Below are 45,085 nucleotides of genomic sequence, written 5' to 3'. Positions count from 1 at the left end.
ACCCTTGAGCGTCTTGCGACTGCGGCCGTTGCGGGTGTTGCCAGCACCGTTGGCCACCGGCTCGTGCTTCTCATGCCCCAAGTGCTCGGTCATCTCTGCATCGAGCGCCTTTTCAACCAGCAGCTTGGTCAACTGCTTTAGCAAGCCGCTCTCGCCGATCAGGTCCTCAGGTCTTTTGTAGTTTGCCAACAAGCTGCTCAGCAACTCGTTGGGTACTTCATGTTTGCGTGAACTCATGGTGTCTCCAGGTCAGATGGCAGTTTCCTGCCGGTGACCCGTTTACACAAAATCTAGGACAGGCCCGGCCGATGCCCTGCTTCAGATGGCTCGTTGGTACGGTTTCCGCGCGGGCTATGAGGATCTGATTCGCATATGGACCACCGAAGGAATTGCGCAATGGTTCGTGGAGCTCGCGCTGGTTGAGGAGTCCCTTAGAGACTCGATCACTGCTCTGAATAGGGCAGGACGTCGACCCGATCAGATGGCGATTCGTATGCGCGCTCATTCGAAGCTTCTCCTCACCAGTAAAAGCAAAAGTAAGATGCTGGCGGATGATGCGCGCTCATGGTCCGGGGAGAACCCGCAGACGATCTTGTATCCCTTGCGCAACAAGGAACTGTTGCGACGCAATGTCGATTTGGCCTCTCAGCTGTTGAGGCAGCATCCACCTACGCAGAATGCGTACGGCGGCGCTCTCGCGCACGACGTTCCTGCAAAGGATATCGCACATTTTCTGCGCCTCTATGAGGGGCATCCTGGCAGTGTTGTATTTCAGGGGGCCGAAATAGCTGACTGGATCCTGGAGCGGGCCGAGTCAGGCGAATTGATGAACTGGACAGTGTTCGTTGCAGATCCGCAGCGAGAAAATCAAGTGGTTCTCGGAGGAAAGGCTTTTGGCCTAGTGAGGCGTTCTCTGCAATCTCAGGAGTCAATCGGAATCCTAATCGACCCACGGCATGAAGGCGTTGATCTGCGTGGTGGGCCTGAAAACTACCGGACGATCTCCGGTTACAGTGCTAGGTCAATGCGTGAGGACCGCCCTGCTCAGCAAGGGCTACTTCTTCTCTACTTCCTTGATCCTGAGCCGCTGCAGGTGTCGGTGCAAGCCGTACTGGGCGTGGCCCTCTCCTTGCCCCGAACTGTTGATGGCGATCAGCGGTTTGTCGTGAATCAGGCATTCCTCCATGACTGAGATTACTCAAGAGCGCTGGGCGTGGCTGCGCGAGCAACGGCCTCAGCACGAGGACATTTACGAGCAGGTGGTAGATGACTACATGGCTGCTCTAATCGGCATTTCGAGTGATGGACGACTCCATTTGCTCATTGCGATCGATGCTCCACCACTAAGCCTACCTCCAGACCTGCAAAGCCTTCAGGTCCGCGTGTTGGAGGGGGAGGAGGTCTGGATAGATGTCTCTGCCCGTAGCCATCACGAGGAATTACTAACGCTGGTTGCCAGTAGAATTTTTTATTCTGTTCGAACCGAGGGTCGCGGTCCGGCGATATCTGTTGAACGAGTTATCGACGAGATGCGCTCAGCATTGCGCCCAGTTGCACCTGATCTAGGCTTGGCGGAGCAGATAGGATTGTTCGGTGAGCTCTGGGTACTATCGAATGTGCTTATCCCGTCCATCGGTACACGGATCTGTCACCTGTGGAGTGGTCCGGAGAGCGAGCGCCATGACTTTGTCGGAGAAGGGATTCATATCGAAGTAAAAACAACGACGAAATCAGAGCCGAAGCATGAGATTTCCCGTCTTGATCAGTTGAGGGCCCCCAACGGCAAGCGCCTTCTGTTCATTAGTGTCCTTCTCGAGAGAAGCTTGGGTGGCCAGGAAACGCTCGCAGATCGTGTCGATGAAATACGGGGAAAGCTAGGGTCTGACGGGCACGCACTCGACGTCTTTGACGCGCGTCTGGCCAAGATCGGTTGGCATGAAGGTCTTCGACAGACGGGTGCCCTCTTGAGATTTACATTCCGCAATGTCCACGTCTTCGAGGTCGCTGGCACGTTTCCTCGGATGCCAGATGACTATATGCCTCCGCTAGGTGTCAACAGCGTCAAGTACAGCATTAATGTTGGTAGCCTGCCGTCTCTTGATGTGAGGGAAGTTAAGGAGCTCCTTGATCTAGTTTGAAGCGAACGTCACTCGTGCCACTTGGTATGCGCATTTCTAGGCCCGCGATGAATTGCGATTGATGGGTGACCAAAACAGGGGAGCGGAGTTGGGTTGCGCCCCCTGATCGCCTTGCAGGAAGCAATCGGCACGGTGTCTCGGCCCATCGTAAGAGCCCCCGAAGCCGTTTACATAGCTAGTTCAGCCCCGCAAACCCCGTAACCCCATCCGAATTCGGTACGATACGGCGGGGACAACGCGGTGCCGGGGGATCAGCGGCAGCGTTGCGAGTTTTTTTTCTGCATCCGTCGTTCCGCATGAGGTGGGCGGCGCGCCTTTGCCTGCCCTTTATGTTGAACACCCAATGATCGCCACCCTCCTAGTCGGCATGCTCTGCGTTTACCTGCTGAGCTTCAGCTTGATGTTTCAACTCATCAGTCGTCGCCTTCAGGACGAGAAGATGGGTATGGACGTCTTTGCGGCGGCCAACCTGATGTTGGGCGGGGCCTATGTGCTGCAGCTGCTGGAAGGGCCGCCGGGCTGGAGTTGGATCAGCATGGTCAACCACACGCTTACGCTGTGCTCCTTGCTGGCGTACTGCGTGGGCGGGGCGCGCTTCTTTGGCCTTGCTACGCCGTTGGCCAGGCCACTGTTGTACTTGGCGGTCGGTTACAGCCTCCTGCAGATTCTGGTGAACTGGGCAGTGGGCCCGGTGGCGCGCTATGCGTTGCTGGCAGGTACCTGTGCTGTCTGGTTCGTCAGCATGGTGGCGGTGCTGCTGTACGGCGCGCGCAGCTTTGCCAAGGACCTGCGCGGTGAGGTGCTGCTGTTTGCTGGCTTGATCAGCGGCATCTGCGTGCTGAACGTCATCAAGCTTAGCAAGCTGCTGTCCGGCGGCTTCGAGGCGCTGAACATGGACGGCCAGTTCTCGATGATCTTCTATGTCTATATGTGCTCGCTGGCGACCATCCTGCCGCCGTCGATCGTCTGGCTGGTGTTGCGTCGGCTTACCGACAAGCTGCGGTTCATGGCGGCACGCGATCCGCTGACGAAGCTGCTCAACCGTCGCGGCCTGGGCACGGAGCTGAGTTCCTACTTCCGACGCCCCGGTACTTCGGCGCGCTTGCTGTTGGTCGATGTGGACCACTTCAAGAACATCAACGACACCTACGGTCATCAAGTGGGCGATGCCGTGCTGTGCGGCGTTGCTGATGCCCTGCGTGCCTCGGTGCGCAAGGGCGACCTGGTGTGCAGGCTGGGCGGCGAAGAGTTCGCCGCCATCTGCATTGGCGCCGACGACGCCCCGGCCCTGCGTGTTGCCGAGCGTGTACGCAGCAGCATCGAGCAGGCAGTGATGCTGCAGGGCGCGCGCTATGAGGGGCTGCGCTGCACGGTGACCATCGGCGTCTCGGACAGCTTTGCCAGCGAGGCAGGTTTGAGCCACGCCATGCAGCAGGCCGATGCGGCGCTGTACCGCGGCAAGAACACTGGCCGCAATCGTGTGGAGCAAAACCTGGGTCAGAGTCGAGTTAACGCAACGCGGGATACGGTTCACTAGCAGTCTGTGCCCAAGTCGATTTGCTGGCATTCTTGGGCCGCGCCGCATCAAACAGTGGCAGCCGAGCTTCGGTGGAGAGCGCATGCGATTCTGGTTTGTATCTGCATTGAGCCGACGTCCACCAAGATCGAGTACTACGCGCGGTTGCTATCCCTCCTGGGGCAGCAAGTGGGTGGGGCGACAGCTGAGAAGTAGAAAGGGAAAGCATCCCCAAGCCAGATGCGGCGGAGCTGGGCAAGGTTGCCGAGATCGGCGACGATCGCTGAGGTGCTTGTTATTCTCGTAGCGGCGTCCGGATGATGGGGCTGTGTACGCAAGACCGTTTCTTGTGCAGGGGCCAATGTGCCTGCGAAGGGTGCTCCGGCGGTATTCGAGACCGGGACGTTGCTGACTGTCCCGATCTTTTCTACGCGTTTCCAGAATGACTAACGTACCCTGCAGTGAATGGTCCGGCCGTCCCAGCTGCACAGCATGCGATTTCTCTCCTCGGTTGCGCCGGTGATGGGTATGCCGTACCGGCGAGCGGAGTCGATCCAGCGTCCGAGATTGCGAGTGCCTTGGCTTCCCTCGCCGAAGTAGTAGTCCCCTACATAGCCGGGAGCAGTGACGGGCGCGGCGATGGTCGCGTCTGGGAATTTGTTGCCTTCGCTATCCCGGCTTTCGCCCTCGACGTACTTCGCCTCAGTGACATTGTCGGTTGTGACCTTGTAGACGGTTTGCGACCCATCCCGCCATTTCACAATCACGATTATCGCGCCGGCCCCATGCTTATCAGCCCAGGAAAGTGCCAGCTCCTGCAAAGAGAATGCGATCGAATTCCAAGCCGCGCTGTCGGTGCTGGCACCCGCGAGGCCTTCAGCCAGATATTGTCCAAATTTTGTTCTTGCCGTGGCTGATAGAACGATGTCTCCCGCACTGAAATCCCTGTAAGCGTTCGGAAAGGTGAAGCCCGTTGGATTGGAGTATTGGGGGTTGTCGGGGTGAACGGTCACCACGAGCCCGCCCTTGCTCTTGCCGGAATTCTGTTCCAATGCTCCCCCGCTTTTTCCTGGGGCTGGATTGTCGACAACAGCTGTTCCGGCCCGTTCCGATGAAGGTGACAAGGAGGCGGCTTCCATCACTCGATAGAAGGCAGCCGAGATCTGTGAAGGTATTGAGGTGCGCATGGTTCGCCAGCGCTTCAGCTCCCTGTCGTACTCGACTTCGTACCCCGCCAGCTCCACGCGTTCAAAATCAACTACGACCGTCAGTCCGTTGCCTTTTGATATGGCTGCATTTGCAGTCGAGGGGCAGCGGTTGCATTCAACAACACGGCTGGCGATAGCTGGTAGTGAAACAGGCAGTAGTAAAAAGGCCAGAACCACGGTAGTGAAGGGATGTAATTTCCTTTTCATGGCATTTCCAAGTGGGCAGCTTGTGCTGCAAGGAAGTTTTAGGCCAACTTATTTTTGGTTGCTGTCGGTGTTGTGGTTACGGAATGCTGTTGTTCCACTCAGGCTGTACTGGGAATAGGCGCGAGTTTGCTTCAGGGAACAAGCGCTGCTGGACCATGGCCGCCAGTTGCTGTGATCTGCTGAACCCAACTGGCTGATCTCCGGCCCCAACCCCCGCTTGCTGGCATCATTCGTCCATGACCCTCACCCTCGACCAACTCCGTCGCTACGCCGTCGCCCGCTCACTCTTCAAGCCAACAAGCTTGATGCGGGCAATCGACAAGCTGGGCTTCGTCCAGGCAGATCCGATCCGCGCGCCCGCGCGTGCGCAGGATCTGACCTTGAGACATCGCGTTGTTGGTTATCGGGCTGGTGACCTGGAGCGACGCTATCCGCGGCTGCCGTTGGAGGAGGATTTCTTCGTCAACTATGGCTTTCTTCCGCGGGAGCATCATGCGTTGATGCATCCACGGCAGGCGCGGATGGAATGGACGCCGGCACGTTGGAAGCAGGCGCAGGCGGTGCAGGCCTTCATCGCCGAGCGTGGTGCGGTGCATCCACGTGAGGTGGACGCGCACTTCGCACATGGCAAGACCACCAATTGGTTCGGTGGTTCGTCCAATGCCAGCACGCAGCTGCTTGATGGCATGCACTATCGCGGGCTGCTGCGGGTGGCGCGACGCGATGGCGGTACGCGTGTGTATGCGGCGCGCGATGCTGCACCACCGGTTCACAAGAGTGATGTCGATGCGCGCATGGATGCGCTGATCGATCTGATTGTCGGCAAGTACGCGCCATTGCCGGATGCCAGTCTCGGTCAGTTGGTGGCCTATCTTGGCAATGGCGTTCCGCAGTGGAAGGACGCGCGCAAGGCTGCGCTGTTGCGTGCGCGGCAACGTTTGCAGCGGGCGCGGGTGGATGGTGTTGATTGGGTTTGGCCCGCTGATGAGCGTGTAGAAAGCCGCCGCTGGAAGCCGGATGCACAGGTGCGGCTGCTGACGCCGTTCGACCCGGTGGTTTGGGATCGGCGCCGCTTCGAGTTGCTTTGGGGCTGGGCGTATCGCTTCGAGGCGTACACACCCGCACCCAGGCGCAAGCTGGGTTACTACGCTTTGCCGCTGTTGTGGGGTGATCGGGTGATTGGCTGGGGCAATCTCTCGGTCGCCGGCGGGGTATTGAACGCTGAGTTGCGGTACGTCGAAGGGCGAGCCCCGCAGGACGCTGATTTTGTCCAAGAGTTGGATGCGGAATTGGCGCGCATGCGGGTGTTTCTTCGCCTGGAACAGTGACTGAAGCTTCCGGCGACCGCGTTGGTGCTCAAGCGCACTGCGCGGAGATGAAGCGGTCTCATCTGTGCATTATCTACAAACGGTGCCTGGGCCCTGGCAGCTGATCCGGTTGTCGGGTCAGCATTGACTGTCTGTGCTTCGTGCTCTGGTTGCTGGGGCGGCGCGGGTGAGTTGAACCATGGCTACCGCATCGGTCATGCTGCAACGCCATTCAATCGCACAGCCCATAGGATTCCACGCGTGTCGCCGACTACCGCCGCTGCAGCCCGCAACAGTGCCTTGCATATGACCGTGGCCTTCATTGCCATGGGCAGCTGGGCCACGTTCGCCAATCTGGCGCACCCGATGCCGCGGCCGTTGATTGCAGGAGTGGTGCAGGGCACGTTGTCGGCGCTGATTACCTTGTTCCTCAAGCGCATGATCGAGGCGCTGTCTGCGCGCTTGCCGGGGACTTCCGGTTACTGGGTGCCGCCGTTGGTTGCTGTGGTGGCCTCGTTGAGTCTGCTCAGCAGCATCCATTGGCTGGCTGGTACGCCGGAGATCCTGCGTACGATTGTGGTGCCGTTGTCGGTGACTGCGATCTATGCGACTACCTACAACCTTGCGTTGCGGCGGGCGTCGGCGGGCTGAAGGTGGGAACGGCGTCAGCCGCGAAGCCATTGCTGTGTAGGCCAGCAAAGAGCTTACCCCTCCCCAACCCTCCCCTTCGCTGCGCGAAAGGGAGGGGGCGTAGTGCCGAGCCATGCTCGGCGGGGGGGCTTTATCGGTGATGCCCATGCCGAGCATGGCTCGGCACTACAGGTGTAGCTTCAGCAAGGTTGGTGCTTGGTGCGAGGTTGGGAGAAGCGGCTTACGCCTCTTCCTCCTCCTCTTCTTCACCTTCTTCCTCTTCTTCGTCCTCGTCCTCTTCGTCCTCATCCTCTTCTTCGAAGGCGTCGGCTTCTTCGACGCGGACGAAGTTGGGCAGGGTGTCGGCGAAGCTGATCTGCTTGCCGTTGGCCAGCATCGGGCGCACGGCGCGCTTGCCGGCCTCTTCCACTACCGCAAAGCACACCAGGCTCTGCGCGCTTTCGTCACCGGCTTCTTCGAATACGGCTACCCAGCCGTCGGCGGGGATGATCTGGATGATGTTGTCTTGCATGGCTGGACTGGTGTTTGAAGGAATGGCGAGCTTGCGTGAAGGCGGGCGCGCTTTGCAACCGTGGGTAGGTGGGATACTGCTGCGCTCCTGACCGATGGAGCTGTGAAATGGCCCAAGCGCCGTTGCGCACGCCCGATGGCCGCTATCTGGTGGTGCGCGGGCGGCTATGGCGGACCAGTAATCCCGGCCTGCCAGAGCAGGTGCGGGCTACCTTGGTGAGCCAGCTGATGGCGGCGCGTCGGGAGGTAGGGGTCGCCCGGCGAGCAGGCGACCGGCAACGGCTGGGGCAGGCAGGTGCAGCGGTGGATGCAGCCAAACGTGGTTTGGGTGAGCGTGGTCCGGTGTGGTGGCAAGATGGTGCGCCGGACTTCAACCGGCATCTGGTCAAGAACACGCCCTATGCGAGCTGGTACGCCGCGCAAGCGCAGGCCTGAGCTGCCGGCGGCTTTACTCGGCGTGCGCTGAAGATGAGGATGAACGCAGGTCCCGAAGCGGAATCACGCCATGCTCCAATGCCGCACCCTCGCCACCGCAGCCGGTGGCACAGCCCCCGCGTCGTTATGGGTAGACCTGTGCCAACCCACGCCGGGGGAACTGGAGCAGGCGTCGCGGCAGGTGGGATTCCGCATTCCCGACCGTGCCGGCATCAGCGAGATCGAGTTCAGCAGCCGGGTGCGGGTGGAAGGTGAGGCCTTGGTGTTGAACCTGCCGCGCTTCCAGTACGAGATTGAACACGTCGTCGGGCCGCTGGGCTTCGTGGTCGCGCCCAATGCATTGGTGGTGCAGCGCGAGCACCGCATCGATGCGCTGGAAGGCGTGGAAGCGGAGCTGGGCAAACATCCCTGCCACGGCTCGGCTGATCTGTTCCTGCGCATGATCGAACACATCGTCGATCGTCTGGCCGATCTGCTGGAATCGCTGGAAAGCACGATGAGCGAGTTCTCGCGGCAGGCCTTCAACAACCCCAAGGGCAAGCGTGCCTCACGTCGTTTGGAGCAGATGCTGCACGAGGTTGGCACGATGGGACGGCGCATCGGCGCGCTGCATAACACCCTGCACGGCATGCTGCGGATGATGAGTTACCTGGATGAAGCCACCCCGGACTGGTTTGGCGACGATGCGCCGAAGCGGATCAAGCTGGTGGTCAAGGACCTGACCTCGCTGAGCGAGTTCGAGCAGCAACTGGGCGACCGCAACGAGTTCCTGCTGGACAGCGTGCTCGGCCTGATCAACATGGATCAGAACGAGGTGATGAAAGTGATGGCGGTGGCCTCGGTGGTCGGCATTCCGCCGACCGTGCTGGTCGGGGTGTGGGGCATGAATTTCGCGTCGATGCCGGAATTGCATTGGCACTACGGCTACGCCATCGCGCTGGCCGCAGTGGGCCTGAGTATCGTGGTGCCGCTGTTGTGGTTCAAAAGACGGGGCTGGATCTGAGCGCGCGCGGATGCGAGACATTCTCGCCTACAATCGCTGCTCTTTCGCACCGCTTGATGGAATCGATGTCTGCCAAACCAATGACCCCCGCCGGCAAGTTGTTTGCCGCCGCTGCACTGATTGAAGGTGTCACCTGGGCCGGATTGCTGATCGGCATGCTGCTCAAGTACGGCACCGGCACCACCGAGTTGGGCGTATGGCTGTTCGGCCGCCTGCATGGCTTGGCGTTTGTGTTCTACGTGGTGGTCAGCCTGTACGCCGGGTTGAAGCTGCGTTGGCCGCTGTGGGCTGTGCTGTTGGCGTTGCTGGCGGCAGTGCCGCCGTTGGTGACCGTGCCGCTGGAAATCTGGTTCCGTCGCATCGGTCTGTTGTCCAAGCGCCCGCTTTGATTCGGCTTTAGATCTGACGAAGATGTGATGGCGCGGCCGGCTTCCACACGGTCGCGCCATTGAAGCTTCACAGTGGTACCGGGTACTACGGGTTCCGGTTATACGCGTTGCGGAAGCAGTTTTTGCTGGGTGATGCGCTCGTCATGAATGTCGATGCTTTACCTTGTCTGCAGCCTTGCCCATTGCTTTCTGCGCTTTTCCTGCATTTTTCTCCATGTTGCCGGCCATCTGCTGGGCTTTGTTGCCTGTCATCTTCCCGGCAGCTTCCTTGATGGCACCTTTGATTTCGTGTTTGGTGCCTTCAACACGGTTGCGGTCCACGAACAGTCTCCGGAGACGTCTGCGTCGCTGCAGACGCGTGTAGCCTGCGCAATGCCGGGTTTGCGGCAGGTGAGCGCAATGTTGTGATCGTGTTGTGTGCACTGGTGGATTTAGCCTGGGTTGTGAGTGCGCATGTTGGAGCGTGCGGCGGTGCTGCGTGCATTGAACGAATTCAGCCGGCCACGTTTGGCTGGCGCCGTGCATGGCGGGCCTGCCATCAGGGCCAATGACCGATTTTGCTCCTGATTCCCAAGACGCTAGGCGGCGCCACCTGCCTGCAGTCCGCTTCTTCAGCGCCTGTCCGGGGCGGTTGCGCCGGCACGACTCTGCCGGAGCTGGCTGGGTTGCCTTGTCGGCCCTGCGCTGACCTTGCCGTGTCTGCTGGAGACCAGGGGGCAGACAGGTATGGCCTGCTCGCGGTCATGCGGGCGCCACGCCAGGGCATGTGAGGTCAGGTGTCCGGTAACGCAGTCAAACTGACTGGCAAAGGTGTACCTGTCGATTTGATGGTGGATAATTCCCCCATCGCCAATGCCGTGAAGGGATTGCGGCGGTTGGCCCTGGAGTGGCCTGGGCGGCCTTGTTACCGCCTGCAGCGAGGTGGTTCGAGGGGGCTCCCGCATCGCGACCGGCAGGGTTCGTTTGCCGCAGGTTTAGGTTGGTTCTTCTAGTTTTCCCCGACTGGTCAGCTTCTCCTTCAAGGAATTCAGGTGCAACACGCAAGCAAACAGCGTTACGGCAAGGTGTGCCGCCAGGACTGGCTGCAGATGGCGCAGCGGGGCAAGCAATGAGCAACAAGGTCACCACCAACAATGGCTTGGATGCCGGTATTGCGGTACTGCCGGCTGAGCATCCGTTGCCCATGCCCGAGCAGTCGTTGCGCTCGGGCTCGCTGCATGTGCCGCGGCAGAAGACCGCGCCGGCCAATATCGGACTGCGCCGACTGTACGTTTTCGGCAGCACCGCGTTGACCACGCTGCTGGCCACCTGGTTGATGGCGCGGGTGCTGTCCAACGGCGGCATCAACGTGCTGGAAGGCTGCCTGTTGGGCCTGTTCGTGTTGCTGTTCGCCTGGATCGCGATGTCCTTCGTCAGCAGCCTGGCCGGGTTGCAGGCGTTGCTGCGCGGCCGCCGCAAGCTCGGCATCTACCCGGATACGCCGCTGCCGCAGCTGCGCAGCCGTACCGCCTTGTTGATGCCCACTTACAACGAAGACCCGCGCCGGATGATGGCCGGCCTGCAGGCCATCTACGAATCGGTGGCCGCGACCGGGCAGCTGGAGCATTTCGATTTCTACGTGCTCAGCGATACCACCCGCGATGCAATTGGCCGTGCCGAAGAACAGGTGTTCGCGCGCCTGGTGGAAGCCACCGGCGGCGCCGAGCGACTGTATTACCGCCGCCGCGCCAGCAATGTCGGGCGCAAGGCCGGCAATATCGCCGACTGGGTGCGGCGCTTTGGTGGTGCCTATCCGCAGATGCTGATCCTCGACGCCGATAGTTTGATGACCGGCGATGTGATCGTACGGCTGGTGTCGGCCATGGAAAATCATCCGACCGTTGGCCTGATCCAGTCGCTGCCGGCGGTGGTCGGTGGCCGTACCGCCTTCGCCCGCATGCAGCAGTTTGGTGGCCGCGTTTATGGGCCGGTGATGGCTTACGGTGTGGCCTGGTGGCACGGCGCGGAAAGCAATTACTGGGGCCATAACGCGGTGATCCGCACCCAGGCCTTTGCCGAGCAGGCGGGCTTGCCCGAATTGCCGGGACGCAAGCCGTTTGGTGGCCATGTGCTGAGCCATGACTTCGTCGAGGCTGCACTGATACGCCGTGGTGGCTGGGCCTCGCACATGGTGCCGTACCTGCACGGCAGCTACGAAGAAGGCCCGCCGACCCTGACCGATCTGCTGATTCGTGACCGCCGCTGGTGCCAGGGCAATCTGCAGCATTCCAAGGTGGTGGCTACGCCGGGCCTGCACTGGGTCAACCGCGTGCATATGCTGATCGGCATCGGCCATTACTTCACCGCGCCGATGTGGGCGATGTTGATGCTGATCGGTATCGCCATTCCGCTGATCCATGGCGGCATCGATCTGGCCGAAGAGCTGCATCTGAATCTGCGGATGGCACCGGCGAGTTACTGGCGAGGGCTGGACCAGGACGGCGTGTTCTGGGTATTCGTGGTGACCATGGTCGCGCTGCTGTCGCCCAAGCTGATGGGCTATGTGGCGATGCTGACTTCGCGCAAGGAGCGTATTGGTTGCGGCGGTGCTTTCAGGGCGTTTATTTCGATGTTGCTGGAAACCGTGCTGGCGGCGCTGATGGCACCGGTGGTGATGTATGTGCAGTCGCGCGGTGTTGCCGAAGTGCTGGCCGGCAAGGATTCGGGCTGGGACGCACAGCAGCGTGATGACGGCAGCATTTCGGTGCGCGACTTGCTGCGCAGCTATGGTGGTTTGAGCGTATTCGGTGTGGTGATGGGCGTGGCCGCCTATCTGGTGTCGCCGCCGCTGGCGGCGTGGATGGCGCCGGTGGTGATCGGCATGGCGCTGGCGGTGCCGGTGGTGGCGTGGACGTCCTCGCGCAAGGCTGGCGACTGGCTGCGAAAGCATGGGTTGCTGTGCATCCCTGAAGAAAATGCCCCACCGCCGGTGTTGCTGCGTGCTGTTGAGTTGCGCGCGGCCGCGCTGAAGGAACCGCTGCAGGATTGAAGGCTGCGGCTTTTGTAGGAGCGGCGTAAGCCGCGAAGCCGATAGCAATGCGCCGCCATTTGGCCTGCAACCTCTGCGCAGGGTGCCGGTTTTGCTTCAATCGGCAGCACCGTCAGCTTCGCGGCTTACACCGCTCCTACAGGGCTCCGGATAGTTTTTGTAGGAGCGGCGTAAGCCGCGAAGCCGATAGCAATGCGCTGCCATTTGGCTCGCAACCCTCATGCTGGTCGTCGGCTTGCTTTCAACCTGCAGCACCATCAGCTCCGCGGCTTACGCCGCTCCTACAAAAGCAGGGCCTCCACCAATGGCTGTGCCGGGCAGGCATAATTCCCGCCTGTCTTTGGGAGTCATACACATGCTGGAAACAGTGGAGCAGGAAACCGGCGCGTCGCCGGAATGGTCGGTGATCTGGTTGCATGGCCTGGGTGCCGATGGCCATGATTTCGCGCCTATCGTGCCCGAGCTGGTGCGTCCGCAGTGGCCGGCGATCCGCTTCGTGTTTCCGCATGCGCCCAAGCGCCCGGTCAGCATCAACAACGGCATGCCGATGCGTGCCTGGTACGACATCGTCAGCATGGATTTCCGCAGCCGCGCCGATGCCAAGGGCGTCGCCGAGTCGGTTGTGCAACTGGAAGAGCTCATCGCCCGTGAACAGGCGCGCGGCATTCCGGCCAACCGCATCGTGCTGGCTGGCTTCTCGCAGGGCGGGGCGATCATCCTGTCCGCTGGCCTGAAGCGCAGTGAGCCGGTCGCAGGCCTGGTGGCGTTGTCGACCTATCTGCCGGAAGTGGACGCTGCACCGTCGCAGCTGGTGGATGGCGCCACCGCCCAGCCGGTATTCATGGCCCATGGCAGTGCCGACCCGGTGATTCCGCTGCAGATCGCCGAGCACAGCGCACAGGTGCTCAAGACCTTGGGCTTTGGCGTGGAATGGCACCGCTATGCGATGGCCCACCAGGTCTGCGGCGAAGAGATCCACGCGCTGGGCGACTGGCTGCAGGCCCGTTTCGCACAGGTATGACCGGTTTGTGAGCTGCGCCGCAGTTGCCGGATTGTTGACGGCGGCGTACAGCGAACCCGGCTACCATGTCGCCACGACTGGGGAGCCGTGAGCGAGGTAGTGGTGTGAAGGTAGTGATCGCCGATGACGAGCCGTTGGCACGCGAGCGTCTGCGCGCGTTGCTGACCGAGCTGGCGGAGGTGGATGTCGTTGGTGAGGCAGCCAACGGCAACGAGGCCTTGCATGTCTGTGCGCAGACCCAGCCGGATCTGGTACTGCTGGACATCGCCATGCCAGGCATCGACGGTTTGGAGGTTGCCCGCCACTTGGCCGGGTTCGAGCCGCGCCCAGCGTTGGTGTTCTGCACCGCTTACGACGCCCACGCCTTGTCGGCCTTCGAGGCGGCGGCAATTGATTACCTGATGAAGCCTGTGCGCGCAGAACGCTTGGCCGCAGCGTTGGAGCGTGCGCGCACCTTCATTGCGGGTCGCGCCAACGCGGCGCCAGCGGTGGCCACCCAGGCGCGACGGGTGCTGTGTGCACGCCTGCGCGGCGGTCTGCGGCTGGTACCGGTGGAGGACATCCTCTATCTGCAGGCAGAGGAAAAGTACGTGGTGGTGCACCACCTGCGCGGCGAAGACCTGATCGAGGAATCGCTGCGCTCGCTGGAAGACGAGTTTTCCGGGCGTTTCATCCGCATCCACCGCAACTGCCTGATAGCCCGCGACCGGCTGCAGGAAGTCCGCCGCACGCCGGCCGGGCAGGTGCAGGCGGTGCTGCGTGATGTCCCGCAACCCCTGGAAATCAGCCGCCGCTGCGTGGCCGGGCTGAAGACCGAGATGGAACGGCTGTGACCTGGAGCTTGCAGCGGCGATAATGGCCGCATGAGCATCCTGCGTATCGCCACCCGAAAGAGCCCGCTTGCCCTGTGGCAGAGCGAACACGTTGCCGACCGTCTGCGCCAGGCCCACCCGGGCCTGCAGGTGGAACTTGTGCCGATGAGCACGCGCGGCGATGAAATCCTGGACCGCTCGCTGGCGGCCATAGGCGGCAAGGGCCTGTTCCTGAAGGAGCTGGAGCTGGCGATGCTGCGCGGCGAAGCTGATTGCGCGGTGCATTCGCTGAAGGATGTGCCGATGGAGCTGGAAGCGCCGTTCGTGCTGCCGGCGATCCTGACCCGCGCCGATTCGGCCGATGCCTTTGTCTCCAACACTTATCCGTCGTTGGATGCCTTGCCGCAGGGTGCCTGCGTGGGCACGTCCTCGCTGCGCCGGCAGGCCCAGCTGCGTGCACTGCGCCCGGACCTCACGTCGCGCGACCTGCGTGGCAACGTCAACACCCGTCTGGCCAAGCTGGATGCGGGCGAATACGACGCCATCATCCTGGCCTGCGCCGGCCTGGAGCGTTTGGAACTGGGCGCGCGCATCCGCGATCGGCTGGTTGCGCCGCAGTGGTTGCCGGCACCGGCACAGGCGGCAGTGGCGATTGAATGCCGGCAGGACGCTGCGGACATCATCAACCTGGTCAAGGCGCTGGACGATGCATCCACCCGCAGCTGCGTGGAAGCGGAGCGGGCCATGAACCGCGCGCTGGATGGCAGCTGCCATGTGCCGGTGGCTGGCTTGGCACAGTGGCGTGGTGATGATCTGTGGTTGCAGGGTCTGGTCGGCGGTGTGGCCGATGGCCGTGCGGTACGTGCGCAGGCGCAGGGGCCGGCGAGCGATCCGGAAGCGCTGGGTCAGGAAGTCGCACGTCAGCTGCTGGCCGGCGGCGCGGGCGAGCTGTTGCGCTAAGAGAGCTGTTGTAGGAGCGGCGTAAGCCGCGAAGCCACAAATGCCCGAAAACAACATGAGCGCCGCTTTCCGCGGCGCGCAAGCATGGCCAGCTTCGCGGCTAATGCCGCTCCCACAAAATCAACAGAACCAATGCTGGTTCTGCAGGATTGGCTGGTAATGCCCCTTGCCGAGCATGGCTTGGCACTACCGGGGAGCAGTTGCCGGGCATGCGCCCGGCGCCTGCTTACTTGAAGCTGTAGACCACGTTCATCGTGGTCAGGGTGTCGGTCTTGCGCTTGTCTTCGGCGACGTCGCTGTTGTGCCGGGCCTGCCAGCCAGCCTTCAGGGCGAAGTGTTTGTTCATGCTGACCGAGACACCGAAATCATTCTGCGCGAAGGTGTTGTACGAGCCCGATTCCACCAGCAGCGAGTTCACCAGCTCGGTGTTTTCGGTGACGGCGAATTTCAGGTCGAACAGGCCGCGGCCAATCAGGCCGGTGCGGTCTTCGTCGGTATCGGCATTGTGTGAACGGCGCACACCCGGGCCGATCTGCGTATCCAGCGTCAGGCGCTCGCCATCGATCAGGCGCGTGCCGTAACCCAGACCGAAGCTGGCTTGGCGGTCGTAGGTGGCGAAATCGTCGCTTTCATAACGCACGGTGGCGGTGAGCTGGCGGTGTTCGCCCAACTGCAACGCGCTGCCGGCGCCGCCGGTGTAACGGTTGGCGGTGGTCTGGCGCTTGCGGCTGGTGCTGCCGTCGTCGGCGGTTTCGGTGTACTCGGCGCTGGAGCGCAGACCGAACAGATCCATGCTGTGGATCCAGTCATTGTCGGTGTAGCGCAGCTTCAGGCGGCCGTTGAAGCTTTCAGTGGTGCTATTGCCGTGGGCCGAGGCAAAGCCCAGCTCGCCGCCGCTGCCGCTCCATGGCGAGGTCATGGCGGCAAGGTCGGAAGCATCGTCGGCCCAGGCCAGCGGGGCGGCCAGCAGCAACGGCAGCAATAGGGAAACACGCAGGGACATCGGGCAGATCTCCAAGGGAGAGGCGGGAATGATTGGCGAGGGGATGATACCGGATGGTCCCTGACCCTCAGGCGCACGGGCGGGCCCGGGGCTTCATTTGCGGTTGTGCCGGCGGCTGGCCTGCTCCATTGCGGCCCGGAGTCGGACATAATCCGGGGATGGACCGCTATGAACGCATCAACGCCCTGCATCGTCTGCTCAAGTCCGCCCGCTACCCGGTCACGGTGATGCGGTTGCAGGAGGAATTGGGCTGTTCCCGTGCCACGGTCTACCGTGACCTGGCCTTCCTGCGTGATGCGCTGATGGCGCCGGTGGAGGGCGATGGCGAGGCCGGGTTCCGCTACATGAGCGGGGAGAGCGACCGTTTCGAGCTGCCGGGTTTGTGGCTGAGCTCGGAGGAGTTGCACGCCTTGTTGGCATCGCAGCACCTGTTGGCGCGCACTGGCGGCGGGGTGTTGTCGTCGATGCTGGCACCGCTGCAGCAGCGCATCGAAGGTCTGCTGGCCGCCCAGGCGGGTGCTTCGCATTGGCCGGTGGAGCGGGTGCGGGTGATTCCGCACCGCGGCCGCAAGCTGGACGAGGCCAGTTTCCGCACGGTGGCGTCCGGCGTGCTGGAGCGCAAGCAGCTGTCGTTTGAATACCGCGCACGCTCCACCGATGAGGCGACCCGCCGTACGGTGTCACCGCAGCGCATTACCCATTACCGCGACAACTGGTACCTGGACGCCTGGGATCACAGCCGTGAGGCGGTACGCAGCTTCGCGGTGGACCGCGTCCATCAGGCGCGGTTGCTGGATCAGCCTGCGCGCGATGTGGCCGATGAAGAGTTGAACGAGCAGTTGGCGGCCAGCTACGGCATCTTCTCGGGTGCGCCCAAGGGCTGGGCGACCATCGTATTCAGTGCCAAGGCCGCGCGTTGGGTGGCCGATGAGCATTGGCATTCCAAGCAGCAGGGACGGTTTCTTGCTGACGGGCGTTATGAATTGAAGGTGCCGTACAGCGTGTCGCGCGAGCTGTTGATGGACGTGCTGCATTACGGCTCTGATGCGGAGATCGTGGAGCCGCAGTCCTTGCGCGAGCAGGCAAAGGCTCTGTTGTCGCTGGCGTTGAGTAATTACGACTGAGGCAGGGCTTTGCTTCGCTCTTGCTCTGCTTTCCCCTCTCCCGCTTGCGGGAGAGGGGTAGGGGTGAGGGCAGCTCTTGCTTGTTGTTTCTTTTTGCGGTTGCTGTTGCCTTGCAGAGCAACAGAGCAACAGAGCAACAGAGCAACAGAGCAACAGAGCAACAGAGCAACAGCCAAAGCCAAGGCGAAAGCGAAAGCGAAAGCGAAAAGGCAAAAGCTTCCCCTCACCCCAGCCCCTCTCCCGTAAACGGGAGAGGGGACAGCAAAGCTGAAGCCAAAGCCAAAGCCAAAGCCAAAGCCAAAGCCAAAGCCAAAGCCAAAGCACAAAAGAAAACAGCCGCTTTCGCGGCTGCTTTCTTTCAGATCACTCCGCCATCAAACCCGGCCGAAGATCAACGTTGCATTGGTGCCGCCAAACCCAAAACTATTCGACATCACCGTGTCCAGCTTCGCATCCTGCGTCTTGCGCAGAATCGGGAAGCCTTCCACACGTTCGTCCAGGGTTTCGATATTGGCCGAGCCGGCCATGAAGCCATCGCGCATCATCAGCAGGCAGTAGATCGCTTCGTGCACGCTGGCTGCGCCCAAGGAGTGACCCGACAAAGCCTTGGTCGAAGACAGCGGCGGCACGGCATCACCGAACACCTGGCGCACTGCGCCCAGCTCGGTCACGTCGCCCAGCGGGGTCGAGGTGCCGTGGGTGTTCAGGTAATCGATAGGACGGTCCAAACCTTCCATCGCCATCTTCATGCAACGCACGGCGCCTTCGCCGGACGGGGCAACCATGTCGGCACCATCGGAGGTCACGCCGTAGCCAACCAGCTCTGCGTAGATGCGTGCACCACGGGCCACAGCGTGGTCGTAGTCTTCCAGCACCAGCATGCCGGCGCCGCCCGCGATGACGAAGCCATCGCGGTTGGCGTCGTACGGGCGCGATGCCGTGCTCGGGGTTTCGTTGAAGCTGGTGGACAGTGCGCCCATGGCGTCGAACATCACGCTCATCGACCAATGCAGGTCTTCACCGCCGCCAGCAAACATCACATCCTGGGCGCCGTGGCGGATCAGGTCGGCGGCAGCGCCGATGCAATGTGCCGAGGTGGCGCAGGCGGCCGACAGTGAATAGCTCAGGCCCTTGATGCTGAAGGCGGTGGCCAGGTTGGCCGACACCGTTGAGCACATCGTGCGCGGCACCATGTACGGGCCTACCTTGCGCACGCCACGGTTGCGCAGCAGATCAGCCGCTTCCACCTGCCATTCGCTGGAGCCGCCGCCGGAACCGGCGATCAGGCCGCTGCGCACGTTGCTGACCTGGCTTTCGTCCAGGCCGGCATCGGCGATGGCGTCGCGCATGGATACGTAGCTGTAGGCGGCCGCATCGCTCATGAAGCGCTTGAGCTTGCGGTCTACCTGCGCGTCCAGATCGATATCGACCTTGCCGCCAACCTGGCTGCGCAGGCCGGCTTCGGCGTGGTCGGGCAGGGTGACGATGCCGGGACGGCTGTCACGCAGGGCACTGGACACGGTGTCCAGATCGTTGCCAAGGCAGGACGTGATGCCCATGCCGGTAATGACGACACGACGCATCAGAAGCTCTCGGTTGAGGTGAACAGACCTACGCGCAGGTCTTTGGCGGAATAGATCTCGCGGCCGTCGACCAGCATGCGGGCGTCGGTCTGTGCCATCACCAGCTTGCGGTTGATCACGCGCGAGACATCGATTTCGTACTGCACCAGCTTGGCGCTGGGCAGCACCTGGCCGGTGAACTTGACCTCGCCACAGCCCAGCGCACGGCCGCGGCCTTCTGCGCCCAGCCAGGTGAGATAGAAGCCGGTCAGCTGCCACATGGCATCCAGGCCCAGGCAGCCGGGCATCACCGGGTCGCCAATGAAGTGGCAACCGAAGAACCACAGGTCAGGACGGATATCCAGCTCGGCCCGGATCATGCCCTTGCCGTGCGCGCCACCGTCCTCGCGGATCTCGGTGATGCGGTCGAACATCAGCATCGGGTCGTTGGGCAGGCGGCCTTTGTTGGGGCCGAAAAGTTCGCCACGCGCGCTGGCCAGCAGCTGGTCGCGCGAGAAAGCATGCAGACGGGTCATCCGGGGTAATCCAAAGCCATTGCGAGCCCCGGAGCATGCTGCAGCATCTGCGTTCAATCAAATGTTTTAACTGGACGGTTGCGTATGTTAGCTGCAGATAAGCGCCGTTCGCGGGCTGTTACGGGAGGTATGAATAAGTACATTTGTGAGGACAAGTGTGCATTTAGCGACAACAGCTATCATGTTGGCGACCTTTTGAGACTGTTGCCTTGAGCCAACAACGCAAGATCATCCACGTCGACATGGACGCCTTCTATGCGTCCGTGGAGCAGCGTGATGACCCCGGTTTGCGCGGGAGGCCGGTGGTGGTGGCCTGGCGCGGGGCGCGTTCGGTGGTGTGTGCGGCCTCTTACGAGGCCCGTAAATTCGGGGTGCGCTCGGCGATGCCGGCGTTGCGGGCCGAGCGGCTGTGCCCGGATGCGGTGTTCGTGCCGCCGGACTTTGCCCGCTACAAGGCGGTGTCACGGCAGATCCGCGAGATCTTCCTGCAGCACACCCCGCTGGTGGAGCCGCTGTCGCTGGATGAGGCCTTTCTTGATGTGACCGAATCGCCGAGCTGCGACGGCATCGCCACCGAGATCGCCCGCACCATCCGCGCACAGATCCGCGAGACCACCGGCTTGACCGCCTCGGCCGGCATTGCCCCGAACAAGTTCCTGGCCAAGGTCGCTTCGGACTGGCGCAAGCCCGATGGTCAGTTCGTGGTGCGGCCTTCGCGGGTCGAAGAGTTCCTGACGCCCTTGCCGGTCAAGCGGGTGCCGGGCGTGGGTAAGGTGATGGAGGGCAAGCTGTCGGCGCTGGGTATCGTTACCGTCGGTGATCTGCGCGCGCTGCCGCTTGAACAGCTGCAGGCCTTGTTCGGTAGTTTTGGTGCTGGCTTGTATCGGCGTGCGCGCGGTATCGACGAGCGGCCGGTGGAGCCCGATCAGCCAGTGCAGTCCATTTCTTCCGAAGACACCTTTGCCGAAGACCTGCACATGGGCGAGTTCGATGAAGCCATCACCCAGTTGGCAGAGCGTACCTGGCGCGCAACGGGACGCACCGAGCGCATCGGTCATACCGTCGTACTGAAGTTGAAGACGGCGCAGTTCCGCATCCTCACCCGCAGCTATACGCCGGATACGCCGCCAAGCTCGGTGGAAGATCTTCGCGACATCGCCCTGGCCTTGTGCCAACGCGTGCAGTTACCGGTAGATACGCGTTATCGCTTGGTTGGCGTCGGTCTGGCCGGTTTTCGTGATCGCGAAGAACTGGTGATCCAGGGTGATTTGTTTCGCAGCATCACGTTGGATTGAGTGCATCCTTTACGCAGTGCAGCGCCGCTACAATCGATGCTCAATTCTGGGAGTGTGATGCGTGGCGATCAAAGCCTTGGTGTTCGATTTGGATGGCACGCTGGTGGACAGCGCAGGTGATATCGCCGAGGCAGTGAACCTCACATTGGAAGCGCTGACGCTGCCGCGCGTTTCGGAAGCGACGGTGCGCAGCTGGATAGGCGAGGGCGTACGCAATCTGGTGACCACCGCATTGGCCAATGCAGGCAGTGCGTTGACGCTTGACGAGGTGATGTCGGTCTTCATGCGGCATTACACCGCTTGCTTGCTGCGCAGCCCGCGCTTGTATGACGGGGTTGGTGAGGCGCTGACGGCCTTGCAGGCGCGCGGTCTGCCGATGGCCATCTGCACCAACAAACCGGCGGCGATGGTCGCGCCCTTGTTGCAGCATCTGGGCATCGCCGGGTTCTTCGCACACATCATTGGTGGCGATTCGCTGCCGCAACGCAAGCCTGCTGCTGAGCCGCTGTTGCACGTTGCAGGTTTGCTGCAGCAGCCGGTGGTCGACTGTCTGATGGTGGGTGATTCGGGCACGGATCTGGGCGCGGCCAACAACGCCGGCATGCCGATCGTGCTGGTGCGCTATGGCTATTCGCGTGATCTGGATCTGGATATGGCTGAAGCAGTGGCAGTGATCGACGATATGCGTGAGTTGGTGGCGATCGTCGCGTAACGTGGCTTTTGTGGGAGTGGCAGCGTTTGTAGGAGCGGCGTAAGCCGCGAAGCCGACATCAATGAAGTCGCAGGAATTTCCGCAATCGGGCCGTCCATCAGCTTCGCGGCTTATGCCGCTCCTACAAAGCAGGGCCCACAACCACATTGCCAGTAGTTATCAATAATCATTCGCATTTGGTGTAGAATACGGCCATCCCGCAGCGTGTCTGGCGTTTGTTTCCGGCAGCTGCATTCGATATCCGTCGTTCCTCAAGCTGTTCGCCAGAGGGGCGCATCCCCACTGTCGAGAGGCTTCCCCCATGTCCCGTCGTTCGTCGTCGCGGTTGTCCGCGCGTGTCTTGCTGTCCCGTCATCCCCTTTCCGCTGCGCTGGCATTGAGCGCTTTGCTCGCCGGTCCAGCATTGGCCGAAGGCGCAGCGCCGGCTACCGACATCGACACCGTGCACGTCACCGCCGAACAGATCGCCAAGCAGGCCTTGGGCAGCTCGGTAATCACTGCGGTCGATCTGGAGCGTCTGCCGCCAGCCAATGACTTGTCCGAAGTGATCCGGCGCATGCCCGGCATCAACCTGACCGGCAATACCGCGTCGGGCTCCTACGGCAATTTCCGCCAGATCGACATCCGTGGCATGGGCCCGGAAAACACCTTGATCCTGATCGATGGCCGCCCGGTGAGCTCGCGCGATTCGGTGCGCATGGGCCGCAGCGGCGAACGCAACAGCCGTGGCGACAGCAACTGGGTGCCGGCCGAAGCGGTCGAGCGCATCGAAGTGTTGCGTGGTCCTGCCGCTGCACGTTACGGCTCCGGTGCGTCCGGTGGCGTGGTCAACATCATCACCAAGAAGCCGACCGGTGACCTGACCGGCTCGCTGACCTTGTACGGCAGCCAGGCCGAGCACAGTGACGAGGGCGACAGCGAGCGCGTTGGTTTCCAGTTGTCCGGCCCGTTGAGCGAGCAGCTGTCGTTCCGCTTGTTCGGCAACGTCAACAAGACCGAGCCGGATGCCTTGTCGCTCAATGAAGAATTCGCCACTGGCGTCACCCCACCGGCTGGTCGCGAAGGTGTACGCAACCGCGATATCAGCGGCCTGCTGCGCTATGACATCAACGACAAGCATGTGCTGGAGCTGGATGCCAGCGTCAGCCGCCAGGGCAATATCTACTCCGGCGAGCGCGGCGTCAGCGGCGACGGCTTCGAGCGTTTGAATGCGCTGTATGGCGCGGAAACCAATGTGATGCTGCGCCGCTCGTTCGGCCTGACCCATCGTGGCAGCTACGACTGGGGCACTTCGCGCATCACCGCTGCCTATGACGACACCGACAATACCCGCTTGAACGAAGGCCTGGCCGGCGGCCCGGAAGGCTCGATCACCGAAGGTGCAACTTTCTCCACCTCCGAACTGACCTCCACCCGCGTGGACGGCGAGATCAACGTGCCGTTGAACTGGGGCGGCATCGAGCAGGTGGCGACGCTGGGCTTCGAGTACCGCGACATGGAGCTCCACGATCCCTATTCGGTGACCCAGAGTTCCAGCAGCGGCGGCGGCATTCCTGGCTACGACGGCGTGCGCACCGGCAAGAGCGACCAGCAGTTCGCAGCCGTGTTCGTCGAGGACAACCTGTACATCGGCGAGCGCTGGACGCTGACCCCTGGCCTGCGCTTCGATCACCATTCGCAGTTCGGCAACAACTTCAGCCCCAGCCTCAACGTGCAGTTCAAGCTGGCTGAAGACTGGGCGATCAAGGGCGGCATCGCGCGCGCGTTCAAGGCACCGAACCTGTACCAGGCCAACCCGGATTACCTCTATTACACGCGCGGCAACGGCTGCCCGGTACTGAGCCCGAACCAGGGGTCTGGTTGCTACGTGATGGGTAACGCCAACCTTGATCCGGAAACCAGCATCAACAAGGAAATCGGTATCGAGTGGGCGCCGGACAACGGCTGGCACGCCTCGGTCACCTATTTCCACAACGACTACAAGGACAAGATCGTCGCCGGCCAGGACCGTATCGGCATCACCAATGACACCAAGGGCCAGGTATTCCAGTGGACCAATGCGCCCGAAGCCATCATCCGCGGCGTCGAAGGCAACGTGAAGGTGCCGCTGATCGGCGGTGGTGATGTGCTGTCGTGGAACACCAATGTCACCTGGATGATCGAGAACGTCGACAAGACCACCGATCAGCCGCTGTCGATCATTCCCGAGTACACCGTCAACACCTTCCTGGATTGGCAGGTCAATGCACAGTTGTCGTTCATGCTGACCGGTACGTTCTACGGCAAGCAGGAGTCGGCCACGCAGTCCAGCACCACCGGTGCGTTGCTGCCACGCGATACGCGTGCGGCCTATGACCTGTGGAGTCTGGGCGGCCAGTATCGGATCACGCCGAAGGTGCGTGTCGGCGGCGGCGTCAACAATCTGTTCGACAAGCGCCTGTTCCGCGAAGGCACCACCAGCACCAGCGCCACCGGTGCAGGCGCCGCTACCTACAACGAACCCGGCCGCAGCTACTGGGTGAACCTGACCGTTGGTTTCTGATCCAGGCACAGCGATGACCAATCACATGCGCATCCGCTTTCACTCATTGCTCGCCGTGGCCTCGCTGTTGTTGCTCGGCGCGTTCGCGCCGATTGCAGCGGCGCAGCAACGCAACCCGGCGCAGCTGATGGGCCAGACTGTTGCTGACACCGGTTCGGCGCATTACCGCTTCGAGCGCTTCCTGGTGCGCAGTGATGATGGACAGCGCACGTGGCGGGTCAACCTGGGCATCCCTGCCGGCAAAGCGCCGGCAGCGGGCTACCCGGCGCTATGGATGCTGGATGGCAACGGCGCGTTGATGGAATTCGACGCGCCGCTGCTGGAGGAACTGGCGCAGAAGCAGCCAACGGTGCTGGTGTTTGTCGGCTACGACAACCAGCAGCGCATCGATTCGCCCGCACGTACCCGCGATTACACGCCGATTGCTGACCAGCCCGAAGATGGCGGCGCGGCGGTAGGCGGTGGCGCCGATGCGTTCCTGGAAGTGATCGAGCGGCGCATCCGTCCGCAGCTGGCGCAACACGTGGCAACCGATGCCAACAAGCAGGCACTGTGGGGCCATTCGCTGGGCGGGCTGTTCGTGCTGCATACGCTGTACACGCGCAGCGGTGCATTCCAGACCTATGTGCCGGCCAGCCCGTCGCTGTGGTGGCAGCAGGGCGCGATGCTGGGTGCTCCCGAACGTCAGTTCATCGGCAACAACGCCAGTCATCCGGCGCGGGTGCTGATGATGCTTGGTGGCGGTGAGCGTGATCGCGATACCAGCAACCGCGACATGAGCAATCCACGGGTGCTCGCGCATCTGAAGCGCGTCTCTGGCGCACCGTCCGACGCTGCCGAGCAGTTGTCGGCGCGCCTGCGGCAGGTGCCCGGCTTGGATGTCGAGTACCACCAGTTCGACGGCCTCGGCCATGGCCCGATGTTCCGCGCCTCGTTGATGCGCGCGCTGCATGAAATCACCGGCGTGCGTGACCGCAGCGCGGAGCCGCGCTCCTGATATGACTTCCAAATCCGGGCCGACGGCCCGGCACTCCATTACCCAGGCAGCGTCACCGCCCAGGCAGAAACCCACGATGCGCGCGACGTCGCGCAGCACCCAAGAGGTAATGCCCGATGGCAAACGTTCGTTCCACTACTGCTTCCACCACTGCCCGCGCCGTGCGTCCGCATTTGCTCGGCCTGGCCCTGTTGCTGGCCACCGGCGCTGCCGGCGCCCAGGTATTCGCGCAGCCGGATACCGCATTCAACGGCAGCGTGCGCGCTACCGCACCGGTGGTGCTGCCGGGCAGCGAAACCGGTATTGAAGGCAATGGCTTCACGCCGGGACAGAAGGTGACCTTGCTGCGCGGTGAGACCGTGCTCAACGCGCAGCCTTATGTCGCCAATGGCGAAGGCAAGTTCAGCGGCACGCTGGCCATCCCGGCCGATGCCGTCGCCGGCCCGCAGCCGATCGTGGTGCGGGCCGCTGCGCCGGACGCCGCAGCGGTGTTCTCGCTGAAGGTGTCGCGCGAGGTGCCGCTGTCCGGCCAGGAACGCATCCAGGCTGCCAGCAACCGCTTGGTGCAGGGCTTGTACCAGGTGGCCTACAGCCCAGCCAGCAAGGCCGCGTTCGTGACCAGCGCGGTCGGTCGCCCGCCGGTGAAGCAGTCCGAGTTGCTCAAGGTAGACCCGCAAACCCTGCAGATCATCGCTCGCGTATCGCCGCAGGCGGCACCGGGTAATGACGGCAACCTGTTCGCGGTCTACGGCGTGGGCGTGGATGATGCCAACGGCACTGTGTGGGTGACCAACACCCGTCAGGACACGGTGGCGGTGTACCGCCAGTCCGACCTGTCGCTGGTCAAGCAGTATCCGGTGGGCGCGGTGTCGCATGCGCGTGACGTGGTGGTCGATGCCCAGCGCAACCGCGCCTATGTCTCGGCCACCGGCGCCGACTACATCAGCGTGTTCGACACCCGCACGCTGCAGCAGCTGGACAACATCACCATTGCCTCCGGCAAGCGCGGCGAGACCTTCACCCCGGGCAGCCTGGACATCGATACGGCTACCGGCAAGGTCTATACCGTCAGCCTGGCCGCTGCGGAAGCGGCGATCATCGACGGCGCCAGCGGCAAGGTGGAAAAGGTGTTCCCGCTGGCCGGCGCGCGTGACGCGATCGGTGTGGCATGGAACCCGGTCGCCAAACGCCTGCTGGTGGTATCGCAGGGCAGCGACAACCTGCTGATCGTCGACCCGGCCACGGCCAAGGTCGAGCACGACGTCTACGTCGGCGCCGGTTCCTTGAATGTGTCCTACAGCCCGAGCACGCGCCTGGCCTATGTCAGCAACCGCGCTGCCGGCACGGTCACGGTGGTTGATGAGGGCGGCAAGATCGTTGCCAACCTCGACGGCGGCACCTACCCGAACCACGTCAGCAAAGGACCGGATGCGGTGATGTTCGCGATCAACAAGTCCAAGGGCGCCGATGACGCCAAGGGCGATCGCATTACCCGCCTGCTGCCTGTGCAGCGCTGAGTGATCCGCCGCGCCCTGTGCGCGGCAAGGCGATAAACGCGCGGGAGATGCCGGCAACGGCATCTCCCGCACTGCCATCAAAATCTGGCCGGCACGCAGCGCCAATGCATCGGCCAATCTGGTAACCGAGGACGTATTGATGAAAGCCACCACCATTGTTCCGACTGGCCTGGGTCTGCTGTTGGCCGTGCTGATTCCCGGTTGTGATCGCAGCCCCGCACCACCGCAGGTCGCTGCCGAAGCTCCTACCGTTGCTGCGCCCGCTACCGACGCTGCGGATGCGCGCGTATTGCCGGCCGGCTGGAAGCGCGTGGCCGGGCAGGACGTGCCGCAGGTGGCTGCAGCGACGCCACAGTTGCCGGCCAAGCTGCGTTCGGACGATGGTGTGGACGTTGAAGTGACCGACATCGGTCGCATCGTTGCCGGTGGTGATGATGTGATCGCGGTGATCGAAGCACTGGGGCTGGCCGACAAGGTCTATGCCGCGCCCGAGCGTTCTGCGACCGCCGCGGGCAAAGCCGCCCCCAAGCACTTCCTGTTCAACCGCACCACCGGCGTGGAAGGTGTGCTGAGCCTGGAAGGAACGCTTTTCCTCGGCAACAGCCTGCGTCGCCATGCCGTGTTGGCCGAGCGCCTGCGCGCGACCGGCCATGCGGCAGTGGTGATCGACGACCTGCAGCCGCCGGCGGACAAAGTGCGCAAGGTGGCTGCAGCGCTTGGTCTGGTCACACAGGGGCAGGAGCTGGCGAGCAAGGTACAAGCACAGCTCGATCAGGCTGCAGCCATCGCCAAGGACAATGCGAAGCGTCCAAGGGTGATCGCGCTGTCGGCCAGCGGTGCCGGTGGCCTGCCCACCGTGGCCGGCGCTGACAGCGCTGCCAACCAGCTGATCAGCATTGCCGGTGGCATCAATATCGGCGAAGAAGCGGGCGTGGCCAATTATTCCCAGCTCAGCAACGAAGGCGTTGTCGCGGCGGCGCCGGAGGTGATTCTGGTAACCGAAAACGACCTGCGCTTGTTCGGCGGCGAAGCCGGCCTGTGGAAGGCCTATCCCACCCTGAAGCACACCCCCGCCGGTGCCGCCAACCGTGTCTGGGTGATGCCCGACGTCGAACTGAAATCCACCAGTGTGGGTTCTGGCGCCGGTGCGTTGGCCTTGGCGCAGGCCTTGGTGGAGTTGTCGCGCGGATGATGTTCGCGCAGGTCCGGCGGCCGAACGGCGCGCTGCTGCTATGTCTGTTGCTGGCGGTGCTGCTGGTTGCGGTGCTGTTGTCGTTCGGCACCGGTCCGTTGAAGCTGCCTGCAGCCGACGTGTTGCGGGCGATAGCGGCGCAGTTCGGCTTGGCCGATCCGCAATCGGTCAGCGCCCGCGACATGGGTGTGGTCTGGCAGCTGCGCATTCCACGCGCCTTGCTCGGCGCGCTGGTGGGGGCGTCGCTGGCGATGGCCGGCGTCGCCTTGCAGGGATTGTTCGGCAATCCGCTGGCTGATCCCGGCATCGTCGGTGTCAGCCAGGGCGCGGCGCTGGGGGCGGTGGCGGCCATCGTGCTCGGCGCGGGTGCATTCGCTGTCTGGCTGATTCCACTGGCGGCCTTCGTTGGCGGTGCCGGCGCGACGACCTTGATCTATCTGCTGGCACGGCCCGGGCGTGGTGAAGGCACTGCGACCTTGTTGCTGGTCGGTATCGCGATTGGTGCGGGCTGCTCGGCGGCGGTTGGCTTCTTGACCTACATCGCCAGTGAGAGCGAGCTGCAGTCGCTGGTGTTCTGGCAGATGGGCTCGTTGGCGCAGGCCAGTTGGAGCGACGTGGCGGCGGTCACGCCGGTATTCGTGATCGGCGTGTTGGCGCTGCTGCGGCTTGCCACGCCTTTGGACATGCTTGCACTTGGTGAGCGTCAGGCACGTCATATCGGCCTGGATGTTGCCCGCACGCGGCTGCTGCTGGTCGCCTTCAGTGCACTGTTGGTCGGTGCGGCGGTGGCGTTTGCCGGCAGCGTCAGTTTCGTCGGCCTGGTGGTCCCGCACCTGGTGCGGATGCTGGTCGGACCGGGACACCGTTGGCTGTTGCCCTTGTCCGGTGTGGTCGGCGCGCTGTTGATCGTGGTGGCTGATACCGCCGCGCGCACGCTGGATCCACCGTCGGAGATTCCGCTCGGCCTGTTCTCTGCTGCCTTGGGCGCGCCGTTCTTCCTGTGGCTGGTATTGCGCAAGCGTGGGGGGCGGGTATGAGTGCGCCGTTGCTGGAACTGCGTGGAGTCAGCGTGCTGCGTGGCAGCCGCCAGATATTGGCGGATGTTGACCTGTCGTTGCAGGCCGGCACGCTGACCGCCTTGGTTGGCCCCAATGGCGCAGGCAAGTCCACGTTGTTGGCCCTGCTTGCCGGTGATGCCGAGCCGGATGTGGGGCAGGCACTGTTGCATGGCCGTGCGTTGGCCGACTGGCCGGTGCGTGAGCTGGCGCTGCAGCGGGCGGTGATGGCGCAGGATCATGCCGTGCACTTTGCCTTCAGCGTGCGCGAAGTGGTGACGATGGGGCGGTTGCCGCACCGGCCGCAACCACGACACGATGCGGCGATCGTCGAAGCCGCGTTGGCTGAAGCCGATGTTGCTGGCCTGGCCGGGCGCGATGTGCAGACGCTGTCTGGTGGCGAAGCCGCACGCACCTCGCTTGCGCGTGCGTTGGCGCAACAGACGCCGGTACTACTGCTGGATGAACCTACCGCCGCGCTCGATCTTCGCCATCAGGAGCGCACCCTGCGCAGCGCCCGCGAACTAGCAGCGCAGGGCCATTGCGTGGTGGTGGTATTGCACGACCTCAACCTGGCATCGGCCTATGCCGATCGTATCGTGATGCTGTGCGCTGGACGCATTGCCGCCGATGGTTCGCCGCGGCAGGTGCTGACCCGCCAGACCATCGGCGAAGTGTATGGCCAGCCGGTGCAGGTGATCGAACACCCAACGCGTGGCGTGCCGCTGGTGATTGCCTGCGATGATTGATTGAACCCGTGCAGGCGTCAGCACGCAGAGGGCGCTGTTGTGCAAGGAAGGCTGTATTGGTTGATCGCAGGTTGGGACTGTCAGCCTGCACTCAATGCCAAGGTTCGGTAGTCGCGTGGCGTCATCCCGACCGTGAGTTTGAACTGACGCGAAAACGCGCTCTGATCGGAGAAGCCACAGGCTTGGCCAACACTGGCGATGCTGGTGTCGGTGAACAGCATGTGGGTAGCCGCTTCGATGCGGAACTTGGTCAGAAACTGCTGGGGTGGCGAGGTCCATTTAAAAAATTCTCAGACCCTTAGTACTTCAATGAAGCAGGATCCTCTTGCTTCGCGCTGGCCAAAAAAACTAGCGCAATTGCATTGAGTGCCAAGTATGAAAGATAAGTCTGAATTCATTTATTGCGTCTTCATCGTCGCAGCCGCGATTCTGTCGGCTGTAGCCCGTTGTTCGTTCACCCGCCCCGACCAGTTCGGTCGCGATTCCTACGACTAAACCAACTATCCAGATAGACCCGCAAGGCCCGGCATTGTCCGGGCCTTGTGCGTTATGCCGTCCATGAAAGGAGATCGAGATGCATCACGTTGAAACCATGGCTTATGCCGGCCAAGTTCCTTGGCATGGCATCGGAAGCCAGTTGGCTCCTGGCCAGTCCGTTGAAGTATGGCGCGAACGCGCTGGCATGAACTGGTCCTTGGAGGAGGCTGAAGTGCGATTCGCCGCCGAGGCCGAAGATCAGTATCCCGTTCGGGCGTTCCCCGGGCAGAAGGTGCTTTATCGCTCTGACACCAAGCGACCGTTGGCTGTGGTGTCCACGCGCTATCAAGTCGTCCAGCCGCGGGAGATCCTGGAGTTCTACCGCGACCTGACGCGGTACAGCGGCTTTGAGCTGGAGACGGCAGGCGTGCTTCGTGGAGGGCGGAAGTTCTGGGCATTGGCCCGTACTGGGCAGGGTGTGGCCCTGAAGGGCCAGGATCAGGTCAATGGCTACCTTCTGCTGGCTACGGCCTGTGATGGAACCTTGGCTACCACCGCCAAGTTCACCTCAGTCCGTGTGGTTTGCAACAACACGCTGCAGATCGCTGTTGGGGATCGAACCGGAGCCATCAAGGTTCCGCACCGCAGTGCCTTCGATGCTGACAGGGTCAAAAGTCAGTTAGGTATTGCTGTTGAGGGTTGGCACGGCTTCGTGGAGCGGATGCGCATCCTCTGTGAGACACCAGTGGACCTTGATTCGGTTGATGGGGTGCTGCGGAATTTGCTCACGTATCCACCGGCTCAGAATGGAAAAGTAATCGTGAACGAGCAGGCCGTAGCCAAGGTGCGGGCGCTGTATGAAGGGCAGGGGAGGGGGGCTAGCTTGAAAACCAGCAAAGGCACGGCGTTTGGCTTGCTCAACAGCATCACCGAATTCGTGGACCATCATCGGCGTGCGCAGAGTACGGAGAACCGCTTGGATGCAGCCTGGTTCGGTCAGGGGGCATTGCTAAAGCAGAAGGCTTGGAAAGAACTGTTGGGGGAAGCCGCATGAACGTCTCGCTGCAGAAGCAACGCCTGGAAGAGCTACCTGGCGGTTTGAACGAACGTGACAGCTCCGTCCTCTCCCAAGCATTGGAGATTCTTGAGAGCAGAGCAATGGTCAGTGGCCTTCTATTGGGAGATCCGGATGTTGCCGGCAGGTTCTTCCGTCTGCGTCTAGGGCATGAGATCCGCGAGCACTTCGAGGTGGCGTTCCTCGATGCCCGCAACCGTCTGATCGCCGTAGAACGGCTGTTCTCAGGCTCCATAGATGGTGCTGAGATTCATCCGCGGATTGTCGTTCAACGTGCCTTGGCCCTGAACGCGGCAGCGGTCCTGCTGGCTCACAACCACCCGAGCGGGCATTGCGAGCCGTCAGAAGCGGATCGAGCCATCACCAGGCGATTGAAGGAAGTACTGGCGATGGTGGAGGTGAGGGTCGTCGACCACCTTGTGGTGTCGGCAAGCCAAGGAACCTCGATGGCTCAGCTCGGCCAGATCTAAGGTCCGGATACCTAGGAGAACAGCATGAAGGAAACGGAGACGTCCTGGTCAATGACCAGGGCAGCGCTGGCTCGTGCCAAAGCAGCTGATCTGGACCGACAGGCTCGGGAGGTTGAGCGCTCAGCTGCCGATGGAAACTGGCGCATGAAGGCTCGGGCTAGAGAGGCGGCCAGCCGGCTTAGATTGCGAGCTGGGAGGTACCTGGTGGAGGCTCAAGGTCACGAAGAACAGGATCTCCCACTCTTCCCCTAGCCCGCAGGAGGGGACTTGCCTTCTGCGTAGCCCTTGATCAAGTTCAGAACGGCTTGTTGTCTTGATGCTGGAAGACGCGCGACCAGAAGGATGACTTCTGCCAAGACGTCAGATGTGGCGTGGAAGTAAGCAACAGGAACGCCGAGCGCCTTGGCCAATGCTTCAGCGGTTTCGGGATCAGGATCTCGTAACCCCAACTCGTAGCGCGAGATACGTGGTGCGGCGCTATTGGAATCTTCCAAGCCCAAGACGGCCCCCAAGTCAGCTTGACTCAACCCAGCTTCCAGTCGGGCCGCGCGTAGGCGACGACCAAAGACGGATTTTGGAATGGACGGAGCAGGCATGGAAACGGCACGAAGCAAGCGGTGTCCAAGTCTGCCTGTTTCATCATTGCATCACATTTGCCATTATGGCAAATAGTGGTAACAGTGGTAACAGTGGTCTTGTCCAACTGATCCCGTAACAACCAATCAGACCTTTCAAGAGGCGCGTGCGCCTAAGGATTGACAGATATCCAAATGTCACAAGAGGACTACTACATGTCACAAGAGCACTACTACGAAGTCCTCGGGGTACGCCCCGAGGCATCGCTCTTGGAAATAGAGCTTGCCTACAAGGGCAGGCGGAGCCAGTACCACCCTGATCGGTACGTTGCAGGTGACGCGTCGTCCGTGGCATGGGCAACGGCCAAGATGCAGGCCGTCAACAAGGCGTATGCGGTCCTCAAGGACCCGGACCAACGCGAGCGCTTCGACCGTACCCAAGCGTCGGCCGGGCCCGCTGATCCAAGTCCCCGGACGGAGCGAGCCAGGGTCCCAGAGCCTCCGCCGCTTAGCTCACTTCGAGAGGCACTGGAAGGGCTCGAGTTTAGTAACGAGCCCTTCGAGCGCGTGTTCGTGGCTCCCCAGATCCCCAGGAAGAAGCTCCTAGGGGCTCTGGACAGCTATGGGGAAGGACTGCGGACCCAAGACGTTGTCGTGCTCATCGACGACACGGTATTCGGCGGTGCCAGGGAAGGCGTGCTGATCACCGAGGCCCAGATCCGAGGCAAGGCCAAGTTCGAATCAGTGGATACCCGTCTGCTGGGCTGCCTAACCCAGATCACTGCCCACGGCGCCCATGTACGGATCCATGGCGAACCGTTCATCAGCTTGAGCATTCCCAACCCTGACGACCTGCGCCTGCTGTTCGAGGCCGTCAGTGAGCATCTGAAACAAACGCACTAACTCCAACCAACGAGGAAACACATGAGGTACTTGATAGGCGTGTACGGCGTGACCGTACTCATCGCAGCGATCTGCTTCGATATCTGGGGGCGTTATGCGTACAAGGGTTTCTTCTACAACCTGGGCCAAGCCCTGGTGTGGCCAGCAGTGATGTTCCCGTCGATCGGCAAGCTGATCAGTGGCGTGATCTGGGTCCTCGTGATCATCGCCGTACTGGCGCTCGTAAGGAGGCGGTAAGCATGCTGATCAGAATCTCTCTGCTAGCAATGCTTCTGGTGTCACTCGGTGGCTGCAAGAGCGATCTAGACAAAGTCCGGGGCGAGTTCATTGATAGCTGCATGAGCAGTGGTGCCCCGAAAGCCCAGTGTTCCTGCGCTATAGACAAGCTACAAGAGCATTACGGCGAAAAGGGATTGGTCGCCATAGACAAGCGTGGCTATCCACCAATGGGCTTTGCCGAGCAAGTAAAAGTAGCTGCTGGTCAGTGCCGGTGAGCCTAGCTGCGGGTCAAGCGCAGGGTGGTCCCTAGTCCCGACAATAACCCGCTGAGTTAATGAACTTTCAGAGTCAATTCAACGATGCGTGTAGATGCCCCGGCGCATTCAACGCTAAATCAACCAATGCCCTTAGGGGTTCCGAAGGACTATCAATGAAGATCAAAGGATTGCTTGCCGCTGCAGTATTCTCAGCCGTAGCACTGTCGGCTTGCACCAAAGCAGAGACGCTTTCGCGCGAAGGTGATATCAACCTGGCGGGGTGCAAGGTACCCGCAGGGCTGACAGCGGAACAGGTTCAGGCGGTGAGTTGTACACCTGTCTCTGCAACCGCTCCCGTAGAAGCTCCCGTGGCGTCAGAGGCAGAGAATGAGGTTGTAATCAATGAGGCACTTGCTCCGCAGGCAGCGATGAACGGGCACGATGAAGAGAATATTGGTGCGCGTAAGATCGTGAAGGGTGATCTGAACGGTGATGGTGTCGAGGACCGCGCTGTGCTCTTCGTACTGGAGGGAGGAGGCGGAAGCAATGCCTATTCCACTCATCTGGCTGCATTCCTTAGTGAAAGCGGAAAGTTGAAGTTCATCTATTCCACGCCGGTGTCGGGCTACGGAGAGGAGGTGCAGGGCATATCCTACGGCGATGGAATGGTGAAAATGAAGAAGCTAGGGCAGGGGGAAGGCGATGCCATGTGTTGCCCGACGGCTGAGTACGAAGTGGACTACCTGCTCAAAGATGGGAAGTGGCTGGAGATCTATCCGGAAGATGATGGCACAATAGAGGCACTTTGACTGCGTAACATCATGCTTGCTGTGAATTTCCACGCAAACATGCATAAGGTATGAAAGATGCCGGATAGATGTGGGTAGCCAGCCAATCCTTCTTCAGGTGCCTGTCATGCAAGAGCAGAAGGAGACAGATCTGTCGGCGGCATCGATCATGCACCTTCAGCAGCACCTTGGGTTCCCTTTGTAGAACGCCCGCCAACGCGGGCGTTCTTTTTTTGGCGCCGCCGGCGTGGCTGCGCTCACTGCAGCAGATCAAGCGAACTGGCCATCCAAACCTATCTCAGGGAACCAACTTGAGGGGCGCGCGGAACTAACTTGTACCTGCTGCCGGGCCTTATCGTACTTCATGCACTTGAAGTACGTGACCTGCAGCTGAGCTCCGTCGTAGCGTATGGGCTCTCTTCTCGCAGGACCAAAAAAATGGAATCGGTAGTCGCACCCCGGCTCATTCGACGACAAGAACTGGAGTATCGGACCGGTTTTCGCAGGTCCACCATCTATGCGGCCATCAAGTCTGGAGGGAAGCGCTTTGATCCTGATTTCCCTCAGCCGGTCAGGACTGGGAAAGGGACGGTGGCATGGCTGGAAGAAGAAGTTGATGCCTGGATTAAGGCTCGCGTGGACGAACGCAATAGCATTTCTCGTTAGTTGTAAGCACTAACTTCACGGCGCTAAAGAAAGGCTAAGTGTTTGTTAAAAGGTGGCATGGGTCATTTTTAATGAGTGTTGTTGTCATTCTTGGCTGGGTGAGATCCGGAATATATATCTTGATTTGATTTGATATATTGATTTGATCTTTGATCTGATCTCTTTTCTGTTTGACTTTGGATGGTTGTGTTTATTTCTGACTATTGTACGGCTGCAATGCGGCTTGCTTCTTCTGGCCAAAAGAGAGTTTTAGTGCTTTGTGTGGTTTGGGAAATTATGGTGATTGAATGATGTTTTGGTTGGGTTATGTGGTGGATCAGCTAAGGGGGCCTTGATTTAGTGATGTTTGACTCTGATGACGACTTTGTTGCCCGGTGGCGTGATAGGGCGCTAGATGTAAATGACGGCGCGATATATATAGGACCGTCGTTTGAATATCCCCGAGATATTTCAAAAATCGATCGCGCAATGCGTGCGATTGCCAACGCAAGGTGGAGCGCGAATACGGATGTGACTCGCCCGGAAACCTGTCATAAAAGTGTTAATTCCGCTGTCAGGGCGATACGGTCTTGCACGAACATTGATTGTCAAGGAATTCGAGATTTTTATGCAGGGCACAAGCTGAGCCCCTATTTCGAGATTTGGGTAGAGGAGAGGACTGGCTTTCAAACCATGGTAATTGCCGAAAGAAGTTGGAATTCCATCGGTATAAATGAATGGTTCTTGAGAATACGTAAGTTGGTAAAGGGTTCTGATTTTACGAAGGCACTTTCTAACCATGAGCGCGGTGCCAGAAAGAACGCTCTTTCACTCACGGAATATATCGATGGGCTCTACGGGCTTTATGCGAGGTTGTGTGTGGTCAGGTTGGATCTTTCTTACAGTCGTGCTCATCGGGATAGCGTAGGTCCTCTAAATCCCAGTCGCGTAAAGGAAGATCTGACTAGCTTTCTACGTTCCGCGAAGTCGGAATTTCCTGCGCTGGTTGGTTATATTTGGAAGCTGGAATACGGGCAGAGTAAGTCCTACCATATTCATTTCATGGCTTTTTTTGACGGGCATAAGGTTTGTAAGGATGTTGTCGTTGGAAATGTGCTTGGCGATCTGTGGCGTGATTTTGTAACCGGTGGTGATGGGGGATACTGGAACTGCAATGCGAAGAAAACCTACTACGAGCGGATATATGGAGTGGGGGTAGGAATGATCGCGCACGATAATATCGAGAGGCGAGCCTCTCTGTTGCGGGCTGCTATGTATTTGGCAAAGGTCGACTATTATGTAAGGCTTAACGAAAAGGGGGTCGGTCGTATATTTGGGAAAGGTCAACTGCCTGAGCGGCGAGCGAACAAAGTGGGGCGAAAGCGTAAGGCGGGCCCATGCGACGGCTTTTAGGTGCAGTTTCAGGTGCGCATTCTTCGCGTGTTTAACGGTCTCGCCACAATCCTGATGAATTCGGATTTTATAGTTGCGTCCTGGTTGGTCCAGCGTCTCAGCAGCTGCGTAGGGTTCGTACTTTTTCCTGCTTTGCTTTTTCCAAGTTGCGCTGGTCGATCGAAGGATTCTTGATATGATTCTTCGGAGGATAGGCCTAGTCGTCTAACCCATTCCCTATCGTCTATTTGTTCTTCGGGTGCGGGTTCAGTCATTATTGGGAGCAGGACGTGCCAAACGTCCTGCTTCGTCTGATGCGAATTGTCTTCCATCTTATTTAGTTCTTCGATGATCCGTTCTTTCAGGCGTGCGGTCTTGGCGGCTGCGTGTCGTCCACCTCTAGCCGATCGCTCTTGCTTCGTTTCATGCCCGCTAGACATACCCAGATAGTAATTGCATCTGGTCAGAGCAGCCCAAGCTCGCTCGTGGTCAGGTAGTTCATATGCTCGGATGGCTTCGAACCAGAGCGCGATCGCTGCTCGTATCAATACGTAAACTTCAGGCAGATAGCCCTTGGTTTTTAAGAACTCGAAGTCGTCGTCCAGTCGGGTGGCTGTATCGGGGTCATCGATTACTCCAGCGTAGATAGCTTCCCACTCACTTTCGAAAGTTACGTCCTTGTTAAGTAACGGTACGCGTACTTTATAGATTATCTGAATCTGCTCCTTTGCATGTGTTAGGCATGCATCAAGCGTGGGTGTCTTTTCAGTGGTTCGGAACGTTCCGTGTTCGTGCATTTTGTTGCTGCCGGTAGTTGCTATGGGCCAAATGGCAATTGAAGGGGTGTTGCTGGTAGGATTTTTTTGTCGCAAGCCGCAAAGCGATGATGACAAGAGTTGGAGTTCGGAATTCTAATGAACAGCTGATCGGCAGTGGCTGGGTCGGCGTTGTCGTTGTCGCGTCAAGCTTTGCCAGGGGCGGCTTTGACCGTTGAATCAACGCTCGGGGGGACGTCGGATCACCAGCAAGGCCCGGCAAGCCTACAAATTCATCGATGCGCATCGGGACGAGTTCAGTATCCCGATGATGTGTCGTCTGCTTGGGGTTGCTCGAGCCGGTTACTACGCATAGCGTGAACATCCGATTTCCGATCGAGCTCAAGAAGATGCGCGGTTGCTTCGCTTGATACGTGTGAACGGATTACGCGCGCTGTATGGCTATCTCATATGGCACATCCCCGCTTCAAAGCCATATGTCTTGATCCCTAATTTGCTCCAGCGTCAGTTCAGCGTATCGCGCCCAAACGAGTAAGGGTTGACGGATATCACTTGCATCCGCGCGTGGCAGAGTTGGCTGTACCTTGCTGTTGTTTTGGTATTTTCTCAGGCAGGTTTGTTGGTTGGGCTGTCAGACCAACGGTTCACTGAGAACTTGTTCTGGATGCCGTGATGAAAGTCGTGCGCAGCTGACGTCCTCGCAAAACCCTGGTCCACTCAGATCAAGGCTCGCAGTACGGAAGTGATTCATGGCGGCGTTTCTGCACAGACAACTACCTTGAGCCAAGCATGAGCAGACGTGCCAACTGCTGAGACAACGCGGTCGCTGAGTCCTTCTTCGGCAGTTTGAAAAAGGAACGGATAAAAAACGCATCTACGCGAATCGTGACTTGGCGACCTCGGACATATCCGACTCCATCGATGGGATTTACAACCCCTAGACGCCGCCACAGCCATCTGGGCGGGGCAGTCCTGACGAGTTCGAGGCGGCGCATCGCCACCCTCGGTCAGTTGTCCACTAAACCCTGGGAACTCCACTACACAGTAGTCCGCACACGCTCATGCCAAGCAGACATCGGTGCGTAGAGGTACTGCTGCTGCAGTCACGGTCGCCGGTTTCTGAGTCTCGCTGCTTCCGTTTTTTGGAGTATGTCTCCGAGCGCCCGAAGCCCGATTGAGTGCCAAGTCAAAACGAGGGTCGACATGCAGCTGTCGACCCTCTTGTTTCCGTTTACGCCTTCCATGGCGTTGTGGCTTAGTTTGCCTTGCTGTTGTAACGCAGGGTCAGCTGGTACTCGCGGCCCGGCTGGTTGTACCAGGCAACGGTTTCGTACTCGCGGTCGAACACGTTGGCGGCCTTGGCCTGCAGGCTCCAGGCATCGTTGATGGCGTACTCAACGCGCACATCCATGGTGCCGTAGCCAGCCAGACGCACGCTGTTGGCAGCGTTGTCGAAGCGGTGGCTACTGCCGGCGGCGGTCACGCCCAGACGCAGCGGGCCGAAGCTCTTGTCCACGTCCAGACGGCCGCTGGTGCGCGCGCGGCGGGCCAGCAGGTTGTCATAGGTAGCAGCGCCGGAGGTGTGGTCGCGCGGGTCGGTGAAGCTGGCCTGGGCGTTGATGTCGAAACCGGCCAGCGACAGGTAGCCGGTCAGCTCGGCGCCGCGGATGCGGGCTTCGGCAACGTTGACCAGGTCGAAGTTGCTGTCATAGCCGATCAACTGGTCGACGCGGGTTTCATAGGCGTTGAAGGTCCAGTTCCAGTTGTCGGCGTACTGCGCGATGCCGAGGTTCAGGCTCTTGGATTCTTCCGGCTTCAGGTTCGGGTTGCTGAAGCCCGGGTAGTACAGGTCGTTGAAGGTCGGTGCCTTGAAGCCGGTGCCGGCGCTGGCGGTCAGGCGGAAGCCATTGCCGAAGGCAAAGCCGTAGCCCAGGCTGCCGGTGGTGTGGTTGCCGAACTGCTCGTTGTCGTCGTTGCGCACGCTGGCCTGCAGCGAGTGCGCGCCGAACTGGCCCTGGTACTCGGCAAACACGCCAAGGTTGTCGCGCTGGTCGATGTCGAAGGCGGTGGAGCTGGTGACCTTGTCGTTCTGCCAATCAGCGCCAGCGGTGATCTGCTGGCCTTCGGCGAAGCTGAAGTCGCCCTGCACACTGGCGGTGTCGCGGCGGGTATCGAAGGCGCTGGCGAAGCTGCGGGTGCCAGTGCTGGCATCCGCAAAGTAGTTGTCGGCCTGGTCGCGGTTGCGGCCAACCTGTGCGCTCAGGCGGAAGCGCTCGGATGCAGCCCAGGCGAGCTTGGCACCGTAGACCTGCTGGCGGTTGTCGGCTTCGTTGCCGCCGAAGATGCTGCCGTCGTATTCGTTGAAGCTGTCGGCGTTGAGCACATGGCCTTCCAGGCTCAGCGTGTCGGTCAGGGCATAGCCACCGCGCACGTTGATGGAGGTGTTGCGGTAGCCATCGCGGTCCGGCTCATCGGCGAAGCAGCCAGCGCCCCAGCCAGCGGCGGTGCCGCGGCAGGCGTTGATGCCGTCGGTCTTCTGGTAGCCGCCCTGGGCCGAGATCCAGCCGCGCTCACCGCGGTTGCTGAAGCCGGCGCTGACCTGGCGCAGGTTGTTGCTGCCGGCGGTGATCGCCAGGTTCTGCTGCAGGCCCTGGCCAGCGTTGCGGGTGAAGATCTGGATCACGCCGCCGATGGCCTCGGAGCCGTACAGGCTCGAACGCGGGCCCCGCACGATTTCAATGCGCTCGATCTGGTCAACCGGCAGGTCCTGCAGGGCGGCCATGCCGCTGGTGGCCGAGGCCACGCGCACGCCGTCCACAAGCACCAGCACCTGGTTGGAGTTGCTGCCGCGCAGGAACAGCGAGGTGATCTTGCCGTTGCCGCCCTGGTTGGCGAAGTCCAGGCCCGCGCGGCCGCGCAGCAGGTCCTGCAGCGAGTTGGCCTGGCTGTGGTCGATCTGCGCACGGTCGATGACCTGCACCGGCACCACGCTGTTCTCGATGGAGATCGGGGTACGGGTGGCGGTGACGGTGACGTCGTCCAGTTCGGTTGGTGCGTTCTGCGCGGCAGCAACGCCCGGCAATGCCAGGGCAAGGGCGAGCGAAAGGGTGTGGTAAGACAGTTTCATGGAAGCTCCTGGGCCTGCACGCTCCCGCGCAGGCGGATTGGGGAGGCTGCCAGAAGAGGGAGAAGACGGAGGCGGCGCACACGGCGCTACAGCCGCCGCCATGCCCTCCGCATCGCAACCAGTCGGCTTCCGGGCCGGTCTCCGGACTCGCAGGCGAGGCGGCGTGGGCCGCTTCCGTCCAGACGCCTTCCCGTGCCGTGCACAGTGGCGCCATGTCTGGACTTGTCCTGCTTACCGTTGCGGGGGCAGTGCCGGAATGGCGACATGCTGGAGTTCCAGCAGTGCGCGGCACCGGCTTCCCGTTTCAACCGACCGGCAATGCCGGTCGGTCACCCGAAAGTGCGCGCATTCTATGCCATTGCCGCCAGCGTTGCCGGAATGGGCGGCAACGGCCGGCATGGCGCGGACTCTGTAACCGGGGTTCAAGGTAGCCCGGGTAAGCGCATGCGCACCCGGGAAGTGCAGGGCGCCGCAGGCCTGCAGCGGTGCTGCAATCTCGTTCCCCGGCTGCGCTGCGCTTACCCGGGCTACGTGTTGCATGAGTTCGATTTGATTGGGGGCTGGCGAAACAAGCCCTGCGCAGCACTGTTGCCGAGTGGCTAGAATGCGCGCTGCAAACGCAGTATCGGAAGTGTCGTGACAGAAACATGGTACGGGCAGGCCTGCGGCCAGCCTTCGCAGGAATACCGGCAGCGCGCCCTGCTGCGCCAGCGCCAGCTGACCAAGCCGGAAGGCGCCCTGGGTCGTTTGGAGACATTGGCCGTTGAACTGGCTGCGCTGCAAGGCGTGGATCAGCCGGTGGCGCAGCGTGTGCCGGTGGTGGTGTTCGCAGGCGACCACGGCGTGACCGCGCAGGGCGTGTCGGCTTACCCGGCCGAAGTGACGGTGCAGATGCTGCACAACTTCGCCGGCGGCGGTGCTGCCATTGCGGTGCTGGCGCGCGAACTGGGCCTGCCACTGCACGTATGGGATGTGGGCAGCCGCGCCACCACAGCGATTGCCGGCGTGGTCAGTGCCAAGACCCTGCATGGTACTGCTGACTTCAGCGCAGGCCCGGCGATGTCGGCAGTCGATCTGGACTCTGCCTTCGATGCGGGTCGCCGCGCGGTGGAGGCTGCCTGCGCCGATGGTGCGGATTTGTTGGTGTTCGGCGAGATGGGCATCGGCAACACCACCGCTGCGAGTGCCATCGCTGCCGTACTTGGCCCGTTGCCATTGGACGAGTTGGTTGGCGCCGGTACTGGCCTTGACGCGGTGCGCATGGTTCAGAAGAAGAATCTGATCGCACGCGCGCTGAGCCTGCATGGTGACGCGATCAACACGGCCGAGTCGCCCGCGTACGAAGCATTGCAACGTGTAGGTGGATTGGAGATCGCTGCGATAACTGCGGCGATGATCGCCGCTGCGCAACGGCGCATCCCGGTGCTGGTGGATGGCTTCATCGTCTCTGCGGCAGCGTTGGCGGCAGTCCGCATCAATCCCAGCCTGCGGCCGTGGCTGCTGTTCTCGCACCAGTCGGCCGAGCGTGGTCACATCCGCCTGTTGGAGGCATTGCAGGCGCAGCCACTGCTGTCACTGGACCTGCGCCTTGGCGAAGGCTCCGGTGCCGCGCTCGCGTTGCCGCTGGTACGCATGGCCTGTGCCCTGCACAACAGCATGGCGACGTTCGCCGAGGCAGCTGTTGCCGACCGCGGTGGCGGCCGATGATTCTTGATCTGATGCGGCACGCCTCCACCGGGCGTGCCGGCCACCTGGACGGACGTACCGATCCGCCTTTGATCGAAGGCGCGATGGACACGCTGTACCGCTGCCATGCCGGCATTGGCTGGAGCCGGGTGATCACTTCACCGCGTCGGCGCGCGCTGGATACCGCGCATGCATTGGTGGCTGGCAGCAACCAGTTCTGCGAGATCCATCCGGACTGGGCCGAGCTCGACTTCGGCGATTGGGACGGGCTGCATTTTGACGAAGTTCCTGCCGATCAGCTTGCTGGCTTCTACAGCGAACCGCACGATGTGGTGCCGCCCAACGGCGAGTCCTGGCAGCAGTTCCAGGCGCGTGTGGAAGCGCAGTTGCATCGCTTGGTGGACGAAGACGATGGCGACGGCCAGCCGGTGCTGGTGGTCAGCCATGCCGGCGTGTTGCGGCTGGTGGTGTCGCGCGTCTGTGGGATGAGCCTGTCCTCGCTGTGGGCGATGCGCATCGATTACGGCACCCGTGTGCGCCTGCGCGTGGAGCGTGGCGAAGACGGCCAGTTGTGGGGTGAACTGCTGGAGTTGCGACAACCATGATTGGACGCCGCCTGATCCTTGCCATTCAATTCCTGACCCGGCTGCCGACACCGCAGGTGCGCGACTTCCGCCAGGAGGACCTGAGCAGGTCGGCGGTGTACTACCCCTTGGTTGGCGCCATTATCGGCGTCCTGCTGGCGCTGCCGCTGTATGGCCTGTCGGATCGGCCATGGCTGGCAGGTGCGCTGACCTTGTTGATGTGGGTATGGGTGACAGGCGCGCTGCATCTGGATGGCCTGGGCGACGTTGCCGATGCCTTCGGTGCCGCCCATCGCAATCCGCAGCGCTTCCTGGAAGTGCTCAAGGATCCGCGTATGGGCGTGTTCGGCGTGGTCACGCTGATCATGCAGCTGCTGCTCAAGTTCGTGTTGTTGACCGAGCTCGCGGTGGGCCCGTTGTGGTTCGGCATCGTGCTGGTGCCGGCGTGGGCGCGCTGGGGCACCTTGTGGTGGAGCCAGCGCATACCGTCGCTGCACGCTGATGGTATGGGCGAGCGCTTCTCCTGGCAGCTGCGACCGTCGGCGATGTGGTTGTGGGCAGTGTTGCTTGCCGGGATCAGCGTGGTGTTTGCGTGGCCGCTGTTGACGGCATTGCTGCTGGTGCCGCTGGTAGCGCTGTGGTGGAAGCGCAAGCTGGGTGGCATCTCCGGCGATGGGCTGGGTGCAAGCGTGGAAGTAGTGGAGACCTTGCTGATGCTGGCGCTGGTAGTCCTCGCACCGCTAGCCACTGGATTTGTGGGAGTGTTGTAGGAGCGGCGTAAACCGCGAAGCCACAGCTGCATCCGGAGGCATGTAACTCGAACCACCTGCGCCCATTGCTGTGCGACCTGATGGATAGCGAGCTTCGCGGTTTACGCCGCTCCTACAAAAGCCGCCCGCCGTTCCCACAAAAACTGATGCTCCGCTTCAATCCTCGAAGCGGATCTCGGTGGTCTCTTCTTCGTCGGCATCGGCCTGCATATGCGTTTCATGCACCGGCCCGGCCTGCTGTTCCGCGCGCGTGGTGGGCAGGGCGCCGGCGGCGACTTCATACTCCGCCACCAGTTGCTGGCGACGCGCCTCGGGTATTTCCTGCCAATGGCAGCCGACCAAGGCGCCTTCCAGCGAATACAGCAGGTTGAGGCTGGGCTTGAAGCCAGCGCGGCGTACTTTCATGAACGCTGCAACCGGGCCAATCGCACTCAAATCCTGCTCGCTGCGCAAACCAACCTGACGCAGCCAGGCTGCACTCTTGGGGCCGATGTTGCGCAGCTTGGGTGCGCTCATTGCAGCGCCTCGACAAACACCTGGGCGATGGCTTCCAGCCCCAGCTGGTCGTCGGCATCGAAACGCGCGAGCACCGGGCTGTCGATATCGAACACGCCGATCAGCGTGTCGTTGTGGACCAGGGGTACGACCAGCTCCGAGCGTGAGGCCGAGTCGCAGGCGATGTGGCCTGGGAAAGCGTCCACATCCTCGATGCGCTGGGTCTGGCGGCTACTGGCAGCGGCGCCACACACGCCCTTGGACAGCGGAATGCGCACGCAGGCCGGCAGGCCCTGGAACGGGCCAACCACCAGTTCCTTGCCGTCGTAGAAGTAGAAGCCCACCCAGTTGAGCTGTGGCAGCGCGTGGTAAACCAGGGCCGACAGATTGGCGGCATTGGCAATGCGGTCAGCTTCGCCATGGACAAGGGCGCGGGCCTGGGCCAGCAGCTGGGCGTACTGTTCCGGCTTGCTGCCGGTGAGCGTGTCGGTGTTGAACATCTTGGGAGTCTAGCCGCTGCGTGGTCGTCGATTTTGCCAGCCGCTGCCGCCGAGCGCAGCCATCGGCAATGGAATGCTGGATCGCAGGCAAAAAAAGACCCGGCAGCGGGAGGGAGCTACCGGGTCTGGGATTGCGCGGGGGAGGGACCGCGCAAATTCTGTTGTCTGGGTATCAGCGCGTCTTGCGCTCGGGTTTGGCAGCGAAAGGCTGGCGAACCAATGCGCCCAATGCCTCGCCGGTCTTCAGGCTGAGCCCGACCACTTCCTGGTTGGCATTGGCCAGTCGTTCCATGTTCTCGCGTGCCAGCTGCATTCCCTTGGGCAGCAGCGCCTGCAGATCCGCCTGCGCGCCGGCCTGGGCCAGTTCGCCGAAGAAGCCAGCCGCGGCCGTGGTGTTGCGCTCGAACGCGCGCAGCTGCACGCCAAACACGCTTTCAGCATTTTCCAAGGCGAGCCGGTTGGCACGGTTGGCAGCAGCGGCGAGCTGCTGGGTGTAGCTGCTGAAATCGTTGAACTGAGCGGACATCAAGGTGATCCGACGGGTCTTGTTGCGTTGCAGCATAACGCGGAATTGGCGCGGTGCAACATAAAATTCTGAACTGTTCAGAACTAACCTCTGTAGAGCCGAGCCATGCTCGGCTGGAGCGTTCCCGGAAAAGCCCCTGCCGAGCATGGCTCGGCACTACGTTTCCGCCCCCTCCCTTTGCCGCTGGGCAAGGGGAGGGCTGGGGAGGGGTTGGCTTTGAGGCTTCAAGCACGGCCAGCGTCGCGGCTTACGCCGCTCCCACAAGGGCCGTTGCGTGGTCGGGAAGGCCTTGTAGAGCCGAGCCATGCTCGGCTGGAGCATTACCGGCAAGGCTTCTGCCGAGCATGGCTC

At 61.4% G+C, this 45,085-nt stretch carries 45 protein-coding genes, 2 pseudogenes and 1 riboswitch; of the genes and pseudogenes, 33 read left to right on the top strand and 14 right to left on the bottom strand.

The features are described from left to right. Positions 1-237, bottom strand: a 237-nt coding sequence (locus ACVOL0_RS09765; RefSeq protein ID WP_481548914.1) for a transposase, incomplete at its 3' end; no start/stop codon positions are given. 67 nt (positions 238-304) lie between these two features. Between ACVOL0_RS09765 and ACVOL0_RS09760 the strand changes: the two are divergent. The 3 genes and pseudogenes from ACVOL0_RS09760 to ACVOL0_RS09750 form a co-directional block, all read left to right on the top strand. Beyond that, positions 305-1,192 (top strand): annotated as a pseudogene (locus ACVOL0_RS09760) (Z1 domain-containing protein); the annotation flags it as partial. Beyond that, complete coding sequence (locus ACVOL0_RS09755) at positions 1,185-2,138, top strand: PD-(D/E)XK motif protein (RefSeq protein ID WP_481548913.1); 954 nt, start codon at positions 1,185-1,187, stop codon at positions 2,136-2,138. The pseudogene ACVOL0_RS09760 and the gene ACVOL0_RS09755, both read left to right, overlap by 8 nt. A gap of 343 nt (positions 2,139-2,481) precedes the next feature. Further along, a complete protein-coding gene (locus ACVOL0_RS09750; protein ID WP_481548912.1) occupies positions 2,482-3,675 on the top strand; it encodes a GGDEF domain-containing protein in 1,194 nt (397 codons plus the stop codon). 425 nt (positions 3,676-4,100) lie between these two features. Here ACVOL0_RS09750 and ACVOL0_RS09745 read toward each other — a convergent pair whose 3' ends face one another. Continuing rightward, a complete protein-coding gene (locus tag ACVOL0_RS09745; protein ID WP_481548911.1) occupies positions 4,101-5,069 on the bottom strand; it encodes a hypothetical protein in 969 nt (322 codons plus the stop codon). A 236-nt stretch (positions 5,070-5,305) separates the two neighbouring features. Here ACVOL0_RS09745 and ACVOL0_RS09740 point away from each other — a divergent pair, with 236 nt between their 5' ends. Together ACVOL0_RS09740 and ACVOL0_RS09735 are read left to right on the top strand one after the other, a co-directional pair. Beyond that, the gene (locus tag ACVOL0_RS09740) at positions 5,306-6,397 is read left to right on the top strand and encodes a DNA glycosylase AlkZ-like family protein (RefSeq protein WP_481548910.1); all 1,092 of its coding nucleotides are present in this window, start codon (positions 5,306-5,308) and stop codon (positions 6,395-6,397) included. A gap of 240 nt (positions 6,398-6,637) precedes the next feature. After that, a complete protein-coding gene (locus tag ACVOL0_RS09735) occupies positions 6,638-7,027 on the top strand; it encodes a hypothetical protein (RefSeq protein ID WP_481548909.1) in 390 nt (129 codons plus the stop codon). Positions 7,028-7,247: 220 nt separating this feature from the next. On the opposite strand, the gene ACVOL0_RS09730 is transcribed toward ACVOL0_RS09735, so the two are convergent. Beyond that, positions 7,248-7,538 carry a hypothetical protein gene (locus tag ACVOL0_RS09730; RefSeq protein WP_481548908.1) on the bottom strand — a complete coding sequence of 97 codons (291 nt, stop codon included), beginning with the start codon at positions 7,536-7,538 and terminating at the stop codon, positions 7,248-7,250. A gap of 107 nt (positions 7,539-7,645) precedes the next feature. Between ACVOL0_RS09730 and ACVOL0_RS09725 the strand changes: the two genes are divergently transcribed. From ACVOL0_RS09725 to ACVOL0_RS09715, 3 genes are all read left to right on the top strand, one after another. After that, entirely contained in the window at positions 7,646-7,972 is a 327-nt protein-coding gene (locus ACVOL0_RS09725) for a hypothetical protein (RefSeq protein WP_481548907.1), read from the top strand. Positions 7,973-8,042: 70 nt separating this feature from the next. Continuing rightward, the gene (locus tag ACVOL0_RS09720; protein ID WP_481548906.1) at positions 8,043-8,975 is read left to right on the top strand and encodes a CorA family divalent cation transporter; all 933 of its coding nucleotides are present in this window, start codon (positions 8,043-8,045) and stop codon (positions 8,973-8,975) included. Between the two features lie 80 nt (positions 8,976-9,055). Next, a complete protein-coding gene (locus ACVOL0_RS09715; RefSeq protein WP_481548915.1) occupies positions 9,056-9,364 on the top strand; it encodes a DUF3817 domain-containing protein in 309 nt (102 codons plus the stop codon). A gap of 141 nt (positions 9,365-9,505) precedes the next feature. Here the strand turns inward: ACVOL0_RS09715 and ACVOL0_RS09710 are convergent, their stop codons facing one another. Then, complete coding sequence (locus ACVOL0_RS09710) at positions 9,506-9,685, bottom strand: CsbD family protein (RefSeq protein ID WP_481548905.1); 180 nt, start codon at positions 9,683-9,685, stop codon at positions 9,506-9,508. 787 nt (positions 9,686-10,472) lie between these two features. Here ACVOL0_RS09710 and mdoH point away from each other — a divergent pair. The 4 genes from mdoH to hemC all read left to right on the top strand — a co-directional run bounded on the left by mdoH (position 10,473) and on the right by hemC (position 15,185). Then, positions 10,473-12,392: a glucans biosynthesis glucosyltransferase MdoH gene (gene mdoH, locus ACVOL0_RS09705; RefSeq protein WP_481548904.1), complete on the top strand. Its 1,920-nt coding sequence runs from the start codon at positions 10,473-10,475 to the stop codon at positions 12,390-12,392. 355 nt (positions 12,393-12,747) lie between these two features. Further along, positions 12,748-13,413, top strand: a complete 666-nt coding sequence (locus tag ACVOL0_RS09700; RefSeq protein ID WP_481548903.1) for an alpha/beta hydrolase — start codon at positions 12,748-12,750, stop codon at positions 13,411-13,413. A gap of 104 nt (positions 13,414-13,517) precedes the next feature. After that, complete coding sequence (locus ACVOL0_RS09695; protein WP_481548902.1) at positions 13,518-14,246, top strand: LytR/AlgR family response regulator transcription factor; 729 nt, start codon at positions 13,518-13,520, stop codon at positions 14,244-14,246. 30 nt (positions 14,247-14,276) lie between these two features. Continuing rightward, positions 14,277-15,185: a hydroxymethylbilane synthase gene (gene hemC, locus ACVOL0_RS09690; protein WP_481548901.1), complete on the top strand. Its 909-nt coding sequence runs from the start codon at positions 14,277-14,279 to the stop codon at positions 15,183-15,185. Positions 15,186-15,411: 226 nt separating this feature from the next. Here the strand turns inward: hemC and ACVOL0_RS09685 are convergent, their stop codons facing one another. After that, positions 15,412-16,188, bottom strand: coding sequence for a DUF481 domain-containing protein (locus ACVOL0_RS09685; protein ID WP_481548900.1), 777 nt, complete (start codon positions 16,186-16,188; stop codon positions 15,412-15,414). Positions 16,189-16,346: 158 nt separating this feature from the next. Here ACVOL0_RS09685 and ACVOL0_RS09680 point away from each other — a divergent pair, with 158 nt between their 5' ends. Next, complete coding sequence (locus ACVOL0_RS09680; protein ID WP_481548899.1) at positions 16,347-17,312, top strand: helix-turn-helix transcriptional regulator; 966 nt, start codon at positions 16,347-16,349, stop codon at positions 17,310-17,312. A gap of 374 nt (positions 17,313-17,686) precedes the next feature. Here the strand turns inward: ACVOL0_RS09680 and fabB are convergent, their stop codons facing one another. Both fabB and fabA read right to left on the bottom strand, forming a co-directional pair. Next, positions 17,687-18,895: a beta-ketoacyl-ACP synthase I gene (fabB, locus tag ACVOL0_RS09675; RefSeq protein WP_481548898.1), complete on the bottom strand. Its 1,209-nt coding sequence runs from the start codon at positions 18,893-18,895 to the stop codon at positions 17,687-17,689. Next, positions 18,895-19,410 carry a 3-hydroxyacyl-[acyl-carrier-protein] dehydratase FabA gene (gene fabA, locus ACVOL0_RS09670; RefSeq protein ID WP_057627977.1) on the bottom strand — a complete coding sequence of 172 codons (516 nt, stop codon included), beginning with the start codon at positions 19,408-19,410 and terminating at the stop codon, positions 18,895-18,897. Before fabA ends, fabB begins: the two co-directional genes overlap by 1 nt. Positions 19,411-19,619: 209 nt before the next feature. Between fabA and dinB the strand changes: the two genes are divergently transcribed. The 8 genes from dinB (at position 19,620) to ACVOL0_RS09630 (ending at position 29,469) form a co-directional block, all read left to right on the top strand. After that, a complete protein-coding gene (gene dinB / locus ACVOL0_RS09665; RefSeq protein WP_481548897.1) occupies positions 19,620-20,705 on the top strand; it encodes a DNA polymerase IV in 1,086 nt (361 codons plus the stop codon). A 61-nt stretch (positions 20,706-20,766) separates the two neighbouring features. Beyond that, a complete protein-coding gene (gph, locus tag ACVOL0_RS09660) occupies positions 20,767-21,417 on the top strand; it encodes a phosphoglycolate phosphatase (RefSeq protein ID WP_481548896.1) in 651 nt (216 codons plus the stop codon). A gap of 301 nt (positions 21,418-21,718) precedes the next feature. After that, entirely contained in the window at positions 21,719-23,959 is a 2,241-nt protein-coding gene (locus ACVOL0_RS09655) for a TonB-dependent siderophore receptor (protein WP_481548895.1), read from the top strand. A gap of 13 nt (positions 23,960-23,972) precedes the next feature. After that, on the top strand, positions 23,973-24,956 hold the full coding sequence (locus ACVOL0_RS09650; protein WP_481548894.1) for an alpha/beta hydrolase: 984 nt from the start codon (positions 23,973-23,975) through the stop codon (positions 24,954-24,956). Between the two features lie 116 nt (positions 24,957-25,072). Then, positions 25,073-26,473 (top strand): YncE family protein, encoded by a 1,401-nt coding sequence (locus ACVOL0_RS09645; protein ID WP_481548893.1) that lies wholly within the window; start codon positions 25,073-25,075, stop codon positions 26,471-26,473. A gap of 139 nt (positions 26,474-26,612) precedes the next feature. Beyond that, complete coding sequence (locus tag ACVOL0_RS09640) at positions 26,613-27,665, top strand: heme/hemin ABC transporter substrate-binding protein (RefSeq protein ID WP_481548892.1); 1,053 nt, start codon at positions 26,613-26,615, stop codon at positions 27,663-27,665. Then, the gene (locus tag ACVOL0_RS09635; protein ID WP_481548891.1) at positions 27,662-28,702 is read left to right on the top strand and encodes a FecCD family ABC transporter permease; all 1,041 of its coding nucleotides are present in this window, start codon (positions 27,662-27,664) and stop codon (positions 28,700-28,702) included. The genes ACVOL0_RS09640 and ACVOL0_RS09635 overlap by 4 nt, the downstream gene beginning before the upstream one ends. Beyond that, positions 28,699-29,469: a heme ABC transporter ATP-binding protein gene (locus ACVOL0_RS09630; RefSeq protein ID WP_481548890.1), complete on the top strand. Its 771-nt coding sequence runs from the start codon at positions 28,699-28,701 to the stop codon at positions 29,467-29,469. Before ACVOL0_RS09635 ends, ACVOL0_RS09630 begins: the two co-directional genes overlap by 4 nt. 80 nt (positions 29,470-29,549) lie before the next feature. On the opposite strand, the pseudogene ACVOL0_RS09625 reads toward ACVOL0_RS09630, so the two are convergent. After that, a pseudogene (locus tag ACVOL0_RS09625) lies at positions 29,550-29,735 on the bottom strand (helix-turn-helix domain-containing protein); the annotation flags it as partial. A 308-nt stretch (positions 29,736-30,043) separates the two neighbouring features. On the opposite strand from ACVOL0_RS09625, the gene ACVOL0_RS09620 reads away from it, so the two are divergent. Together ACVOL0_RS09620 and ACVOL0_RS09615 are read left to right on the top strand one after the other, a co-directional pair. Next, positions 30,044-31,000, top strand: a complete 957-nt coding sequence (locus tag ACVOL0_RS09620) for a DUF932 domain-containing protein (protein WP_481548889.1) — start codon at positions 30,044-30,046, stop codon at positions 30,998-31,000. Next, entirely contained in the window at positions 30,997-31,491 is a 495-nt protein-coding gene (locus ACVOL0_RS09615) for a JAB domain-containing protein (RefSeq protein WP_481548888.1), read from the top strand. The genes ACVOL0_RS09620 and ACVOL0_RS09615 overlap by 4 nt, the downstream gene beginning before the upstream one ends. Positions 31,492-31,739: 248 nt before the next feature. Here ACVOL0_RS09615 and ACVOL0_RS09610 read toward each other — a convergent pair whose 3' ends face one another. Further along, positions 31,740-32,087, bottom strand: a complete 348-nt coding sequence (locus tag ACVOL0_RS09610; RefSeq protein ID WP_082746590.1) for a helix-turn-helix domain-containing protein — start codon at positions 32,085-32,087, stop codon at positions 31,740-31,742. 195 nt (positions 32,088-32,282) lie between these two features. Between ACVOL0_RS09610 and ACVOL0_RS09605 the strand changes: the two genes are divergently transcribed. The 6 genes from ACVOL0_RS09605 (at position 32,283) to ACVOL0_RS09580 (ending at position 36,291) form a co-directional block, all read left to right on the top strand. Then, positions 32,283-32,969: a J domain-containing protein gene (locus tag ACVOL0_RS09605; protein ID WP_481548887.1), complete on the top strand. Its 687-nt coding sequence runs from the start codon at positions 32,283-32,285 to the stop codon at positions 32,967-32,969. A gap of 21 nt (positions 32,970-32,990) precedes the next feature. Further along, positions 32,991-33,206 (top strand): hypothetical protein, encoded by a 216-nt coding sequence (locus ACVOL0_RS09600; RefSeq protein ID WP_481512297.1) that lies wholly within the window; start codon positions 32,991-32,993, stop codon positions 33,204-33,206. Between the two features lie 2 nt (positions 33,207-33,208). Next, a complete protein-coding gene (locus ACVOL0_RS09595; RefSeq protein ID WP_481548886.1) occupies positions 33,209-33,463 on the top strand; it encodes a hypothetical protein in 255 nt (84 codons plus the stop codon). A gap of 155 nt (positions 33,464-33,618) precedes the next feature. Next, positions 33,619-34,254 (top strand): hypothetical protein, encoded by a 636-nt coding sequence (locus ACVOL0_RS09590; RefSeq protein ID WP_481548885.1) that lies wholly within the window; start codon positions 33,619-33,621, stop codon positions 34,252-34,254. A gap of 417 nt (positions 34,255-34,671) precedes the next feature. Next, positions 34,672-34,899, top strand: coding sequence for a helix-turn-helix transcriptional regulator (locus ACVOL0_RS09585; protein WP_481548884.1), 228 nt, complete (start codon positions 34,672-34,674; stop codon positions 34,897-34,899). Between the two features lie 342 nt (positions 34,900-35,241). After that, positions 35,242-36,291, top strand: a complete 1,050-nt coding sequence (locus tag ACVOL0_RS09580; protein WP_481548883.1) for a YagK/YfjJ domain-containing protein — start codon at positions 35,242-35,244, stop codon at positions 36,289-36,291. A gap of 8 nt (positions 36,292-36,299) precedes the next feature. Here ACVOL0_RS09580 and ACVOL0_RS09575 read toward each other — a convergent pair whose 3' ends face one another. After that, positions 36,300-37,142, bottom strand: coding sequence for a hypothetical protein (locus tag ACVOL0_RS09575; protein ID WP_481548882.1), 843 nt, complete (start codon positions 37,140-37,142; stop codon positions 36,300-36,302). A gap of 612 nt (positions 37,143-37,754) precedes the next feature. Between ACVOL0_RS09575 and ACVOL0_RS09570 the strand changes: the two genes are divergently transcribed. Next, positions 37,755-37,859 (top strand): hypothetical protein, encoded by a 105-nt coding sequence (locus ACVOL0_RS09570; protein ID WP_481539033.1) that lies wholly within the window; start codon positions 37,755-37,757, stop codon positions 37,857-37,859. Between the two features lie 442 nt (positions 37,860-38,301). On the opposite strand, the gene btuB is transcribed toward ACVOL0_RS09570, so the two are convergent. Then, positions 38,302-40,173 (bottom strand): TonB-dependent vitamin B12 receptor, encoded by a 1,872-nt coding sequence (btuB, locus tag ACVOL0_RS09565; protein WP_481548881.1) that lies wholly within the window; start codon positions 40,171-40,173, stop codon positions 38,302-38,304. Positions 40,174-40,288: 115 nt separating this feature from the next. Beyond that, positions 40,289-40,525, bottom strand: a riboswitch (cobalamin riboswitch). 284 nt (positions 40,526-40,809) lie between these two features. Here btuB and cobT point away from each other — a divergent pair. From cobT to cobS, 3 genes are read left to right on the top strand one after another with little or no spacing between them, the layout of a single operon-like run. Then, on the top strand, positions 40,810-41,880 hold the full coding sequence (cobT, locus tag ACVOL0_RS09560; RefSeq protein ID WP_282268906.1) for a nicotinate-nucleotide--dimethylbenzimidazole phosphoribosyltransferase: 1,071 nt from the start codon (positions 40,810-40,812) through the stop codon (positions 41,878-41,880). Further along, positions 41,877-42,464, top strand: a complete 588-nt coding sequence (locus ACVOL0_RS09555; protein WP_282268904.1) for a histidine phosphatase family protein — start codon at positions 41,877-41,879, stop codon at positions 42,462-42,464. Before cobT ends, ACVOL0_RS09555 begins: the two co-directional genes overlap by 4 nt. Beyond that, positions 42,461-43,213 (top strand): adenosylcobinamide-GDP ribazoletransferase, encoded by a 753-nt coding sequence (gene cobS, locus ACVOL0_RS09550; RefSeq protein ID WP_481548880.1) that lies wholly within the window; start codon positions 42,461-42,463, stop codon positions 43,211-43,213. The genes ACVOL0_RS09555 and cobS overlap by 4 nt, the downstream gene beginning before the upstream one ends. 156 nt (positions 43,214-43,369) lie before the next feature. On the opposite strand, the gene ACVOL0_RS09545 is transcribed toward cobS, so the two are convergent. From ACVOL0_RS09545 to ACVOL0_RS09535, 3 genes are all read right to left on the bottom strand, one after another. Next, positions 43,370-43,729 (bottom strand): TfoX/Sxy family protein, encoded by a 360-nt coding sequence (locus ACVOL0_RS09545; RefSeq protein ID WP_481548879.1) that lies wholly within the window; start codon positions 43,727-43,729, stop codon positions 43,370-43,372. Continuing rightward, positions 43,726-44,208, bottom strand: coding sequence for a GAF domain-containing protein (locus ACVOL0_RS09540; RefSeq protein WP_481539030.1), 483 nt, complete (start codon positions 44,206-44,208; stop codon positions 43,726-43,728). Before ACVOL0_RS09540 ends, ACVOL0_RS09545 begins: the two co-directional genes overlap by 4 nt. Before the next feature lie 172 nt (positions 44,209-44,380). Next, the gene (locus ACVOL0_RS09535) at positions 44,381-44,734 is read right to left on the bottom strand and encodes a phasin family protein (RefSeq protein ID WP_282268897.1); all 354 of its coding nucleotides are present in this window, start codon (positions 44,732-44,734) and stop codon (positions 44,381-44,383) included. Positions 44,735-45,085: the final 351 nt, after the last annotated feature.

The sequence above is a fragment of the Stenotrophomonas sp. STEN021 genome, from assembly GCF_056760175.1.
Note: the sequence above shows the minus strand (reverse complement) of the source record. Positions and strands in the feature narration are given on the sequence as shown.

Bases quoted from the DNA above. Each gene is read 5' to 3' on its own strand.
- ACVOL0_RS09755 (WP_481548913.1), top strand. From the start codon at position 1,185: ATGACTGAGATTACTCAAGAGCGCTGGGCGTGGCTGCGCGAGCAACGG.
- ACVOL0_RS09750 (WP_481548912.1), top strand. From the start codon at position 2,482: ATGATCGCCACCCTCCTAGTCGGCATGCTCTGCGTTTACCTGCTGAGC.
- ACVOL0_RS09745 (WP_481548911.1), bottom strand. From the start codon at position 5,069: ATGAAAAGGAAATTACATCCCTTCACTACCGTGGTTCTGGCCTTTTTA.
- ACVOL0_RS09740 (WP_481548910.1), top strand. From the start codon at position 5,306: ATGACCCTCACCCTCGACCAACTCCGTCGCTACGCCGTCGCCCGCTCA.
- ACVOL0_RS09730 (WP_481548908.1), bottom strand. From the start codon at position 7,538: ATGCAAGACAACATCATCCAGATCATCCCCGCCGACGGCTGGGTAGCC.
- ACVOL0_RS09725 (WP_481548907.1), top strand. From the start codon at position 7,646: ATGGCCCAAGCGCCGTTGCGCACGCCCGATGGCCGCTATCTGGTGGTG.
- ACVOL0_RS09720 (WP_481548906.1), top strand. From the start codon at position 8,043: ATGCTCCAATGCCGCACCCTCGCCACCGCAGCCGGTGGCACAGCCCCC.
- ACVOL0_RS09715 (WP_481548915.1), top strand. From the start codon at position 9,056: ATGACCCCCGCCGGCAAGTTGTTTGCCGCCGCTGCACTGATTGAAGGT.
- mdoH (WP_481548904.1), top strand. From the start codon at position 10,473: ATGAGCAACAAGGTCACCACCAACAATGGCTTGGATGCCGGTATTGCG.
- ACVOL0_RS09700 (WP_481548903.1), top strand. From the start codon at position 12,748: ATGCTGGAAACAGTGGAGCAGGAAACCGGCGCGTCGCCGGAATGGTCG.
- hemC (WP_481548901.1), top strand. From the start codon at position 14,277: ATGAGCATCCTGCGTATCGCCACCCGAAAGAGCCCGCTTGCCCTGTGG.
- ACVOL0_RS09685 (WP_481548900.1), bottom strand. From the start codon at position 16,188: ATGTCCCTGCGTGTTTCCCTATTGCTGCCGTTGCTGCTGGCCGCCCCG.
- ACVOL0_RS09680 (WP_481548899.1), top strand. From the start codon at position 16,347: ATGGACCGCTATGAACGCATCAACGCCCTGCATCGTCTGCTCAAGTCC.
- fabB (WP_481548898.1), bottom strand. From the start codon at position 18,895: ATGCGTCGTGTCGTCATTACCGGCATGGGCATCACGTCCTGCCTTGGC.
- fabA (WP_057627977.1), bottom strand. From the start codon at position 19,410: ATGACCCGTCTGCATGCTTTCTCGCGCGACCAGCTGCTGGCCAGCGCG.
- ACVOL0_RS09655 (WP_481548895.1), top strand. From the start codon at position 21,719: ATGTCCCGTCGTTCGTCGTCGCGGTTGTCCGCGCGTGTCTTGCTGTCC.
- ACVOL0_RS09650 (WP_481548894.1), top strand. From the start codon at position 23,973: ATGACCAATCACATGCGCATCCGCTTTCACTCATTGCTCGCCGTGGCC.
- ACVOL0_RS09645 (WP_481548893.1), top strand. From the start codon at position 25,073: ATGGCAAACGTTCGTTCCACTACTGCTTCCACCACTGCCCGCGCCGTG.
- ACVOL0_RS09640 (WP_481548892.1), top strand. From the start codon at position 26,613: ATGAAAGCCACCACCATTGTTCCGACTGGCCTGGGTCTGCTGTTGGCC.
- ACVOL0_RS09635 (WP_481548891.1), top strand. From the start codon at position 27,662: ATGATGTTCGCGCAGGTCCGGCGGCCGAACGGCGCGCTGCTGCTATGT.
- ACVOL0_RS09630 (WP_481548890.1), top strand. From the start codon at position 28,699: ATGAGTGCGCCGTTGCTGGAACTGCGTGGAGTCAGCGTGCTGCGTGGC.
- ACVOL0_RS09620 (WP_481548889.1), top strand. From the start codon at position 30,044: ATGCATCACGTTGAAACCATGGCTTATGCCGGCCAAGTTCCTTGGCAT.
- ACVOL0_RS09615 (WP_481548888.1), top strand. From the start codon at position 30,997: ATGAACGTCTCGCTGCAGAAGCAACGCCTGGAAGAGCTACCTGGCGGT.
- ACVOL0_RS09610 (WP_082746590.1), bottom strand. From the start codon at position 32,087: ATGCCTGCTCCGTCCATTCCAAAATCCGTCTTTGGTCGTCGCCTACGC.
- ACVOL0_RS09605 (WP_481548887.1), top strand. From the start codon at position 32,283: ATGTCACAAGAGCACTACTACGAAGTCCTCGGGGTACGCCCCGAGGCA.
- ACVOL0_RS09600 (WP_481512297.1), top strand. From the start codon at position 32,991: ATGAGGTACTTGATAGGCGTGTACGGCGTGACCGTACTCATCGCAGCG.
- ACVOL0_RS09595 (WP_481548886.1), top strand. From the start codon at position 33,209: ATGCTGATCAGAATCTCTCTGCTAGCAATGCTTCTGGTGTCACTCGGT.
- ACVOL0_RS09590 (WP_481548885.1), top strand. From the start codon at position 33,619: ATGAAGATCAAAGGATTGCTTGCCGCTGCAGTATTCTCAGCCGTAGCA.
- ACVOL0_RS09585 (WP_481548884.1), top strand. From the start codon at position 34,672: ATGGAATCGGTAGTCGCACCCCGGCTCATTCGACGACAAGAACTGGAG.
- ACVOL0_RS09580 (WP_481548883.1), top strand. From the start codon at position 35,242: ATGTTTGACTCTGATGACGACTTTGTTGCCCGGTGGCGTGATAGGGCG.
- btuB (WP_481548881.1), bottom strand. From the start codon at position 40,173: ATGAAACTGTCTTACCACACCCTTTCGCTCGCCCTTGCCCTGGCATTG.
- ACVOL0_RS09555 (WP_282268904.1), top strand. From the start codon at position 41,877: ATGATTCTTGATCTGATGCGGCACGCCTCCACCGGGCGTGCCGGCCAC.
- cobS (WP_481548880.1), top strand. From the start codon at position 42,461: ATGATTGGACGCCGCCTGATCCTTGCCATTCAATTCCTGACCCGGCTG.
- ACVOL0_RS09545 (WP_481548879.1), bottom strand. From the start codon at position 43,729: ATGAGCGCACCCAAGCTGCGCAACATCGGCCCCAAGAGTGCAGCCTGG.
- ACVOL0_RS09540 (WP_481539030.1), bottom strand. From the start codon at position 44,208: ATGTTCAACACCGACACGCTCACCGGCAGCAAGCCGGAACAGTACGCC.
- ACVOL0_RS09535 (WP_282268897.1), bottom strand. From the start codon at position 44,734: ATGTCCGCTCAGTTCAACGATTTCAGCAGCTACACCCAGCAGCTCGCC.